The following is a 57671-nucleotide window of genomic DNA, read 5'->3' on the forward strand; positions in this document are numbered from 1 at the left end:
AATGTCATATTGATGTCGCATTAATGACGTTACCACGACGTTTTCAAACGATTAAAACGCTTCAAAATGATATCTTTAGCAACTTGGGAAGGTAGCGGTTCATGTACATGCAAATAAACAATAAAATCTTAATAGATCTGAGAAAAAAGCGTGCTTGGAGTCAGAGTGAGTTGGCTGAAGTAACAGGGTTAAGTTTGCGAACAGTGCAGCGAATCGAAAAAAGTGGCACAGCATCGCTGGAGTCAGTAAAGGCATTTGCAGCAGTGTTTGAATTAGCGCCAGAATCATTGCAGTTAACTGCAGCTACAGATGAAGAGGTCACGGATTTAAGTGAAAGCTCGAACAGTGTAATCCAAGCCCGCGTCAGGTTTAGGTTAAGCGGTCAGGCGCTTCAGCTCTCTTTAGCACTATTTTTACCGGCTTCAATGGTCATGCTGTTTATGTTGTTTACTAAAATCCCGAACGTAGACTGGATTCATACCACAAGGCTGACGTTATTTAGTGAAATTTTGCCTCAATGGATAAGCTTGATCATTAATCTAACCATAGCTTTGCTGCCGCTTCTTGTTCTCTCCACAATAGCCGGAGTTTGTTGGGATTTATATAAACGACAAGGGGTTTCGGACTTTATAAGGCAAATGCTCAAGAGACCTTTCCCCCTAAAAGCAATGTTAAGTAAGCTTCATACCAATTCGCGTCGAGCGGCCTTTTTGTTTAAGAAACCCGCTCTGTTCTCTGTTCTGCTATTAGTCCTGACGGTTAGTGTTATAGGTTTCACTATGGAGCCTTATCAGAAAGCTAATTTTAAACATTTCATTGCCCAAATTTTATATGCCAGCGACTAATAATTTTTAGTGCTAAAACTTGGTCGCGCATAAAAACAATCAAGGCCTGGAGGTTGATTGAGTCTAAGCGTCATAATAGTGCCGCCAGGTTTGGCTGTGCTTAGGCACTTTGGGGGGCAATAAAACTTACCCCCACTAATTACTGCCGTGTTAAGCGTAAGTTAGGCTGATCACAAGGTTCGCTGCTGCGTAGTGGGTTGATATCCAGCCCACCTCTTCTGGTGTAGCGGGCGTATACCATTAAAAAATCCGGCTTACACAAATTCCATAAATCCAGATAAATCCGCTCTACACATTGCTCGTGAAATTCATTGTGGCTTCTGAAACTAATCAAATATTTCAGCAAGGAGGCATGATCAATAGCTTTGCCTTTGTAATGAATATAAACACTGGCCCAGTCTGGCTGCGATGTGATTAAGCAGTTGGATTTCAGCAAATGCGAATGTAGCTTTTCGTCCACCAAAGCGCCTGTTGGGTTTAATTGCAGCAGCTCTGGTTTGTAGTCGTAATGCTCAACTTCAATATCTAAATCGTCAATACAACGGCCTGGTAACCAGGTGGGTTGAAAGGCCGTCAGCTCGTTGACGTTATGCAGAGTCACGTGCACAGGACCACCGGCACAGGCTGATAAATCGGTTTTCATAGTGCGGTACAGCTGGCTGATATCGGCAAATTTAGTTTGATTTAAGCTGTTTAAATAGAGTTTAAAGGATTTGGATTCAATCAGGTTCGGCGTATTAAAAGGCACTACAAAAGTAGCTAAAGCCACCATAGGTTTACCTTTAGGGCTCAGCCATGACAACTCGTAGCCATGCCAGGTGTCTTGACCAACAAAAGGTAATTCTTCGCCTAAACCTATAGCCTGACGGCCTAAAGTGCGCGGCACAGCCTGCAATAACTCAGGACTGTAGTGATCAATATAAGCAGTGGCCTGGCCAAGAGTTAAGCCGGCAAGCACCTCAGTTTGTATTTTTGTCATAACACCAACAACCAAGTTAGAATGGCGGCAATTTTAGCACAGAAGCGAATCACCATGCCGGACCAATTCCATCAGCAATTTGCACAATTTGTAGAGTCTTATCAAAAACAACACCCGACACTACTCAGTTGGCTTGACCCTGAACAGGATTCACCTTGTCAGTATGGTGAAGTGGTGGACGGTGAGGTGCATTGGCGTCCGGTAAAAGCTGAACCTGCTTTGGATTTATCCAAAACTCAGCAAGCTTTAGAGCTGGAGTTTCCTGAACAACTGACAGAGTTTTACACCAGCTATTTTGGTGGGGGTTTAAAGGTTCAGCACGAAAGGGGAGAGCTGGAGCTGTTGATGAGTTGGCATCAGGTTGATTTTGAGCGGTTGCAGCAAAATATCATTGCGCATATTTTGATGAAAAGACGTTTAAAGCAGCGTGAAACTGTATTTATTGCTGCCACCGACCACGACGATTTTTTAATATCAGTGCTGGTGGCGACAGGCGAAGTTTATCTGGAAAAAGTAGGGATGGAAGTCAAAGATTTGCTGGCACCGGACTTAGCCACTTTTTTACAGCAGCTAAGTTTCTGATCTGATCCAAGGCTCAGGGCTGGCAGTCAAAAGCTATATTGGATACCAACTGACAAGGTTCACAGCAAAAATCAAACAGGCCATGCCAGCTCTGACCAAGTTTCCAGTCAGAGCCACAAGATGGGCATTTTTTCTCTGCATCTAAAGCGCATTCCAGACTGCTGCCACTGTACAGATAATAATAAACCGGCTTGTTCAGCTCTTTGCTCAGCGCTCTGGCCTGTTTATAACCTTGTTGGTTTAAGCCACTGTAAAAGCCCTGCACACTTTGTTCTGCACTTTTAAGCAGCACTCTGGATTCCTGCATCTGAATTTCATCCAGCGCCTGATACTGCAATTGCCAGCGTACTAAAGGCTCAAAATCCTCACCTGATATTCGGCCCACTTTATACAAAGGCACTGGGGCAAAATGTTCAGCGCAGTACAGCACTGAGTTGGTGGCTGAAAAACTACAAAATAAAATCAAAGCGGAGTGATTGGGGCAAGGGTCGGTATGATTTGACATTAAATCATCGCCAAGAACCGTCAGCTTGGGATAACTTAAACCCACTTGCTGCAATTGGTCTAAAGCGTTGAGGCCTGCTGTGCTGTGTGATTTTTTGTCCAACGCATCAGCTTGTGGCAAGACAACACGGCTGAAAAAACTGTCTTTGGCCTGATAAGTCGGGAATTCACGACCTAAAATCTGGCCCTGAAAAATCAGTTTCTCCAGATAATGGCGAATACCCTGTTCCGCTTCATCAAAGCTGGTATCAGCAATAATTTTAAATTCCAGCTCTGCTACTAACATCAGATCCCCAGCTTTTTGATAATCAAATCAAGTTTGGCTTCAATGCGAGCCAAGTCTGCTTGCAGATCAGAGGGCTGTTCACTCACCGGCTGAAATGTTTGCTCTGACGTGTTTTGTACACTAACAGCGCCATTACGCCAGGCCTGATAGGCCTGCAATAAAGCTGGACTCATAGTGGCTATGCCTAAACGGGCTTTGACTAAAGCCAGGCTGGGTTCTTTACCTTCTTGCTGCAGTTGAGCTGCAATTTTTGCGACTTGTTGGCTTAGTTGTTCCATAAGTTTCTTTAGTTTCACTAAAATTTAGTGAAATTTACCACCTAAGTTATTCATATCACTAGCATGATTTTATAAGTTATTGTTATTAAACAACTTTAAAAGTTGGCCCCAGTTTTGCTTTTAAAAAACAACAAGTTAAAACTCTAAGGACAAGCAATGAACTATTTAAAGGTATTAACAGTAGCAACAGCCATGATGGCGTTATCTGGTTGTGTGGTGGCTATAGGCGGTAAGGATGAGAATGACAGCAACAATTCGTCCTGGAAAAAAACGCAAAAATTAAATAATCAGGTGATCAGCCAGTTAAATCTGGGCACTGAATTAGCTTCAGTCCGTGGTCAGTTAGGCACACCAGATTTCAGTGAGTCATTCCGTGAAGGCGACAATGAAACCGTAGTGCTGTTTTACCGCACTCATCATGAGCATAGCGACGGTGAAACCACGAAAAATGAATGCACTCCGTTGGTGTTTAAGAACGGTGTGTTAACTGGCTGGGGGGAAAAAGCCTATCGCCAGTTGTAACAATCCCTGGACCAGGGAGGTGTTGCCTGTACGGTAGCACTTCCCTTTATCCCGGTAATTAGTGCCTTAACTGCACATTTAACTGATCAATCACAGCGCTCCAGTCAGCATCCTGCCGCCAGTTTTCTTTAAGAAAATTGGCCTGAGCCTCTGTCCAGAACGATGCTTCAGATAAAGACAACTCAGGGGTAAGTTTATGATTAGCGATAAAAGCTTGAATATCCGACGGACTATTGTCTAAACCCAGCTGAGCAAAAAGTGTCGCCATATCGTGTGTGGTCATATCCATCATTGTAATTCCTTAGTGGTTTGTATTAAGTGTAGTGGTTCGATCGCTATGCTGCATTGGCAATCTGCAGCTTCGCTGCTATGTTGATACTCAAACTACAAGAAATAACAGGGACATATCATGCCAAATCAACCTGCTCTTGATCTAAACCAGCTTAAAGCACAGTTGTTAACCCCCGATGAACTGAAACTAGCCGCCTCCTTGTTATACCAGTCTTATCATGACGATCCAGTTTTTATGGATATTTTCCAGTCGGAAAAAAGCGACTATGAGCAACGCTTAAGAGCAGCCATCCGTGAAGAGTTGAATGTATTCTGGCAGGAAGAGCAGCCTGTGATTGGTATTTTTATTGAGCAGCAGCTGTTAGGTGTGGCTTGTGTTACAGAACCAGGTTCTAAATTGAGTGGTGACAGATTCTGGCATTGGCGGCTAAAAATGTTACTGACTGCAGGTTTTGTCTCAACCAAACAGCTCTTGGAAAAAGAACAACGAATTCATGCAGCTATGCCAGTAAAGCATTACCACATGTTGGCTTTTATCGCTATTTCGCCTAAGTATCAGCATCTGGGTTTAGGCCATTATTTAATGCATGCCGTGGATTCAATAGTAGAACAAAATCCGGCTTCTTTGGGCATTGGCGTTTTTGTGACTCTGGATAAAAACAAAGCTTTTTTTAGTTCGGATCATTATCAGCAGGTCACAGAGTTGAGTTTCAGCAAAGTCAAAGGTACTTTAATGTTCCGACCAAGGCAAAGCAGCCCTTTAACTCTGGTGGAGTCATAACAGATGTCTGGCTTTCGTAGTTTTTCTGAGTTTTATCCCTATTATTTATCTGAACATAAAAATCCAGTTTGTCGCCGTTTGCATTACATAGGCTCTACTTTAGTGCTGGCGATTTTGGCCACTTTGTTAGTTACAGGCTTATGGAGTTACTGGTGGCTGATGTTAGTGGCTGGTTATGGTTTTGCATGGGTTGGCCACTTTAAGTTTGAACACAATAAACCCGCCACCTTTAAATATCCCTTTTATAGTCTGGCAGCGGATTGGGTGATGTATAAGGATTTTCTGACCGGAAAGCTGGAGCAGAAATTACAGCAGTTGCCTTAAACTCTGTAGGGTGGCAATTGAAAACTCAGGTAACGCAGGCCGGATAAACGTAATTCGGCTTGATACCGACTTTCGCCATCGCCACTAAAATCTACCTGATAGCTGGTAAACCAGCGCCATCTGTTATCCAGTTTTGAAAACTGATGTTTGCCTCTGGCGCATTCCAGAAACTGTAATTCCTGTTGCTTACACAGATGTTTGGCGAGCTTCACAGCTGTTTCATCCTGCTTACGTTGCAGTAAAAACGCATAGACAAAAGCCATACCTAACAATAATAACCAGACAAAATCCATCACGACTCCTTTGTTATGAACAAGCATAATGGCGACGGGCAGGTGTTTTTGCAAGGCGGGTCTGGTGTTGGCTGTGATAAAATCAACCGGAATTTTCGCCGGACGAGCAGAATAATGTATACCCAAGTCGCCATATTGCTAAATCAGATTGAGGCAGAGTTAAAGTCTTGCGGGCTTTGGGCCTTAACTGCACCCAGTGTTGAAGCTATGCAAAGCACAGCGCCATTTTTTTGCGATACCATGCCATTGGAAAACTGGCTGCAGTTTGTATTTTTACCGCGTATGCGTGCTTTAGTGGAAGGGCGTTTGCCTTTGCCGCAACAAATTGCGGTCTGCCCTATGGCCGAAGAGGCGTTTAAACATTTAGATCATCGTACTTTGTTGCTGATTAATCGTATTGCGGATTTGGATGAATTATTAAGTGGTAAACGTGAGCAAAGTAGTGCCAGAGCCTGAGTTAATAGCAGTTCCTGTACTGACGATTTTATACCAGGATCAGTATCTGGTAGCGATCGATAAACCTGCTGGCATGCTGGTGCATCGCTCTTTTTTAGACCGACACGAAACTGTATTTGTGATGCAAACCTTGCGTAACCAGATAGGTCAGCATGTGTTTCCAGTACACCGGCTCGACAGACCCACCTCTGGTGTGTTGTTATTTGCGTTATCTGCCGATGTTGCCCGTTTACTGACAGAACAGTTAACAGAGCAGCACTGGCGCAAGTTTTATCTGGCGGTTTGCCGCGGCTTTGTTAAACAAGCGGGCATTTTGGATTATCCGTTAAAAGAGCAACTGGATAAAATTGCCGACAAACTCGCCAGCCAGGATAAAGATAAGCAAGAAGCAGTGACTGCTTTATGGCCTTTGGCACAGGTTGAATTGCCAATCGCTATAGGTAAATATCCGGTAGCACGTTATTCGTTGCTGGCGTTGCAGCCTCTAACGGGTCGTAAGCATCAACTGCGTCGGCACTTATCGCATTTACGCCATCCGATAGTAGGCGATACCACTCATGGTGAAAGCAGACATAATCGCTTATTTGCGGAACATTTGAATAGCCACAGATTGTTGCTTATCGCCAAACGACTGGAGTTAAAACATCCGGTAACGGGCATTGATTTAGTGATCGAAGCACCGCTTGGTGAAGTAGAACAGTTATTTACAGAATTCGGTTGGCCTGCGGATGACAACTGGTACAGCAATTTTTTTGAGCAGTCAGAGCTTAGTGTTTTGACGCCGCTATAAAATGACAGTTATAAAGCAGAGGATGTATGAAAAAAGTAGCTATTATGGTGGGCACGGTATACGGCGGTGCTCAATTTGTTGCCGAAGAGGCAGAAAAAGTTTTACAGGGCAAAGGCTATAGTACTCAGCTAAATGTCGAGCCTAAACTCAATGATGTATTAGCTTTTGCGCCTGATATCTGGTTGGTGATCACCTCCACCACAGGGCAGGGTGATATTCCGGATAACTTGCTGCCATTTTTTATCGACGTAAAAGACAGATTCCCATTATTAACAGGCAAACACTACGCTGTGATTTGTTTGGGGGACAGCGGTTATGGCGATACCTTTTGTGGTGCTGGTAAACAGTTTTCTGAACTACTGGCAGAGTTACAAGGCACAGCGTTAGCGCCGGCCTTAGAGATTGATGCAGGCGAAACCTTGCAGGCTGAAGACCTGGCCTTACCCTGGATAGAACAGCAGTTTTAACTAATTGGGGTCAGATCACATTGTTAACCGTTAACAATGTGATCTGACCCCATTTTTATCTTAGTCGATGCTGCGCAGCAGAGCGTTAATCCCTACTTTAGCGCGGGTCTGGGCGTCTACTTTTTTTACGATAATAGCGGCGTACAGGCTGTGGGTGCCATCTTTAGATGGAATTGAACCTGGTACTACCACAGCACCTGCTGGTACGCGGCCATAAGTAATTTCGCCGGTTTCGCGATCGTAAATACGGGTCGACTGGCTGATATACACACCCATAGAAAGCACTGCGCCTTCTTCGATGATCACGCCTTCCACTACTTCAGAGCGGGCACCAATAAAGCAGTTGTCTTCAATAATGGTTGGGTTAGCTTGCAGTGGCTCTAATACGCCACCAATGCCTACGCCACCGGATAAATGCACGTTTTTACCAATCTGAGCACATGAACCCACAGTAGCCCATGTGTCCACCATAGTGCCTTCACCGACATAGGCGCCGATATTGACGTACGAAGGCATCAGCACCACGTTTTTATCGATAAAACTACCTTTACGCACTGCGGCTGGAGGCACAACACGTACACCTTCAGCAACAAAACGCTCGTGCGTGTAGTCGGCAAATTTCATCGGTACTTTATCGAAGAAACGGTTTTCTGCGCCGTCCATCACCTGATTGTCATTGATACGGAAAGACAACAACACAGCCTTTTTCAGCCATTGGTGAGTGACCCATTCGCCGGCTATTTTTTCGGCAACACGGGCTTTGCCGCTGTCCAAAAGTTCAATGGCAGCAGTCACTGCAGCTTTTACTTCTGCAGTTACAGTAGCTGGCGTAATGGATGCACGTTGTTCAAACGCGGCTTCGATAACGGATTTTAAATCTGACAAAACTTTATCCCTCTGTCATATGAGTTAATTGTTCGACAAGAACACGACGCAGCTGTGATTGTTGATCGGCATCCAGCGCCTGATCTTGTCTCGTGGAAATCATAAAAAAGTCTTCGGCTTTTTCGCCTATGGTGGTGATTTTGGCGGCGTGAATACTGATTTCACATTGCTGGAATACCGAGCCTATATCAGCCAGCAATCCCGGCATATCCAAAGCTGTAATCTCCACCATAGTGCGGTGTTTATTTGAACCCGGAATAAAAACCACTTTGGGCGCTATATTAAAGGGCCGCATCTGACGGGATAAACGAGGTTTACCGCGTGACAGCTCCGGTTTGCCGCTAATATAAGTTTCTAATGCACGTTTGAGGCTTTGTAAGCGGGAAGGCGAGGTGACTGGCTCACCATTTTGCTCCAGCACCACAAAGGTATCCATCGCATAACCGTCTTTATTGGTCATGATCTGGGCATCAAAAATATTGACCTTTTTGCTGTCGAGCGCTGCCACTAAATGGGCAAATAAGTTGTCCTGATCCGGTGTATAAACAAAAACCTGAGTGCTGCCACGGAACGGCGTTTTATCGACCAGCACCAAAGGCTCATCCGGGTCTTTGTGGCGCAAAATATGTTCACAGTGCCAAACAATTTGTTTCGGGTTATAGCGGGCAAAATAATCCGCTTTGATCCGGCCCCATAACTGCAGCACCTCTTGTTCGGTAAAGCCTTGTTTTTGCAGCAACTTCATAGCTTCTGCCTGATTTTCGCGAATCAAATCGCGTAAATCCATGGGCTTCTCTAAGCCACGGCGAAAGGCTTTTTGCGTACCTAAATAAAGTTCACGTAATAATGAGCCTTTCCAGTCATTCCATAAATTGTCATTGGTGGCACGAATATCGGCCAGCGTCAGGCAATACAAATAATTCAGCCGGGTTTCATCCCGCACTTTATCGGCAAATTCAGCGATGACAGCAGGGTCGTGAATATCCCGGCGCTGTGCAGTGACCGACATCAATAAATGACTTTCCACCAGCCAGGCCAGCAGTTTGCTGTCAAAGTCACTCAACTTATGCAGCTTGCCAAATTCACGCGCATCCAAAGAACCTAACTCAGAGTGATCACCACCTCTGCCTTTGGCTATGTCATGGAAAACACCAGCCAGATACAGAATTTCTGGTTTTTCCATCCGTTTGACTATGTCAGTGCAGAGTGGAAACTCGTTTTCAAAACCTGCTTGTGAGTAGCGGTATAAGTTTTTCAGTACACGGTGAGTGTGTTCGTCCACTGTGTAGGCGTGGAATAAATCAAACTGCATCTGACCGACAATATTGCGCCAAGCTGGTAAATAGGAGGCCAAAATGCCGTGGCGATGCATCAGTGTAATGGCTCTGTCCATACCACGAGGATGGCGCATAATGGTCATAAACAGCTGACGACAAGCTTCATAATCCTGCAAATCGCCCATCAGACGACGCCTGACTAAACGCAATAAACGAATGGTATCGGAGTGAATGCCAGTGATATTAGAGTTATTGGCTATATGCCAGAACAAACGCAGAATATTTTCACGACGGGCAAAAACGGCATTGTCGGTGGCTCGGATTAAATGACCGGTCAGCTCAAAAAAATCATCCAGCTTTTGCTGTTTCAGTTTACTTTGGCTGTTCAGAATACTGCCGTCAAAATGCTGCAGCAGCATATCGTTTAGCTCAGCGACCCGTTGCACTGTCTGGAAAAAACGTTTCATCATACGTTCAACGGACGCTTTGCCGTCATCACCAAAACCCAGGCGTTTGGCGACGGCTGGCTGATAGTCAAACAGAATGCGATTTTCGTTACGGCCAGATTCTACATGCAGCGCAAAACGCATTTGCCATAAATAAGCTTCACACTCCATCAGCTCCTGATATTCATCTTCAGTCAGGTACTGATAAGCCACCAGTTCACGCATGGTTCTGGTATTAAAGTGCTTTTTTGCCACCCAGCCTATGGTTTGAATATCACGCAGACCACCAGGGTTGGCTTTTAAATTGGGTTCTAAGTTGTAGGCTGTGCCGTGGTACTGGGCATGACGCTGCTGTTGCTCGTCACGTTTGGCCTGAAAAAACGCCTGAGAGGTCCAGAAACTGTCTTTACAAACCTGCAGTTGCAGTTCATCAAACAGCTCTTTGCTGCCGGTCAGCAAGCGCATTTCCATCAGGTTAGTGGCAATGGTGATGTCTTCTTTACCCAGCGTGACAGATTCTTTCACGCTACGCACACTGTGGCCTACTTCTAAACGTAAGTCCCACAGCAAGGTAATAAACTGACTGATTTGTTCTTTTTGCTGAGCGTCGAGTTTGCTGTCGGTTAATAACAATAAATCGATGTCAGAGCAGGGGTGTAGTTCACCCCGGCCATAACCACCTACGGCTATCAGACTGATTTTTTTATGTTTATGCAGGTCAAAATGCTGCCATAAAGACACCAGCACCTCGTCGATAAAACGGGCGCGGGCTTTGACCAGGCTGCCGACTGTTTGATGTTCAAAGGCATTTTTCAGCCAGTCATTAAACTCAACAAAATGCTTTTTATAACTATCAAGAGTACATAAACCAGGTAAAGACTTATTAAACGCCAGAGCCATGTTCATTTGCTTTACCTCAGGTCTTAAGCGGCCGCCGCTGCTGCGGTATGGACTTATTCGGCCGTGACTATTCGTTCTATGGTGTCGTCGGATCGCAGAGTTAAAATTTCGCAGCCAGTCTCTGTGACGACAATAGTGTGTTCAAACTGCGCTGATAAACTACGATCTTTGGTGACAACCGTCCAGCCGTCTTTTAACAATTTACTATGACGCTCACCTGCGTTGATCATAGGCTCTATCGTCAAACACATACCGGTTTTTAAGGTATCACCTGTGCCTGGGCGGCCATAATGCAGCACTTGCGGGTCTTCGTGAAACACTTGACCTATGCCATGACCACAGTATTCACGCACTACAGAGTAGCTGTGTTTTTCGGCATGTTGCTGAATCACAAAACCAATATCACCTAAACGGGCGCCGTTTTTCACTTTACGAATACCCATATACAAGCATTCCTGCGTCACACGAATTAAACGGTCTGCCAGAATGCTGGGCTTGCCAATAACAAACATTTTTGAGGTATCACCGTGAAAACCATCTTTAATCACAGTGATATCTATATTGATAATGTCGCCTTCTTTGAGTTTTTTCTCTGCTGAAGGAATGCCATGGCAAATCACCTGATTGACCGAAGTACAGATGGACTTTGGAAAACCGTGGTAATTTAGTGGGGCAGGGATAGCCTGCTGCACATCCACAATATAGTTGTGGCAAATGGTATTCAGTTCTTCGGTGGTGACACCAGCTTTGACGTATGGCTCAATCATCTCTAATACTTCGGCTGCTAATTTGCCTGCCACACGCATTTTTTCGATCTGATCTGCTGTCTTAATAATCGCGGCCATGCCATCTCTCTCTGCTGTAAAAATACACATTTCATTGTGTTTCAAGGGTGTCTATGGTATAAAGCGCGCCGCGATTTGGCAAATCAGATTCTGCTAAAAACGCAAAACGCAGATTAAAACTGCAATTAACTAAACAACACACATACATCGACACATAATCCGGGGTGCTGCAACTCATTGAGTTACGGTCGGTTTTATGGGATGTATGGAGGCCCAACCCCATTACTAAGGAATATTTATAATGGCAAAAGTTTCTATGCGCGATATGCTCCAGGCGGGCGTACATTTCGGTCACCAAACACGTTACTGGAACCCAAAAATGAAGCCATTCATTTTCGGCGCTCGTAACCGTGTTCACATCATCAACCTGGAACAAACTGTTCCTATGATGAACGATGCTCTGGCTTTCATTCAGTCTGTTGCTGCTAAAAAAGGCAAAATCCTGTTTGTTGGTACTAAGCGCGCTGCCTCTGAAGCAATCAAAGAAGCTGCTTCTCAAGTTGACCAGTACTATGTAAACCACCGTTGGTTAGGTGGCATGCTGACGAACTGGAAAACTGTTCGCCAGTCTATCAAGCGTTTAAAAGACCTGGAATCTCAAAGCCAGGACGGTACTTTCGACAAGCTGACTAAAAAAGAAGCTTTAGACCGTACCCGTGAAATGGACAAGCTGGAAAAAAGCTTAGGCGGTATCAAAGACATGGGCGGCTTGCCTGATGTTCTGTTTGTGATCGACGCCGACCACGAACACATTGCAATTAAAGAAGCCAACAACCTGGGTATCCCAGTTGTATCTATCGTTGATACTAACTCTGATCCTAAAGGTGTTGACTATGTGATTCCAGGTAACGATGACGCTATCCGCGCTATCCAGTTATACCTGGGCGCAGTAAATCAGGCCATCACTGAAGGCCGCAGCAAAAACATCGAAGTTCAGGCTGAATCTGAAAACTTCGTAGCTGCTGAGTAATTGCATTGTCTCTGTAGCCTTGTAACCAAGGCTACATAAAGCAAGTTTAAACTTACAGGGGCATTTGCCCCTGTTTGTCCACGAAAAAATTTTGCGAGGAACTCCCCATGGCTGTAACTGCCGGTATGGTAAAAGAATTACGCGAGCGCACTGGCGCTGGCATGATGGACTGCAAAAAAGCTTTAGAAGAAACTGCAGGTGACATCGAAGGCGCAATCGAATTAATGCGTAAAAACGGTCAGGCTAAAGCTGCCAAGAAAGCTGGCCGTATTGCTGCTGAAGGTACTGTAATCACTCGCGTTGGTAACGGTTACGCTGTTGCAATCGAATTTAACTGTGAAACAGATTTCGTAGGCCGTGACGCAAGCTTCCTGGCTTTCTCTAACGCTGCTGCTGATCTGGCTCACGCCAACAAGCTGTTCACTGTTGAAGAGCTGTCTGCTGCGAAGCTGGGTGACACTACAGTTGAAGAAGCACGCGCTACACTGGTTACTAAAATCGGTGAAAACATCAACATCCGTCGTATCTCTGTAGTTCAGGGCGATGTGATTGGTCAGTACACTCACTCAGGCCGTATCGGCGTGTTAGTGGTACTGGAAGGCGGTAACGAAGATATCGCTAAAGACGTTGCTATGCACGTTGCTGCTAACAACCCTTCATTCCTGACTCCAGAGTCAGTGCCAGCTGAAGTTGTTGCGAAAGAGCAGGAAATCCAGATCGAAATCGCTATCAACAGCGGCAAGCCAAAAGAAATCGCAGAGAAGATGGTTGCTGGTCGTATGACCAAGTTCACTGGTGAAGTTTCTTTAACTGGCCAGATGTTCGTAAAAGATCCTTCAATCACTACTGGTGAATTCCTGAAGCAAAACGGTGCTAAAGCTGTTAGCTACATCCGTTTAGAAGTTGGTGAAGGCATCGAAAAAGCTGAAACTGATTTCGCTGCTGAAGTTGCTGCTCAAATCGCTGCTGCTAAGAAGTAATTTACGCTTTAGCAATGCTTTGAAACCAGCTAGAATAACCGCGACCTGACCTTCGTCTGTCGCGGTTTTTTTTGTGTACAGTTTAGGAAGTGCGGCTGATTGTGTTAACCCAACACGCTGTATGACCTGACAATATGCAAGTAATCGACAGTAAAGGTTATACCTTCCAGATAAATGAGGACCTCATGAGCAATCCAAAACTAGCCTACAGAAGAATTTTATTAAAACTCAGTGGTGAAGCCCTGATGGGTGAAGAAGGCTTTGGTATTGATCCTAAAGTGCTGGATCGTATGGCTCAGGAAATCAAAGAGCTGGTTGAATTAGGTATTCAGGTCGCCATAGTGATAGGTGGCGGCAATATTTTCCGTGGTGAAGGCCTGGCTAAAGCGGGTATGAACCGCGTGGTCGGTGACCATATGGGTATGCTAGCGACAGTGATGAACGGTCTGGCAATGCGCGATGCGCTGCACCGTGCTTTTGTAAATGCCCGTTTGATGTCTGCCATCCCTTTAAATGGTGTCTGTGACAATTACAGCTGGGCAGAAGCCATTAGTCTGTTAAAGTCTGGCCGCGTGGTGATTTTCTCTGCCGGTACTGGTAACCCGTTTTTTACCACAGACTCAGCCGCCTGTTTACGTGGTATTGAGATTGAAGCCGATGCGGTTTTAAAAGCCACTAAAGTAGATGGTGTCTATTCAGCTGATCCAGTGAAAGACCCTACAGCAACCCTGTACAGCAAATTAAGCTACACAGAAGTGTTGGAAAAAGAATTAAAAGTCATGGATTTAGCCGCATTTACGCTGGCCCGTGACCATAATATGCAAATTCGTGTATTCAATATGAATACGCCTGGCGCACTGAAACGTGTGGTGCTGGGTGAAGAAGAAGGCACAGTGATCGACCACGCTGAAAAATTACAGTAAACTAACTGCCACTTTTTTGGTGTAGCAAAAAAAGGATAGCCAAAGTGATTAACGATATTCTCAAAGACAGCAAAACCCGGATGGAAAAAAGCGTTGAAGCGCTGAAAGGCCAATTGTCCAAAATTCGTACCGGTCGTGCTCACCCAAGTTTATTAGATGGCATTCAGGTGTCTTATTACGGTGCGAACACACCATTACGCCAGGTGGCTAACGTGTCGGTGGAAGACGCCCGCACTCTGAGCATCAGCGTATTTGATAAAACTCTGGTGCAACCTGTTGAAAAAGCCATTATGCAGTCAGATTTGGGCTTAAACCCAATGAGCGCTGGTACTACTATTCGTGTGCCATTGCCTCCACTGACTGAAGAACGTCGTCGTGATTTAGTCAAAGTAGTACGTAACGAAGCTGAAGGTGCCCGTGTTGCTGTGCGTAACATTCGCCGTGACGCAAATGCTGAACTGAAGTCTTTATTAAAAGATAAAGAAATTGGTGAAGATGACGAGCGTAAAGCCGCTGATGAAGTTCAGAAGCTGACCGACGCCTTTGTAAAGAAGGTTGACGAGGTTTTAGCTGACAAAGAAAAAGAGTTGATGGAAGTTTAATCAACCCAGCCCTGATTAGGGAAATAGCGCCGTGTAGGGTATACTTCGCGGCGTTTTTTATTATTGTGACAAGGTCAGATTCAGATGACAGAAGTGCAAACCGCGTTACAAAACGCGTTGCCACAACATGTCGCCATTATCATGGACGGCAACGGACGCTGGGCTGAACGGCAAGGCCGACCTCGGGTATGGGGTCATAAAAAAGGCGTTGACGCAGTGCGTCGTGCTGTGAGCTTTTGCCGTAAATTAGGCATCCAGTCTCTTACCTTATTTGCTTTTAGCAGTGAAAACTGGCGTCGGCCTGAAGACGAAGTCAGCGGTTTGATGCAACTGTTTTTACTGGTGTTACAGCAGGAAGTGAAAACCCTGCACAAGAATAATGTACGGCTGAATATTATCGGAGACTTGTCTCCCTTTAGCGACAAACTCAAACAACATATTAAAGAGGCGCAACAGCTTACAGCTCAGAATACAGCTTTGACCCTGAATGTTGCCGCTAATTACGGCGGACGTTGGGACATAGTGCAGGCGGCACAGCAATTAGCTCAGAAAGTAGCTGATGGTGAGATGACCGCCGCGCAAATTGACGAACAATTGTTATCAGGCTGCATGCAAATGCACGACCAGCCGGAACTKGATCTAATGATCCGTACCGGTGGTGATGTACGCATCAGTAACTTTTTGTTGTGGCAAGCTGCTTATGCTGAGTTATGGTTTACCGAAACTTTATGGCCTGACTTTGATGATCAGGTGTTTTCGGAAGCTTTGGCCACCTACGCAAGCAGAGAGCGGCGTTTTGGTTGTACCGGAGCCCAAATCCGTGAGCTGGCAATGCGTCCGATACAAGGATAACCAATTTGTTTAAGCAACGAGTTATTACAGCCCTGATCATGGCGCCATTGGCGTTAGCCGCAGTTTTTTTTCTTCCTTTACACTATTTCGCTATTTTTATTGCTGCCGCTTTTTTGATCGGTGCCTGGGAGTGGAGTTTATTTTGTGGCTACAACACCAAAGCCAGCCAATACGGCTTTGTTACCGTTGTTGCTGCGAGTATGGCGCTGATTTATTGGCAACTGCCTGATACGACCTACTGGCCAGTGCAACTTGATGTGCTGAGCAATAGCCTGTTGGCGATGGGCGTGGTGTGGTGGCTGATTGCTGTACTTTTGGTATTAAGTTACCCACGAAGCAGTCAAAGCTGGGCCAAGGGGCATTTACGCCGTGCTTTGATGGGCTGGTTAACTTTGGTTCCTGCCTGGACTGCCTTGTTATTAATTCGTTCTGTTGATTTTCATCAATCCAGTTACACCGGCGCCTGGTTGATTTGCTTATTACTTGGGATCGTCTGGGCTGCTGATATCGGCGGTTATTTTATTGGCAAACCTTTTGGCAAACGTAAACTGTTGCCAGCTGTCAGTCCGGGAAAAACTCTGGAGGGCATGCTTGGTGGCGTGCTTTTTGTGATGTTGTTGGTCACTGCTGTAGCTTATTACCATGGTTTTCCAGAAGAGGTTGCCACCTGGTATCTGGCGGCTTTAGTACTGACGGTGTTATCTGTGTTTGGCGATTTAAGCGAAAGCATGTTTAAACGGGTAGCGGGCTTAAAAGACAGCGGTTCTATAATTCCTGGTCATGGCGGTATATTAGACCGTATCGACAGTCTGACAGCTACAGCGCCGCTTTACGCAGTCTTGGTTGCTCTGATTGGAGGTTTCGCGTAATGCGGACTCTGGTGATCCTTGGTGCTACGGGGTCTATTGGCTGCAGCACTTTAGATGTTGTGGCTATGCACCCGGATGATTATCAGGTGCTTGGGTTAACAGGTGCCACTCAGGTGGATAAGCTGTTTGCGCAAATTCAGCAGTTTAAACCTCGTTATGCGGTGATGACAGATACACAAGCCGCAGACCAATTACGTCAACTGGTAAAAGACGCTAATCTTTCCACTGAAGTCTACTCTGGCGCTCAGGCGCTTTGTGATTTAGCTGCTCACCCTGATGCAGATATGGTGATGGCGGCTATTGTGGGTGCTGCAGGTTTATTACCCACTTTGGCTGCGGTAGAACAAGGCAAAACTGTATTACTGGCAAATAAAGAAGCGCTGGTGATGAGTGGTGAGCTTTTTATCAATAAAGTGCAGCAGTATGGTGCGACTTTATTACCAATAGACAGTGAACATAACGCCATCTTTCAATGTTTACCTGCGCAATTACAACAGAACACAGCAACACAAAAATTGTCTGATTTTGGTATCAGTAAACTGTTATTGACCGGCAGTGGTGGTCCGTTTTTACGTAAAGACCTGACAGAGTTTTCCGCTATTACGCCAGCTCAGGCTGTGGCGCATCCAAATTGGGTGATGGGGCAGAAAATATCTGTCGACAGCGCCACTATGATGAATAAAGGCCTGGAGTTTATTGAAGCACGCTGGTTATTTAACTGTGCGGCAGACGATATTCAGGTGGTGATCCACCCGCAAAGTATTATTCATTCGATGGTGCAATACACAGATGGTTCTGTGCTGGCGCAATTAGGTCAGCCTGATATGCGCACTCCTATTGCTCATGCGTTGGCTTTCCCCAAACGTATTCAAACTCAGGTAAAACCACTGAATTTCTTCGAGCTGGCTGACTTTAGTTTCTCAGAACCAGAACCCGCGCGTTACCCGAATTTGTATCTGGCAATAGCTGCTTGTGGTTATGGGCAGGGTGCAACGACAGCGTTAAACGCAGCGAATGAAATGACTGTGGCAGCCTTTTTGGCCGGGCAAATCAGCTTTACCGATATAGCTCTGCTAAACGAAAAAGCATTGGAGCGTTTTGCCACAATAAAAGCGCCTGATTTAGAAAGCATTCTGGCTCTGGACCAAGAGGCCAGAATGTTCATGCAAGACCAATTGAGAAAGGTGAATTAATGTCGGGTTTTGTTTGGAATTTAATTAGTTTTGTGGTCGCTATTGGCCTGCTGGTGACAGTGCATGAGTTTGGCCATTTTTGGGTGGCACGTAAAAACAATGTACTGGTCAAACGTTTTTCTATAGGTTTTGGTAAAGCGCTTTACAGCTGGCGTGATAAACAAGGCACAGAGTTTGTGATTGCGATGATCCCGTTAGGCGGTTATGTTCGCATGCTGGATGAGCGGGTCGATCCTGTATTGCCACAGCATAAAGATCTGAGCTTTAACAGCAAAACTGTCTGGCAACGTATGGCTATTATTGCGGCTGGTCCTGTCGCCAACTTCCTGTTCGCTATTCTGCTGCTGTGGGGCATGTACCTGATAGGCGTGCCAAATATTAAACCTGTGATAGGGCAGGTGACGGCAGAATCCATCGCTGCTAAAGCTGGTGTACCTTCAAATGCGCAGATCACTGCTATCAACGGAGAACCGGCCGAAGACTGGCGAGCCATCAGCTTATTGCTGGTTGAGCAAGTCGGTAGTCCTGCAGTAGATATCACAGTGCAGCAACTGAAAGGCAGTGATCAAAGTTATCAGTTGGATTTAACCGAATGGGTATTTGATCCGGATAAACAAAGCGTCTTTGGCAGTTTAGGCTTAGAGCCGCTACGTCCAGAAGTTTTAAACGAAATCAGTCAAATTCAGGCTGGTTCAGCAGCTGAAGCCGCCGGCTTGCAGTTGGGGGATAAGTTGCTTTCCGTCGACGGAAAAACTGTAGCTGACTGGAATGCTGTGGTTGCCTTAGTACAAAACAGCGCAGAAAGGCCACTGCTGTTTGGTATTGAGCGAGCCGGACAAGCGATGGATATTCTGGTGACGCCACAAAGCCGCGAAACTGCGGATGGTTTTCATCAGGGCTACCTTGGTGTCAGTCCAAAAGTATTGCCCTGGCCTGAGCATTTATTGTTCACTCAGCAATATGGCCCTGTACAGGCGGCTTGGGTTGGGGTAGAAAAGACCTGGCAATTGGTGCGATTAAGCTTCTCAATGATTGGAAAATTCATTTTTGGTGATATTTCTGTCAAACATTTAAGCGGGCCAATTTCGATAGCGCAAGGCGCTGGAAGCAGCGCAGATATTGGCCTGATCGCCTTTATCTCCTTTTTAGCACTGATTAGTGTCAACCTCGGGGTGATAAATTTACTGCCTCTGCCTATTTTGGATGGTGGTCATTTAATGTATCTTGTGCTGGAACTAATACGCGGCAAACCTGTCTCTGAGAAGGCGCAGGAGCTGGGTTTCCGGATCGGAGCTCTGTTGCTGCTGACATTAATGGGAATTGCGCTGCTCAACGATATTTCTCGTTTGTAATAAACTAATCAAAAGTAGTCCAAAACAATGACAATTAAACGATTAGTAGCTGCGATGTTACTTGCTGGTTTAAGTAACTCGGTGCTCGCTGAACAATCATTTACAGTGCAAGACATTCAGGTTGAAGGCTTGCAGCGTGTTGCGCTTGGTGCAGCATTAAATAACTTGCCGTTTAATATCGGCGATACCATCACAGATACGACCTTATCACGCAGTATTAAAAGTCTTTATGCCGCGGGTCACTTTGACGACATTCAGGTGTTTCGTGATGGTAGTACCATCATCTATCGCTTAAAAGAGCGTCCAACCATCAACAGTATCGAGTTTGATGGTAATAAAGACATCAAAGAAGAGCAGTTGAACGAAAGTTTAGCTGATCAAAAAATTATTATTGGTGAGCCTTTAGATAAAACAGTGATCAAGGAAGTTGAAACTGGTTTAACTGAGTTCTACCACGGTGTAGGTAAATACAACGCTCAAGTTGAAATGAAGGTCACCTACCTGCCTCGCAACAGGGTGAACCTGAAAATCGAATTTGAAGAAGGTGATGCCGCTTCTGTCCGTCAGATCAATATTGTCGGTAACGAAATATTCGGTGACGAAGAGTTGCTGAAAAATATTGAATCACTGTATGACTTGCCCTGGTGGCGTTTCCTGGCTTCTGATCGTTACCAGAAACAAACCTTACAAGGCGACTTTGAAAAAATTCGTAGCTACTACTTAGACCGTGGTTACCTGCGTTTTAACATTGATGCCAATCAGGTGTCTGTCAGCACAGATAAAACTTCAGTCTACGTGACTCTGAACGTGACCGAAGGTGAGCAATACACTATTACTGATGTTGATTTTGTCGGTGATTTGATTGGTCAGGACGCTTTTATCAAGGCGTTATTACCGTTAAAAGCAGGTCAACTGTATAACGGTGCTCTGGTGACTTACACCGAAGAAAGTATTGCCAAGTTACTGGCTCGTTTTGGTTATGCCAACTCTAAAGTCCGTACTATTCCGAATATCAACGACGATACCAAAGAAGTAGCGTTGACCATCAGTGTCGACCCGGGTAAACGTGTTTATGTTCGTCGTCTTGACGTTACAGGTAATGCTTCAACTAAAGATGAAGTCATACGTCGTGAAATCCGACAAATGGAAGGCGCCTGGTTATCCAATGATGCGCTGGAATTGTCAAAAGATCGTATTCAACGTCTGTCTTACATTGAAAAAGTTGACTTTGAAACCAAAGAAATACCAGGTGTTGATGACAAAGTGGATGTCACCTACAAAATTAAAGAACAGCCTTCAGGCAACTTTAATGCGGGTATTTCTTACGGTGATTTCCAGGGCCTGCAATTCCAGATTGGTGTAGAACAGCAAAACTTCTTCGGTACAGGTAACTCTGCAGGTGTCAATTTAAGTACCAACAAATACAACAAACAAATTCAGTTTTCTGTTACCGACCCGTATTTTACCCTGGATGCGATCAGCTTGGGTGGCCAGGTGTTCTACTCAGATACTGACTATTCAAGTTTGTCGTCTAACTTAGAAGCCTATAAGCAGAAACGTTACGGTTTTGGTGCTTCCATAGGTTATCCAATCAATGAATACAACAGATTAAACTTCGGTACCAACTTTGCGGTGAACGAAATCAACTCCTTATCTGAATACGACCAGTTACGTCATTTCAGAGCAGTGTTGATGGATAAAAATGACCCGGATGGTGGTTATAAGTTTACTAACTATGAGTTGGTTGCCAGTTGGATCCAAAGCACGTTAAACCGCGGCTTATTTCCAACTGCTGGTCATGAAATGGTACTGAGTGGCCGTATTACCACACCAAATTCAGATCTGCAGTATTACAAAACCACCTTTAATGCCCGTAAGTATATTCCGCTGAGCAATGATCACCGCTGGTCATTCTTAAGTAAACTGGAAGTAGGTTACGGTAATGGTTATGGTGATAAAGACGGCTACGACTACACCTTGCCGTTCACTGATAACTTCTATGCTGGTGGCCAGAACTTACGTGGCTTTGAAGCGCGTATTATAGGTCCGCATGCGATTTATCGTACTGCGACCCAAGTGCCTGGCTTGCCTAATCCAATAGGTGGTTCAGGTTCACTTCCTACCGATCCGAGTTTTGACACTTATTTAGTGTCACCACGATCAACGGGTGGTAATGCGATGGCTATTGCTACCCTTGAATTAATCACACCAACACCTTTTGTTGGTGAGGATTATGTGAACCAGATACGCACCAGCTTATTTGTGGATGCGGGCAACGTCTGGGACACAGAGTTTGACCTCAGTCGTTACGACAACTTAAGTCCAGGTGCTAGTCAGGGATTCAACAGCCCTCCGTTGCTTGATTACTCTGACGCTGGCTTAATTCGTGTTTCGGCTGGTGTGTCTTTACAATGGATCTCACCTATGGGTCCATTGACATTTAGTTTGGCGAAAATCATCCGCAAAGAAGAGGGTGATGAGCAAGAAAACTTTAGTTTCAATATTGGTACTACATTCTAATTTTATGGGAAAGGGAAACACATGTTTAAGCAAAGCTTAGCAAAAACTGCATTGGTATTAATGGCTGGCCTGTTGATGGCTGGTACTGCTGCAGCAAAAGAAATGAAAATTGGTTTAGTGGACGTGCAAGCTATTGTTGCTCAGTTGCCTCAGACCACTACTATTCAAAATACATTAAAAGCTGAGTTTGAAGGCCGTATTGCTGAAGTGCAAAAGCTGGAAAAAGACATCGCTTTTAATCAGGAAAAATTAAAGCGTGATGGCGCGACCATGAATGACCAGCAGAAAAAAACTCTGCAAGCTGAAATGGAAAAGCAAATGCGCAGCTACGAGCAGTTAGCTCGTCCTTTGGATGAAGACTACCGTAATCGTCAGGCTGAAGAGCGTAACAAGCTGATGGCTTTAGTAAAAACTGCCATTGATGCTCTTGCGAAAAAAGACAACTACGACCTGATCTTAAGTGCTCAGGCTGGTGTGTTTGTTAAACCTGAATATGACATCTCTAATGCTGTTGTAGCTCAGGTGAGCAAAGCCAAATAATGGCGAAGCTTACTTTAGCTTTTATAGCTGAGCAGTTAAATGCTCAGCTAGTTGGAGACGCCACGGCACTGATTAGTGCCGTTGGTACTTTGGAAGAAGCGACAAGCCATCAGATCAGCTTTTTATCCAACAGCAAATACCGTAAATTTCTGCAATCGACTCAAGCCGGTGCTGTGCTGATTAAAGCTGACGATCAAAGCTATTGTCCGGTCAATGCACTGATAGTGAATGACCCTTATGTGGCTTTTGCCAAAATAGCTCAGTTATTAGATTCCACACCTGCTGCCGCTTATGGGCGGGGGCAGAATATAGTGATAGACCCTTCAGCAACAGTGCCAGATTCGGTCGTGATAGGCCCCAACGTGGTGATTTCCGCTGGTGCCGTCATTGGTGAAAACGTACAAATTGGCGCCGGTTGTTTTATTGGCGAACAGGTTCAGATTGCGGATGGCTGTAAAATCTGGCCTAACGTAACCTTTTACCACGGCGTACGGCTGGGTAAAAACTGTTTGGTACACAGCGGTGCCGTGATAGGCGCTGATGGTTTTGGTTTTGCCAATGAACGTGGCCGCTGGTTGAAAATTCCTCAGGTCGGTACTGTCATCATAGGTGACGATACTGAAGTGGGCGCCAATACCACCATAGACCGTGGCGCTTTAGGCGATACCGTCATTGGCAAAAACGTGATTCTGGACAATCAGGTACAAATTGCTCACAACGTACAAATTGGCGACCATACAGCTATTGCAGGTTGCACAGTAGTGGCCGGCAGCACTAAAATTGGCAAGTATTGTATTATCGGTGGCGCCTGCGCTATTAATGGTCATATGGAGATTTGTGACGGTGTGCAAATCACCGGCATGTCGATGATCATTAAATCTATTACCGAAAAAGGTATCTATTCATCCGGTACTCCGGCCAGCACTAATCTGGAATGGCGGAAAAATAGCGTCCGGTTTCGTCAACTGGACCAGATGTATCAAAAATTACGGGAACTTGAGCAGCAAATGGCCGCTTTGTCCCTGCCGCCTTCAAAAGACGAATAAAATATAAGAGGTTCACTTTGGCTAACCAATTGAATATCCTTGAAATACAGGAAATCATGGCCTTGCTGCCACACCGCTATCCATTTTTAATGATCGACAGAGTATTGGATTACACTCCTGGCGAATCTTTAACTGCTATTAAAAATGTCACTATCAATGAGCCGATTTTTACTGGTCACTTCCCTAATATGCCTATTTTCCCTGGCGTGTTAATTCTGGAAGCTTTGGCTCAGGCGACTGGCATTTTAGGTTTTAAGACGGTGACTGAACGCTCTGAAAATGAGCTGTATTTATTTGCTGCTATAGACGAAGCTCGTTTCAAGAAACCAGTAGTTCCAGGTGATCAAATGGTGCTGGAAGTGAAGTTTTTAAAAGAACGCCGTAATTTGTGGAAGTTTTATGGTGAAGCCAAAGTGGATGGCCAGGTCGTTTGTTGTGCTGAACTGATGTGTGCCAGAAGAGAGCTTTAATATGATCCATCCTACCGCTGTGATAGAACCCGGTGCCGTACTTGGTCAAAACGTCAAAGTTGGGCCATTTTGTTATATTGCCGCTAACGTGGTGATTGGCGATGACACAGTGCTTGAATCTCATGTGGTGCTGAAAGGCCCAACAGTCATGGGCAAAGGCAATCACTTTTACCAGTTCACCAGCATAGGTGAAGATTGCCAGGACAAAAAATACAACGGCGAACCGACAGAACTTGTCATTGGTGACAACAATGTGTTCCGTGAAAACTGTACTGTGCATCGTGGTACTGTTCAGGATAAAGGCGTGACCCGCATTGGCTCGAATAACCTCTTTATGAACAATACCCATGTCGCTCACGACTGCGTGATTGGCGATAACGTCATATTTGCCAGCGGCGCTCAGTCCGCTGGTCATGTGCATGTTGGAGATTGGGCTATTTTAGGTGGCATGACAGGTATTCACCAGTTCTGTCATATAGGCGCTCATGCCTTTATCGGCGGTGGTTCTATTGTGGTTAAAGACGTACCTCCTTACCTGATGGCGCACGGCTCACATGCTGTACCAGCTGGTTTAAACCTTGAAGGTTTAAAACGCCGTGGTTTTAGCAGCGATGCGATTCTAGAAGTACGCCGCGCTTATAAAGAAGTCTATCGTAAAGGTTTAACAGTGCAGGAAGCTTTGGATGCTCTGGCAGAAAAATCTGCCGAATTCCCGGAAGTAAAAGCCTTCACTGATTTTATCGCCAACTCCAGCCGTGGCATTATCCGCTGATGGCAGAGTTGCACTCCAAGATAAAAATCGCCTTAGTCGCCGGAGAACACTCCGGCGATATTTTAGGTGCTGATTTAATCCGTGCTTTAAAGCTGTTGTACCCGCAGGCAGAATTTTATGGCATAGGCGGTGAGCGCATGAAAGCCGAAGGCTTTAGCGCTTTGTTTGATATGGAAGAGCTGGCGGTGATGGGCATAGTGGAAGTGTTAGGCCGCTTGCCACGATTACTGCAGGTGCGTAAAGAGCTGCTACAGCATCTTACTGCCACAAAGCCAGATGTCTTTATCGGTATAGACGCGCCTGATTTTAATATTCCGGTGGAGCTCAAACTCAAAGCCGCTGGTATTAAAACTGTGCATTATGTCAGCCCTTCCGTCTGGGCCTGGCGGCAAAAACGTATTTTTAAAATCGCCAAAGCGACCAATATGGTGCTGGCCTTATTGCCTTTTGAAAAAGCCTTTTACGACAAATTTGAAGTGCCTTGCAGTTTTGTCGGCCATACGCTGGCAGACCAAATGCCGTTGCAACCCGATAAAGCTGCAGCTAGAACTGAACTGGGTTTAAACCCCGAAGCGCCAGTGCTGGCAATAATGCCGGGTAGCAGAACCAATGAAATCAAGTTATTAGCGGCAGATTATCTGCTTGCAGCGAGTGAACTGAAACGTCAGCAACCTGATTTGCAGCTGATTTGTAATATGGTGACAGAACAAAAAGCAGAGTTGTTCCGCCAGATCAAACAACAAGTTGCACCGGATTTAGCTGTGCAGTTAGAAATTGGCAAAGCCCGCACTACCTTAACTGCCGCTGATGCTGTGTTTATCGCATCCGGCACGGCCACCTTAGAAGCTATGCTGGCCAAAACCGCTATGGTGGTGGGTTATAAAATGAACTGGCTGACGCATCAAATTGCCAAACGTTTAGTGAAACTGAAATTTTTCAGCCTGCCGAATTTATTGGCTGATAAAGCTTTAGTGACTGAACTGCTGCAAGAGCAGGTGACAGTAGATAATTTAGTGAAAGCTATGGCGCCTTTATTACAAAATCAGACCGCTCAGCACTCTTGTGTCAGCTCTTTTACAGAGCTACATCAACTGATCCGCTGCAATGCCAGCGAACAAGCTGCTGCAGCAATAGCAAAAGTGATGGATGCACCCCTATGAGTTCTCAAGTCCTTAATGCCGAGACGTACCAGCGACCGCAAGTGCAGCTGATTTGTGGTGTTGACGAAGTAGGGCGTGGCCCGCTGGTTGGCGCAGTAGTCACAGCTGCGGTGATTCTTGATCCAAATAACCCTATTGTTGGCTTAAATGATTCTAAAAAGCTGTCAGAAAAAAAACGCTTGTTGCTTGCTGAAGAAATTAAAGTTAAAGCCTTAAGCTGGAGCTTAGGCCGTGCTGAAGTGCATGAAATTGACAGTTTAAATATTTTACACGCCACTATGCTGGCGATGACCCGTGCTGTGCAGGGATTACATATTAAGCCGGAATGGGCCTTAATAGACGGCAACCGTGTTCCTAAAGATATAGGTGTTCAGGCCAGCGCTGTGGTGAAAGGTGATGCTTTAGTACCGGAAATTAGTGCTGCTTCTATTCTTGCCAAAGTGGCGCGGGATGAAGAAATGCAACAACTGGCAGAGTTATATCCACAGTATGGTTTTGCTGGTCATAAAGGCTATCCGACTGCAGAGCACTTAGCTGCTATTAAAACTCATGGCGTGATCAACGAGCACAGACGCAGTTTTAAACCTGTCAGGGATGTGTTGGAGTCACTTACGGGGGCAGCGCATGGCTGATCCGGGTTTTATTCATTTAAGGGTGCACAGCGATTTTTCGATGATCGATGGCATCAAAAAAATAAAGCCAATAGTCAAAGCGGCGAAAGAGCTGAATATGCCTGCGCTTGCTTTAACAGACCAGATGAATATGTGTGGTCTGGTGCGTTTTTACAGTACAGCGCATGACGCTGGTATTAAGCCGATAGTAGGAGCTGACTTGTGGGTGCAGCATCCGCTGTTTCCGGGTGACGCCTGTCGTTTATTGATTTTGGCGGCCGACAATGCCGGTTACCAGAATCTGACCATGTTGCTGTCCAAGGCCTATTTACGCGGTCATGTGCACCATAGACCGCAGATTGATCATGACTGGCTGGTGGAATACAAAGAAGGCCTGATTGTCTTGTCAGGCGCTAAAGACGGCCCTTTAGGTAAAGCCTTAATTAAAGGCAATGCGCCCAGCGCTTTGGCGTTAGTGCAGTTTTATCGTGAACATTTCCCCAACCGTTTTTTTATTGAGCTAACCCGCACTGGCCGTCCTGACGAAGAAACTTATATTCAGGCAGCAGTGGAGCTGGCAGAACGTGAACAGTTGCCTGTGGTTGCCACCAACGAAGTGGTGATGTTAAGCCCTGACGATTTTCCTGCTCATGAAATCCGTGTTGCTATTCATGATGGTTACACCTTAGAAGATAAAAGACGGCCAAAAAATTACAGCGAGCAGCAGTATCTGCGCTCAGCAGAAGAAATGCTGGAGCTGTTCTCCGATATTCCGGAAGCGCTGCAAAACTCAGTCGAAATCGCCAAACGCTGTAATGTCACTATACGTTTAGGTGAATATTTCCTGCCAGCTTTCCCGACTGGAGGTTTGTCCGACGCTGACTTCCTCGTCTTAAAATCGCAGGAAGGTCTGGAAAAGCGTTTGTTGCAGTTATTTCCCGACCCGGAAGTACGTAAAGTAAAACGGGTTGAATACGACGAACGTTTAGACATTGAGCTCGGCGTAATCAACCAGATGGGGTTCCCTGGTTACTTCCTGGTCGTGATGGAATTTATCCAGTGGAGTAAAGACAACGATATTCCGGTAGGCCCAGGCCGGGGTTCGGGTGCCGGTTCTTTAGTGGCTTATGCCCTGAGTATCACCGACCTTGACCCCTTAGAATTTGACTTACTGTTCGAGCGTTTCTTAAACCCTGAGCGGGTTTCTATGCCTGACTTTGACGTTGACTTCTGTATGGACAGACGCGACGAGGTGATAGAACACGTCTCTGATATGTATGGCCGCGAAGCTGTATCGCAAATTATCACCTTCGGTACTATGGCAGCTAAAGCTGTTATCCGCGATGTAGGCCGGGTGCTGGGTCATCCTTATGGTTTTGTTGATCGCATCTCTAAGCTTATCCCGCCCACTCCAGGTATGACGCTGGAGCAGGCTTTTAAAGAAGAACCACGTTTACCCGAATTGTATGCTGCCGATCAGGAAGTAAAAGACTTAATCGACATGGCGCGTCAGCTCGAAGGTGTGACCCGAAACGCCGGTAAACACGCCGGTGGTGTGGTGATAGCCCCAACTAAAATTACCGACTTTGCGCCTGTGTATTGTGATGAAGAGGGCAATAACCCCGTCACTCAGTTTGATAAAAACGACGTGGAATACGCAGGTCTGGTGAAGTTCGACTTCCTCGGTTTACGCACACTGACCATTTTGCAGTGGGCTGTGAATATGACCAACGAGCGTCTGGCCCGTGAAGGCAAGCCGCTGGTGGATATCAATACTATTCCGCTGACAGACCGCAAGAGTTTTGACGTGCTGATGAAGGCGGATACCACAGCGGTATTCCAGCTTGAATCCCGTGGTATGAAAGACTTAATACGCCGTCTGCAACCCGACTGTTTTGAAGATATGATAGCCCTTGTGGCTTTGTTCCGTCCCGGCCCACTGCAGTCAGGCATGGTCGATAACTTTATCGACCGTAAACGGGGTCGGGAAGAAATCTCTTATCCGGATTCGACCTGGCAACATGACTCGTTAATCCCTATTCTGGAGCCTACCTACGGCATTATCCTGTATCAGGAACAGGTGATGCAAATCGCACAGGTCTTGTCTGGTTATTCACTGGGCGGCGCTGACTTATTACGCCGAGCTATGGGTAAGAAGAAACCAGAAGAGATGGCCAAGCAGCGCGATACCTTCCGTGATGGTGCCGTGGCCAATGGCGTCGATGCCGAACTGTCGATGAAAATTTTCGACCTGGTAGAGAAGTTCGCAGGTTACGGTTTTAACAAATCGCACTCCGCCGCTTATGCGCTGGTGTCGTACCAGACCTTGTGGATGAAGGCGCATTATCCGGCTGAGTTTATGGCCGCCGTCATGTCTGCCGATATGGATAACACCGACAAAATCGTCATTCTGGTGGATGAATGTGAGCATATGAAGCTCAAATTGATCCCGCCTGATGTCAATTCTGGTTTGTATAAATTCACCGTCAACCGGCAGGGCCATATTGTTTATGGTATAGGCGCTATCAAAGGTGTGGGTGAAGGCCCGGTTGAAGCTATTTTAGCGGCGCGCGCTCAACACGGAACATTCACAGACTTGTTCGACTTCTGTAATAAAGTTGATTTAAAACAGCTGAACCGCCGCGTGATTGAAAAGCTGATTTTATCCGGTGCTATGGACCAGTTAGGCCCACACCGTGCTGCCATGATGGCAACTTTAGAAGAAGCAATGAAAGGCGCAGAGCAGCAGGCTAAAGCCGAAGCTATGGGCCAGTCTGATTTATTTGGTTTAATGGCGCCAGAGCCTGAACACGCAGCCAGTGCCTTTAAACAAGTGCCGATTTGGCCGGATGAAGTCTGGCTGGAAGGCGAGCGCGAAACTTTAGGTTTATACCTGACAGGCCACCCTATCAACCGATATCTGGTGGAGTTACCGCATTACAGTTCTGGTCGTTTAGTCGATATGCAGCCGGGTCGTCGTGATCAGGTGGTGCATGCTGCAGGTTTAGTTTTGTCTGTGCGCACTATGATCAATAAAAAAGGAAGACGTTGGGCTATTGTCACTTTAGATGACAAATCTGCCCGCTTAGATGTACGTTTTTTCCCCGAACAGTTCGAAAACTTCGAGCATTTGCTGCAAAAAGACAAAATATTGGTGGTGTCGGGACAGGTCAGCTTTGATGATTTCAGTGGCGGCCTTACAATGTCCGGCCGTGAAGTAGTGGACATCATAGCTGCGCGGGAAAAATGCTTAAAATCCTTGACCTTAACTGTGCATCAGCAGCAAATGGGGCTGGATTATCTGCAAAAACTGCAGCAAGCTATGCACGAATTTAAATTAGGCACAGTGCCTGTGAAGCTGGTGTACCAGCGTGACGAAGGTCAAATCACTGTGGCATTGGGCACCGAATGGTGGGTAACACCTACCGATGCTTTGTTGCATCAACTGCGACAATTAGCAACAATACAACTGGATTTTCATTAATTAGGTAGTGACAGTCGATGATGCTGAATTATTTAGAGTTTGAGCAACCGATTGCGGAACTTGAAGCCAAAATAGAAGAACTTCGCAAAGTAAGCCGCAATGGCGAGTTTGATCTCGGCCTTGAAGAAGAAGTAAACAAGCTGAAGGAAAAAAGCTTAACTCTGACAAAAAAGATCTTCTCAGAATTAGGTGCCTGGCAGGTTGCTCAATTAGCCCGTCATCCGTTGCGTCCTTACACGCTGGATTACATTAAGCATATTTTCACTGACTTTGACGAGTTTGCCGGTGATCGTACTTTTGCCAACGATCCTGCTATTGTCTGTGGTACAGCCCGTTTAGGTGACAAAACCGTGATGGTGATTGGTCATCAGAAAGGCCGTGATACGTCAGAGAAAATCAAACGTAACTTTGGTATGCCAAAACCTGAAGGCTACCGCAAGGCTTTACGTATGATGGAAATGGCCGAACGCTTTAATTTGCCCATCATCACCTTTATCGACACGCCAGGTGCATACCCAGGTGTTGGCGCTGAAGAGCGTGGTCAAAGTGAAGCTATTGCCCGTAACCTGAAAGTGATGGCTGGTCTGAAAGTGCCTGTGCTTTGTACTGTGATAGGCGAGGGTGGTTCTGGTGGTGCTTTAGCCATAGGCGTCGGCGATCAGGTCAACATGCTGCAATACAGCACCTACTCGGTGATTTCCCCTGAAGGTTGTGCTTCTATTTTGTGGAAAAGTGCAGATAAAGCCCCTATCGCTGCCGATGCCATGGGTATTACAGCTCCACGTTTAAAAGAGCTGAACCTGATTGACGACATCGTCAGCGAGCCTTTAGGCGGTGCACACCGTAATCATGAGCAAATGGCGCAAAGCTTAAAACAGGCGTTGTTACGTGATTTGACCAAGCTGGAGAAACTCAGCATTGAAGAGTTGCTGGACAGACGCTATAAACGTTTAATGTCTTTTGGTTATTGTTAACAGAAAAATCGTATGTAAAGCTGTATAAAATCAGCGTGCATATTAGGTAACGGGCGGGGATAAACCCCGCCCCTACAAGCCGCCGCAAGGCGGTTTTTATGTCCATGGACGGACGGTATGTCGAAAATGCAGGGAGCACATTTTCGACGATGTGCATGGAAGGACGGTATGTCGCAACTGTCGGGAACGTTGTTGCGACGAATGTTTAGGGTCTTGTGTTAATGAGCTTAGAGTTCACCACCTCACTGCGTCAGCATATCCAACAGCTGGGTTTAAACCAGCTGGTGCTGGGGTTATCCGGTGGGCTGGATTCTATGGTGTTGCTGGAGCTTTGCCATCAACTCACTCAGAGTTGTGCTATAAAACTCAAAGCTGTGTATATCCATCATGGCTTAAGTGCCAATGCCGATCAGTGGGCAGAGTTTTGTTTACAGCAATGCGTTAAGCGCGACATTGCCTTTGAAGTGCAAAAAGTACAGCTGAATCCAGCTGGCAATATTGAAGCTCAGGCCAGGACTGCACGGTATTCTGCTTTGAGCGCTTTTGTCGTTACTCCCCAAACCGCTTTATTAACGGCTCATCATGCCGATGATCAGCTGGAAACTTTGTTGCTGGCGTTAAAGAGAGGGGCTGGTCCGGCCGGTTTATCAGGTATTGCCGCTTTGCAGTCTTTTGCTGCGGGTTGGTTGCTGCGGCCTTTATTAGAGTTTAGCCGTGAGCAATTGGAAGCTTTTGCCAAAGAACAGCAACTAGAGTGGATTGAAGACGAAAGTAATGCCGACAGCAGATTTGACCGTAACTTTTTACGGCTTCAGGTGATCCCTTTATTGCAGCAACGCTGGCCTGCTTTCCGGCAAAATGCACTGCGTTCTGTCACTCATATTCAGCAGCACCAGCAGTTTGTTGAAACACAGCTTGAGCAGCTATTGCCCACTGTCATGCATTGTGCTGAATTAGATTTAAAACTGCTAACGGCACAAGACTTCACCACACAAAAGCTGCTGGTGCGCCGCTGGCTGGCTTTAACAGGGCTGAATCCATCTACCGACTGGCTGGAACGATTTTTTGCCGAGCTGATTGGCGCTAAAGCAGATGCTCAGCCACTACTGGAGCTGGATGCTTATCAAATCCGTCGTTTTGCCGACAAGGCTTATGTCACGCAAGTTACAGAGATTCCGCAGGCTGGGGTTTTGCTTGAATTACAACCCGGGCAGCAACTGGACACTGTTGTAGGCCAGTTTCTTCTTAACAGTGAAGGCAAGGGCACGGCCTTGTTATTAACTGACGATCCTTTGTATCTGGTGTTCGGCTTGTTTAGTTTGCCTTTTAAACCAGCAGGTGAGCGGCAAAGCAAAGCGCTGAAACAATGGCTGAAATTATGGGCTATACCGCCATGGCAACGTTTGCAATTGCCTGTGCTGGTACAAAATAATCAGGTGGTGGCTGTGCTGGGGTTGGCGTCAAACGCAGCTGAAGATCAAGCCAATGCCTATATTGACTGGGACAAAGGTTTAAACTGAAACTACAGGCAAAAAAAAGGGCTTTTGGATCTTCCGTCCTTTAGCCCCAATGTACGACGACTAAAACCTGTGCCTGCTTAACTTAGGCCTGATTCAGCAAGGCGACTTTTACCGCGTTTTTACCTGCTTGTTTGGCTTGTGACAAAGCTTCATCAGCACGGCTGAATAACAAAGCAGTTTTCTGATCCGGAGCCAGATGCGCCAGGCCAGCGCTTGCTGTCACAGCAAACTGGTTACAAATATGATGCTGGTTAATAGCTTTTACCAGACGATGAGCGACCAGTTCAGCTGCCAAGGCATCTTCTGCCGTCAGCAATACAGCAAATTCATCTCCGCCGAAACGGTACAAACAATCACTGGCTCTTAAGGTTTGACGCATAGCGTCAGCCACAGCAATCAGCACATCATCACCAGCAGGATGGCCAAAATTATCGTTGGTTTGTTTAAAGTTATCCAAATCCAGCAAAATTAAAGCGCATGCTTCCTGGCGTCTGTTGGCCAGTTGCACAGTGCGTTCAAACTGATCGTCAAAATTACGTCTGTTACCCAAGTCGGTCAGGCTGTCTTTTAACGCCAATTGCTGCAAACGAACCACCACTAAGGTATTACGTAGTGGATACAGCCATTGCCGTTCCAACTGCCACAGCTGGTGCTGGATCATCGGAGTAAAAGCTTGCTCTGACTGATAACTTAACTCGGCCAGACATTGCTCGTTTAGCATCAACACACTTCGATGTTCAAAACTGCCTTCTTCTGACCCCGGAGCCAGGTATTTGCCTACTGCGGTTTGCAACTGAATGGAACGCAGAGGCAAAACTTTGCCTGCGGCCATTGAATAAATTTGTAGCTGATCAGCAAGATCCAGGCTGGTTTGTAACTGTTCAGGCAGAGTTGCCGGATCTGCAGACAAACCAGACCAGTGTGGCTGACTGGTGATGCCAGCATAACTGGTTCCACTTAATGTCATATCTTGTAAGCCAAATAATTCCACTGCCGATACTCCAGACAAGATCTAAGATGACTGGAATTTGCAGGTATTGTGCCAGTTTAATAAGTAGATGATCTTATTGATTTTTTCAATTATGCAGTTTGTACTGACGCTTTTTTGACGGCAAGGGCTGGCTAAAAATTGCCCTTCACTTTGTATTGAGAAAATCCAGTAATTCCGGCATTTGTTGCATCGCATCCTGATAGCCAATTTCAATGAGCCTTTTGGTGTAGGATTTCTCAAACAGCAGGTAGCTGGTTAAGCTCGACTCCGAATGCTGTGTAATACCTGTTAAACGCAATAAGCTACGAACCGCCATTGGTAATTGTAAAAAGTGCTGGCTGGCAATTTCATTAAAATTCACGCTGGGGTTGATTAAAAAGCTGTCGACCTTTTTCAGATCGGTAGGAATGTTATGTGCGTTTAGCGTATCAATGGTTTTATTGATCCTGGTCATTCGTTCTAAGTCGGCATTTAAGGTGTCCGAAAAGATGGTATCGAGCAAGTGACCAGCCACAGTGGCTAAACCCGGATGGTGAGGCATCGCATTACTTAAATCATGAGCGCGGGGTTGTTCTAAGCCGATGATCAGTATTTTATCCGCACCTAAATGAATAGGCGCGCTGAGCGGTGATAACTGATTGACTGAACCATCGCCATAATAATGCTGGTGAATACGCACTGAGGGGAATACCAGTGGTATAGAAGCTGAAGCCAATAAATGATGGATGCCCAATAAGGTTCTTTGACCACAACGTTTTGCTCTGCGCCATTCTTTGGCATCATTACCCTGGAAAAAGGTAATGGAATCGCCAGTGTTATAACTGGAGGCGGTTACAGAGACACTGGATAAATAGCCGCCCTGAATATTGCGGTCTATACGCTGCAAATCCAGAATATTGTGCAGCAGCAAACGCAAAGGTTTATTGTCCAGCAAGCTGACTGGCCTTTTATTGGCGTAGTCGGCCTGAAATGCACTTAAAAAACCTCGCAGTAAATGCCAGCCTAAACGCAGATAATCTGAGTAATACACTTGATGGGTATGGAAATTGCGCCATACCCATTCGATTTTTCTGACGCCTAAATGAAAGCATGAAGCATAGCAGGCAATACCTGTGGCATTGATGGCGCCCGCTGAAGTACCACAAATAATTTCAAAAGGAATTTTACTGTTGCGTGGGTAGTGCAAAGCCAAAGCTTTTAGCACACCAACCTGATAGGCGGCTCTGGCACCACCCCCGGTTAGCAGCAAGGCAACTTTTTTATTGGTGTTTTCACCTTTTTCGCTATCAGTCACTGAAACTTCTTAACTCTTTAGAGACTCTCTGTTTATATATTGCTGAAAAGCAAAATAAATGCAACGCTATAGCCAGTTTTTCAACAGCTTAAATATCAGTTATCCGAATTAGTGAAAGGAAAAAACAGAAATGACCGAGAAGGCTCCTGGCACAGGCCAGCAACAATATTATATAGGTTTAGCTGTAGTGGCTGTGACCCTGATTGCCATCGTCTGGTTTTTCTTCCGATCAGATAATGCTGTAGTTCCGGAACCAGAACCTACTCCAGTACCAACATTACAACAACCAGCTCCTGCTGATGTATTAACAGCGGATCAGGATCCTGTAGACAGCCTAACAGTGCAAGCTCAGGATGAAACTCCTTTGCAGGAAACTCCACTGGATGACGCAGTAGCTGTTGAACCTGGCGTAAAGTTACCCAGCCTGGATAATTCTGATGCAGAAGTGAAAACCGGTTTGTTAGGGTTGCGCTGGAAAGCTGGTTTAGCGTCGCTTTTTGTTACTGAAGATATGATCCGCCGTTTTGTGGTGAATGTAGATAATATAGCGCAAGGAACTTTGCCAAAAGGTCAGCCATTGTTTCAGCCTATAACTGTCAAGTTTGCCACTTTACCGGCAGAAGAGGGGGCAGTGCAGCTGGACCCGGCCAACTTTGAACGTTATGAGCCTTACCTGCAGCTACTGGAAAGTGTATCTGTGACTGAAGTAAAACGTCTATTTGAATACTACTATCCGCTGATGCAAGAAGCTTATGCAGAGTTAGGTTACACGGATGCGCAGTTCCGCGTGCGTTTGCAGGATGCAATCAAAGTGCTGTTAGCCACACCAGAAGTGGCACCTCCTATGACACTGGCTCGACCAAATGTTTATTACACTTATGCCGATCCGGACATCGAAGCTTTACCTTTGGCACAACGTCAAATGATCCGATTAGGGCCTGATAATCAGAAACGCTTAAAACGGGTATTGGAAGCCCATCAGTTGGTGTTAGCTCAGCCTTAATGCCTACTTTACCTGCGATTCCGGCTACTTTGCCACGTCGTTACAGCAACCGGGGTCAGAAACTTGGCCTCTGGTTGCTGAAACTGCTGGGCGGCTGGAGTATTCAGGGGGAAGTGCCTGCCCACAAAAAAATGGTGATAGCCGTTGCCCCTCATACTTCCAATCAGGATTTTTTTGTCGGTATAGCGGCAGCTCTCGCGCTGGATCTTAAAATTCGATTTTTAGGCAAACACAGTATTTTTATTTGGCCTGTGAAAAGGCTGTTGCTGTCGTTAGGCGGTATCCCTGTTGACCGCAGCCACCCGCATGGCGTGGTAGGGCAAGTGGTGGCAGAGTTTGAACAAAGTGATTCGCTGTTATTAGGTTTATCACCCGAAGGCAGTCGTAAAAAGGTGGAGCAGTGGCGCTCAGGGTTCTGGTTTATCGCCAAGCAAGCCAATGTGCCTTTATGTTTGATAGGGCTAGATTACCAGCACAAACAACTGGTGTTTGGTCCATGCTTTACTGCTGGCGAAAATTTCGACGACGATCTACAGCAAATGCGGATGTTTTTTCAGCAAATGGCTGCAAAGTATCCGGAAAACGCTTAAGTTCTTGCACAGAGAAAAGCTTTTCAGCATAATGCGCGCACCAGTTTGACTGGTACCTTCAATGGTGGCCTCATCGGTCCTCCCGCAATACTAATTCGTTCACCTGGTCAGATCCGGAAGGAAGCAGCCAAAGCGAATAACGTATGTGCCGGGATGTCGGCTGGTGAGGTCGCCACCCAAATTTTTCTGTCTGGATTGCCACAAGCTTTGTAATTCGTTACATTGCATTCTCACGTCATTTTTTTGTAATGGAATGGATTCTGTATGAATAACTTTCTTTCCGGTTTATTGCTGGCATGTGCAGTTTTACCTTTTTTATCTGACGCAACTGAAGACACCAAGACAAGCGTTTTGCCACTTGAGATGTTTTATCAGGGCGAGCGCATTGAACAACTCCGCTTATCGCCAAATGGAAAACGTTTGGTCGCGCTGAAAAACATCAAAGAAGACACGCTCATTCAACTGATCGATCTAACCTCGGGCGAGTCGGTCTATCTGGGAAGAACAGATAATAAGAAGTTTAAATTTGCCTGGGTGCGTTGGGCTAACGATACACATTTGCTGGCCAGCTTTCGATATGGCGACGTGCGGGGCTTGGGGACTAAAACCACTGAAACCCGTTTGTTCTCTATTGAAGCCAAGGAGGGGGCTCAGTTAGTTCCTATGGTGAGAGCTGCAAGGGACGGTGAGCATCAGAGCCAGTTTCAGGACGATGTAGTTAAGTTGCGTTTCCCGGATGACGATCATTTTTTACTTGGCATAGACCGGGAAATTCCAGGACATGACAGCCTGTTTCAGGTTAACGTAAAAACGGGGAAAACCACACTGATCCAGAGGCACAGGTCCAATGTTGCTTCATGGTTAGTTGACAGACAAGGGCAAGTCAGAGCCAGCACTGACTATAACCAGAAAACAACGGAATCCTCCGTACGTGTATTGCGTCCTGGTCAGACAGAGTGGATTGAAGCCTGGCGCTGGCCAGCGTTTTCTGAGCAAGCTATTTCCATTCTTGGTTTTGGTAAAGATCCAAAAGATCTTTATATATCAGCCAATCATGAAGGCCGCTTAGCCGTGTTTAAAGTGGATTTAAGCCAAGCCGACTTGCCCCGTCAGTTGATCTTAAGCCATCCTGTGTATGATATCGAAGGCTCATTGATTTATTCGGCTGCGCGTGATGAACCTGTAGGTATTTATTTCAGTGATGAGTCGTCCCGCAGTTTATTCTGGGATGAGGAATTTAAAGCTTTTCAGGCCGGTTTGGATAAAGTGCTGCCTGACACAGTGAACTACATTTCCAATTTAAGTTCAGATGACAGAACCTACTTGGTCTACGCCACCAATGCTACCAATCCAGGCGTTTATTTACTTGGTAACAGGGACGAAAAAACTTTAATGCATTTGGCTGAAACCTTCCCTGGACTGAATGAAGAAAATTTAGTTCATAAAGAAAAAATCTCTTACAAAGCCCGGGATGGGCTGACGATTGAAGGTTATGTCTCACTACCCAAAGGCAAAACAGGGCCTGGCGCTATGGTGGTATTGCCTCACGGTGGACCTTTTTCTCAGGACTCCAATAGCTTTGATTCTTTCTCAGCCTACCTGGCGAATAAAGGCTACATAGTATTTCAACCAAACTTCCGTGGTTCAACTGGCTATGGTCATCAGTTTCTGACTCAGGCTGTGGGTCAGTATGGTATGGCAATGCAGGATGATATAACAGATGGCACTGCGTATCTGATTGAACAGAAGATCGCAGACCCAAAACGTATTTGTATTATGGGTGCCAGTTATGGTGGCTATGCTGCATTGTTAGGCGCTGCCCGTACTCCTGATCTGTATCAATGCTCTATCAGTTTTGCCGGTGTTTCGGATTTACGTGAACAACGTAACAGTTACCGAAACTACACCAGTTACAATCTGGCGAAAAAGCAGATGGGTAAAGATAACGACCTGCTGGAACAAAATTCTCCGTTGAATATGGTCGAAAAAATCAAAGTACCAGTTCTGTTGTTACATGGCACTGAAGATCGCAGTGTGCCAGTAAAACAAAGCCGTATGATGGCGAATGAACTGGCTGATGAAAATAAGGTGTTCACCTATATTGAAATTGAGGACGGCACTCATCACCTGGATTATTTGCYGCATCGCAAGCAAACCTTTGAAGCTATAGATGCCTTTTTAAATAAATATTTACCACTTTGATACTCTGACAAACCGCATTGCGGTTTGTCAGTTACAAGATTTTTGATGAAAGTTTCGACAACTGGCAGCAAGTGCAGATGTTGTTCAGCACAGGGTATGTTTTCCCAGTTCTGGACATTTTTTGTTGCTTAATTTTACAAATTTCTAATAGAATCAAACTGCTTTTTAATAGGATCTCATTAGCTAAAAGGATTAAGCATGTCAGCTTTCTGCGCCCGCTTTATGGTTTATTTAGTTCCTGCTTTGTTTTTCTTTGTACCACACGCTTTTGCCGGGCCAGAGAATAAGCCAACACTTGAAACATTTTATCAAAGCCCTTTATTGCAAAAATTAAGTTTGTCACCTGATGGCAGTAAATTAGTTGCTCTGCGAAATGTAGGCGAGGAAACCTTTATTCAAATAATTGATTTGAATACAGATAAATCTATATTGCTAAGCAAAACTGACAATATCAAGTTCAGATATGCGTGGGTAGAATGGGCTAATAATTCGCATTTGCTGGTCAGTCTTCGTTTTACAGCTGTAAGAGCTGGTGGCATAAGGACAAACGAGACCCGTTTGTATTCACTGGCAGCAAAAGAGGGCGCTGAACTAGTGCAAATGGCTAAAGACAGACGTGATGCCAGATTCACCAGCCAGTTTCAGGATGATGTCATCAAGCTTCGATACCCGGATGATAATCACTTCTTACTCAGTATTGATCGGGATTTACAGGGACATGACTCTGTCTATCAGGTACATGTTCAAACTGGCGAAATGAGGTTATTACAACAGGCGCAACGTTCAGTACGCAATTGGCTGGTTGACCGTCAGGGCGAAGTCCGTGTTGGTTTTGGGTTCAAGGCTGGCAACGCAGAACATTCCATCCGCATTAAACCACCGGGTAAAGAGCAGTGGCTTACGGCCTGGAAAAATACAGTGTTGGATGAACCTGGTATGGCGGTGTTGGGTTTTGGTAAAGAAGCAAAAGATTTGTATGTTGCGGCAGATCATCAGGGACGTACAGCTTTATATAAAGTGGATTTATCAAAAGCTGATTTTCCAAAAGAGCTGGTAGTAAGTGACGAAAAGTATGATGTTTCGGGTTCGTTAATATACTCCAGAGCAAAGCAGGATGTAGTAGGGATTTATTTTAATTCTGACGCTTCAAGAAGCATGTTTTGGGATCCTGAATTTAAAGCGTTTCAGGCCGGGTTAGACAGAACATTACCCGACAGTCACAACTATGTGGTCAGTTTTAGCGACAACGCAAGGCGTTATATAGTGTACTCGTCCAGTGTTACTGAACCTGGTACTTATTATTATGGTGACAGGGACGAAAAAACCTTAGTGCCTTTAGTGAGTATATTGCCCGGTTTAGATGAAACCACTTTAGTGGCCAAGTCCAGGGTTGAGTATAAAAGTCGGGATGGTTTAGCTATCGAAGGGTATGTTTCAACACCCAAAGGAAAATCAGGCCCTTTACCCATGGTAGTTTTACCTCATGGTGGCCCTATGAGTCAGGACTCCAATAGTTTTGATCGTTTTTCTGCTTATCTGGTCAATAAAGGCTACCTGGTATTTCAGCCTAACTTCCGCGGTTCCAGTGGCTATGGGCGTGATTTTATGATCCAGGCTATGGGGCAATATGGCATGGCAATGCAGGATGATATTACCGATGGTGTAAATTATCTGGTTCAGCTGCAACTGGCGGATCCTAAAAAGATTTGTATTATGGGGGCCAGTTATGGCGGTTATGCGGCTTTATTGGGCGTAGCCAAAACACCGGACTTATATCAGTGCGCTATCAGCTTTGCTGGTATTTCAGATCTGGAAGAATTACGTGGCAGCTATCGCCATTTTGTAAACTATCAGGTTGTGCGAAAACAAATAGGTACTGATAACAAACAATTAGAGAAAAGCTCACCACTCTATTTGGCCGACCAAATAAAAGTTCCGGTCTTATTGATCCATGGCGATGAGGATTTATCTGTGCCTGTAAAGCAAAGTCGTGAAATGGCTGAAGCACTAAAAAAAGCGGATAAAGTTTATCAATACATTGAACTTGAGGATGGCTCTCATCATTTAGATTACTTGCCTCATCGCCAAAAGACCTTTGAAGTGATTGATGAGTTTCTTGATACGTATTTGCCCCTTTAAAAAGCAGAGGCGCTCTGGCGCCTCTTTTTTCTGAGCAAAACACGAGAAGCGTTAATCGTCCACCACTGAATTAGTGCCTGAATGCTGCATGCGGTCTATCACTATCACTGCAGCGAGCAATTGAGCTGTCAGTTTAGGATCAAAAATATCCACACCATAAGTATCTGACCAGCTAAACCAGGACTTTGACACTTCTGCCAGGGTTTTGCCGTTTTGACTGATTTTATATTCGTGTTGCCATAAATTACCCTGCATTTCCAGCTCACCTGCCGGACCTGTCACAGTAAAACGGCTGGTCCAGAAGGGCCAGAATCTTTTGCGAATAAGCCACTCACTGCCATCAGCACAAAGCAGCCGACAGGCTGGCATAATGGTCAGGTATTTGCGTTTTATTTTTAAAAGCTCAACACCACGACTGTCAAATAGGGTCTGGCTGCTGGAGATACTGAAAAACTTGCCTTTGACGCTAAAAGCTTCGTTGCCATTTTCATCTTCAATAGTAAAGCTGTCGGTCAGGCTGAATATCTTTTGTTTGATTTTATATTTCATCGTTGCAGCTCCTGATTTACATCATCTGTCGTTCATATCGCTCTTATGCTGCCTGAGTTTCTCAGTGGATCAAAGCCATAACATAATGATTTACAAAAAAGTGTTATGGTCGACGATCTGTAATTTGCGCTGCAGCGCATGCAGGTTGCAGGAATAAATAATTCCCACAACCTGACAATAAGAGGATATAAAGGGAAAGAAGGGATCAGCTTTTTTTCTGATGCCGCTGCCGTAGTACCTCAAGTACATCATGCAAAGCCAAATCCTGGCTTTTTAGTAAGACTAACAAGTGATAGATCAGATCTGCAGCTTCGTTTTTCAGCTCTTCTCTGTCGCCTACAGTAGCAGCCAGGGCGGTTTCTACCCCTTCTTCACCCACTTTTTGCGCTATACGTTTCACGCCTTTGGCAAATAAAGAAGCGGTGTAGCTGGAGCTTGGGTCGGCGCCGTATCTGCTGTGGATCACTTGTTCCAACTGATCTAAAAAGGCTAAGTCTGGCTGGTTAGCATCTTCTGCGTGCCAGCAACTTTCAGTGCCGACATGACAAGTAGGGCCTATCGGCAATACCAACGCCAGAATACTGTCCTGGTCGCAGTCCGCTGCCATGCTTTGTAATTTCAGCCTATGGCCTGAGCTTTCGCCTTTGGTCCATAAGCGGTTTTTACTGCGGCTGAAAAAGGTAACATCGCCGCTTTCCAGGCTTTTTTGCAGCGCTTCTTTGTTAGCAAAACCCTGCATCAGTACTTTGCCTGAACGGGCGTGTTGCACTATGACCGGCAATAAGCCATCGCCTTTGCTGAAATCCAGCTGGTCCAGGTTAGTTAAATTCAGTTTCATGGCCTGATCTCCAGCTTACGTTCTAATAAAAATGCTTTTAGCTCTGGTATAGGAATAATTCCTTTGTGGAACACCGAAGCGGCTAAAGCACCGTCGACATCGGCTTGTTCAAATACATCAGCAAAATGCTGCATAGACCCAGCACCACCACTGGCAATCAGTGGCACTTTGCACGCATTTCGCATCAGTTGTAACTGAGTTAAATCATAACCCTGGCGCACACCATCCTGATTCATACAGTTCAGCACTATTTCACCAGCGCCCAGCTCCTGCACCCGTTTTAACCAGTCCAGTGTTTGCCAGCGGGTTTTCTGAGTGCGGCTTTCATCACCGGTGAACTGATACACCTGATATTGGCCTGTTTCTTTATCAAAAAAGCTGTCGATGCCGATGACCACACATTGCTGACCAAAGCTGTGTTCCAGCTCGCTAATCAGTTCTGGTCGTGCTAAAGCAGGGCTATTGACAGAGATTTTATCTGCGCCCATCTCCAGAATCAGGCCAGCATCAGCGACAGATTTAATACCACCAGCGACACAAAAAGGAATGTCGATGACTTCAGCAATACGGCGCACCCAGCTTTTATCCACCACACGACCATCGCTGGAGGCGGTGATATCGTAAAACACCAGCTCGTCTGCGCCTTGTTCGGCATAGGCTTTTGCCAGCGGTACTATATCGCCAATGATTTCGTGATTACGAAACTGCACACCTTTGACCACTTTGCCATCGCGCACATCTAAACAAGGAATTATGCGTCTTGCCAGCATTGCATTGCCTCCTGTGCGGTGAACTTACCTTCCAGCAAGGCCCGGCCTAAAATCACTCCAGCCACGCCTGTTGGCTTTAAAGCAGTGATATCAGCCAAAGAGCCAACGCCACCAGAGGCTTGCCACTGAATTTGTGGGTACTTCCGCACCAGCTCTGCGTATAAAGCGACATTAGGGCCCTGCAAAGTGCCGTCTTTACTGATATCGGTGCAAAGCACATGCTTGGCGCCAGCGGCAATAAAACCATCCAGCACCTGCTCAAGGGTAATAGTTGATTCTTCAATCCAGCCGTGGCTTGGCAAAGTTTTGTCGCCTTTGGCATTGATAGACACATCAAGCGCCAGAACTATCTTGTCACCGCCATACCTACGTAACCAGCCTTGCACCTTTTCTGGTTCGCGAATAGCCACACTGCCTACGACTACGCGGCTGGCACCAGCTGCCAGTAACTGCTCTACATCAGCTGCTGTGCGCACACCACCACCTACTTGTACTGGCAGAGGCGAATTTTTCATTAAGGTCGTTAGTAGCTCAAGCTGGCGATCCGCAGCGTTTTTTGCCCCTGTTAAATCCACCAGATGCAAAATGCCTGCGCCAGCTTCAGCGTATAAGTCGCGCAGCTGCAATGGAGTTTGCTGATATTCAGTGGTTTTATCGTAGCTGCCCTGATAGAGCCGCACTGTTTTACCTTGTATTAAATCTATAGCTGGAATAATCACGTTCAGTCCTGTAACGGCAAGGCCGGATGAGAAAAATTAACCATTAAAAGCCAGAAAATTCTGTAATAAACGTGCGCCGACAGCACCTGAACGTTCAGGGTGAAATTGCGCACCAAGTTTATTGCCTTTGCCAATCACAGCGGCAAAGTCACTGCCGTAATTGCAGCGGGCTAAGGTGGTATCGGATGGCGCTACCGCAAAACTATGGACAAAATACACATAGTCTTTTTCGCCTATGCCTTTAAGCAGCGGGTGATTTTGCGCACTATCTTCCACCTGCAAAGTATTCCAGCCCATATGAGGCAAACGTAAATCACCGACTTGCATACGTTTGACCTGACCTGGTATTAAACCTAAACAGTCGACATCGCCTTCTTCGCTGCGGTCGGTCAACAGCTGCATGCCTAAGCAAATACCAAGTAGTGGCTGCTCTGCCTGTTGTAAGGTGGCAATTAAATCGCGTTCACGTAAATTTGCCATCGCCTGACGGGCTGCGCCCACACCTGGCACTAATAAACGGCTGGCGTTTTTAATCACGCTTAAATCGCGGCTGACTTTGGCATCTACACCTAAACGCTGGAAGGCGCAATACACAGAGCTGATATTGGCGCAGCCGGTATCTACAATCACTAGCGACATTAAAGCACTCCTTTACTGCTTGGCAGGGCTTCACCCGACACTTTAATCGCCTGGCCAAGTGCCCGGCCGAAGGCTTTAAATAAACCTTCGACCATATGGTGTTTATTGCCCGGGCTGACGGATAAGTGCAGCGTCATCAGCATGGCATCGCTTAATGAGCGGAAGAAGTGGTGCACCATCTCCAGATTCATTGTGCCTACAGAGCCCTGACCTAAATCGGCATCAAACTTCAGCAGCGGTCGGCCGGACAAATCCAGCACACATTCAGCGCGGCATTCATCCATGGGCAAAACAAAACCAAAGCGGGTAATGCCTTTTTTATTACCCAGCGCTTGTTTTAACGCCTGACCTAAAGCCAGCGCTGTATCTTCTACACTGTGGTGATCGTCTATGTGTAAATCGCCTTTCACTTTGAGTTGCAGGCTAAAACCACCGTGGGTAGCAATCTGATCCAGCATATGGTCAAAAAAGCCAACGCCGGTTTCAATGACGTTGCCGCCTTGTTGGTCTAAATCGACATTGACCTGAATATCGGTTTCGCGGGTGACACGATTGACGCTGCCTTTACGGCCTTTGCTTAACAGCTGTTTGGTGATTTCTTTCCAGCCTAAAGTGTCGCGGTCATAACGGAACGAAGGCAGTCCCATATTTTCGGCCAGTTGCACGTCAGTTAAGCGGTCGCCAATAACAAAAGAGTTGGTGAAATCTACTTTGCCCTGCTGCAGATAGTCTTTGACTAAACCCAGCTTCGGTTTACGGCAGCTGCAGTTGTCTTTATCAAAGTGAGGGCAAATCAGAATATCGTCAAAACGAATGCCTTGTGAATTCAACAACTGCATCATTTTTTCCTGCGGCGCATCAAAGGTATCACGCGGGAAACTTGAGGTGCCAAGGCCATCCTGATTGGTTACCATCACTAAGGAATAACCTGCGGCCTGCAGCTTTAATAATGAAGGCACCAAGTCAGGCTCGTAGGCTAACTTTTCCAGTGAATCCAGTTGTTTATCTACCGGAGGTTCTTCCACCATAGTGCCGTCACGGTCGATAAATAAAATAGCTTTGGCACTCATAAAGACTCCTGTTTTTCTGAATTTGGTGATAAAGAATAAGACGACATAATCTGTTGTAACTGCGCCATTTCATCTGGTGAACCAATAGACACCCGCACTACCTGGCCTAAACCCAGCTGGCTGGATTGGTTGCGAATCAGCACACCTTGCTCTGCTATGAAGCTGACCAGTGCAGCCGCATCAGGCACAGCCAGCAGCACGTAGTTGGCCTTGGATGGATATACAAAGCTGACATAACTCAGAGTCCCGGCAAAAGCGCTAAAGCTATCGCGTAAGCTGTTAATTTGTTCCACTGTGGCGCGCATCTTTTGCTGGCCTTGGGCTGATAACGCCTGCACTGCAATTTCAGCCACAGGAGCTGGCACAGGGTAGGGCGCAATCATCTGGCGAAGTGCGGCAATGACTGAAGGCTCTGCCAGGGTAAAACCACAACGCAGACCTGCCAACGCAAAAGCTTTAGATAAAGTACGCAGCACCACTAAGTTGCTGTATTGGTTTAATAAACCAGCCACTGAAGCTTCGGGTGCAAACTCAATATAAGCTTCATCGACCACGACTAAGGCCTTATCTTTGTAAAACTCCAGCACCTCGACAATTTGCTCCCGGGGTATTAAATCGCCTGTTGGGTTATTAGGGCTACAAATAAACACCAGTTTTACATTGGCTTTTTGTGCAAATAAGGTCGGCAGATCCAACGTCAACTCTTGAGTTAATGGCACTATATTGACATCCACCAACTGACTTTCGGCGCTGATTTTGTACATGCCATAAGTGGGTGGGCAAATGCTGATGGCATCTTGTCCTGGCTCACAGAAGCTGCGAATGAGAAGCTCAATCCCTTCGTCAGCGCCACGACTGGTCAGTACCTGATTGGTTTCTACGCCGGCATACCCTGCATAAGCGCTAATCAGCTCTTTTGGCTGACAATCCGGGTATCTGTTGTATTGGCCTGAAAGTGTATAGTTGGTTGCCATAGAGTTTTCGTTGGCATTCAGCCACACCGAGCCGCCGCTCATGCTTAAACGGGCTGAGGCATAAGGCACCAGTTGTTGCACTTTTTGCCTGGCTAAAGAACTGATACGGCTCATGAGCGATTTTCCTCTGAAATTTTTGCTGAAAGCTCTAACTCTGCTAACCGAAATGACACGGCGTTAGCGTGCGCATCTAATCCTTCGGCTTTGGCCAGTTTGACAATAGTTGGGCCTAAATCGCGCATGCCATCCGCTGTTAAGGTTTGCACTGTGTAGCGACGGTAAAAGTCGGCCAAACTTAAACTGCTGTGATTACGGCTGTAGCCATAAGTGGGCAATACGTGGTTGGTACCGCTGGCATAATCACCTGCCGATTCTGGCGTGTATGGGCCAACAAAAATACTGGCGGCGTTAGTCAGTTTGCCCAGTAAGGCCTGATCGTCAGAGGTTTGAATAATTAAGTGTTCAGGCGCGTATTGATTGCTGACTTGTGCCGCTGTTGCTAAATCCGGCGTTAAAATCAGTCTGCTGTTGCTCAGGGCTTTTTTAGCAATTTCAGCGCGGGGTAATAAAGCCGTCTGACGTTTTAACTCACTAATAGTGTTAACCAGTAAAGCTTCAGAAGGGCAGACCAACACCACTTGTGAGTCCGGGCCGTGTTCGGCCTGGGATAATAAATCTGCCGCCACAAACACCGGATTGGCGTTGTCATCGGCAATCACTAAAACTTCAGAAGGGCCGGCAGGCATATCAATAGCGGCGCCGCGGGCGTCTTGGCTGACTTGCTGTTTTGCTTCAGTGACAAACCTGTTGCCAGGGCCAAAAATTTTATCCACTTTGCCTATAGTCTCAGTGCCATAGGCCAAGGCGGCAACAGCCTGAGCACCACCTAAAGTATAAATCTCCGTAATGCCACAAAGTGATGCTGCATAAACAATCTCAGCAGCAATATCGCCCGCTTCAGGTTGGCCCGGTGGTGTGACTAACACCACACGACGGCAACCGGCCAGTTGAGCAGGCACACCCAGCATTAATACAGTTGAAGGCAAAGGGGCGCTGCCGCCTGGTACATACAAACCGACCTGATCCAAAGCGCTGTAATTCAGTTCACAGACCACACCGGGCTGAGTTTCAATACGGATATTTTGTGGCAATTGAGCGGCGTGAAAGGTGCGGATATTACGATACGCAATCTGAATGGCGGTTTTTAGCTCATCAGATAAAGACGCAATTAAGCCTTGTTGCAACTCATCAGCCAAACGCAAAGGGTTGCGTTGCAGCTTGTCGAATTCGCGGCTAAACCGCAGCAAAGCAACATCGCCTTCGCTTCGCACAGCACGAATTATATCTTTCACCGTCTGTTTTAAGCTGTCGGATTCCTGCTGCAGCGGGCGTTCTAATAAAGCCTGCTGCGCAGTTTTATCCAGTTGTTGCCAGTTGCTGATCTGAAACTGCATGCCTTACTCCATCATCTTTTCAATGGGTAATACTAAAATAGAGCTGGCACCTAAGCCTTTCAGTTGCTCCATGGTTTCCCAGAACAAAGTTTCGCTGCTGACCACATGCAAAGCCACTAAATCATCATTGCCAGCCAGCGGTAATAAAGTTGGATTTTCGGCACCCGGCAGCAGAGCTATCACTTCCTGCAAACGAGCCCGTGGCGCGTGCAACATAATGTACTTGCTTTCATTGGCTTGCATCACGCCCTGAATACGTGGCATCAGTTTTTTAATCAGTTTCAGTTGTTTGTCATCAGCCAAATCCCGACGCTGAATCAGTACAGCTTTAGAGCGGTAAATCACTTCCACTTCTTTTAAACCATTGGCTTCTAAAGTGGCGCCTGTAGAGACTAAATCACAAATGGCGTCGGCTAAACCTGCGCGCGGTGCTACTTCCACCGAGCCTTTTAAATTAACGATACGGCAATTGACGCCGTTTTGTTTTAAATAGCGATTCAGTAAACGTGGGTAAGTGGTGGCAATAGTGCGGCCTTCTAAATCTTTGATGGATTTATAGTCTTCTTCTTGCGGCACAGCGATAGATAAGCGACAGCCACCAAAGTCCAGCCGGGCCAAAACAGTGTAATCGTACGTTTCGTTGTCCATTTGACGTTGCAAGGAGACTTCTTCCAGCACGTTTTCGCCAACAAAACCTAAGTCACAGACACCATCCATCACTAAACCCGGAATATCGTCATCCCGCACCCGCAGTAAGTCGATATCCATGTTTTCTACATGGGCGATCAGGCGCTGTTCGCGTAAATTGATTTTTAAACCGCAGCTGGTTAAAAGTGCCTGAGAGTCTTGCGACAGGCGACCTGACTTCTGAATGGCGATACGTAATCTGTTGGTAGTGACTGTCATGTTATTTATTACCTTATAAAAATCGTAAAACAAAAACCCCGGGATTTTAGCCCCGGGGTTCAGTTGGAATTGGTTTGCACTTTCTCCACCGCAGGCTGGTTATAACCTAGCCTCCAATGTCAACACGGACCGGCTAGTCGGATAAATGATGGTGATGATGCCAGTGAATGTTGATAATCATGAAAGTGACTCCTCGTTAATATGTATACAAGCTAACGGCTTTTTGTCATTCAGGCAACAGAATTTTTTGCTTCAGCTGTATTTTATTTTAAGCTTGTAATTATGTTATCTAATTGTTTTCATTCTTTTATTTTGTTTTTTATACAATTATTTACGATAAGAACTGAATAAGTTATAAAAAATAGACTCTAACAAATTGAGTGAAAATTACTCAGGTTGTATAGATAAAGTTATTTAACTCACTGCCGATAACAAAGCAGAGGAGGAGTTTATGGACGTTTTATTTCCCTATTTATATCGACCACCAGGTACACCGCCGGGTCAAGCCGGACCTATGATCGCGCCTGTGTTTAAAGATGCCAAAATCAGCGCTTATGAAAAAGAGGAAAAACGTTTTCTGATTTTGTTAAAAGACCAGCAAAAAAAACGTCAGGACAGACGCCGCTCTGACGACTATCCGCCTGCACCTGAAACTACACCTGAAGAAGAGCAGCATGTAGATGATGAAGGACACTTAGATATTTTTGTCTAGCCAAGGCATAATAGCGCAAATTCTTGCCGGGCCTTGTTTATGCTGTTGTCTGCTGTTTCATCCTCCATCTCTGTCTTGTCTTTTTGCTTATGCTAAAACAAGTGCAGCAGGCTTTTGCCGAACAAGGAGCTTTATCCAAAGCTATTGACGGTTTTAAGGCCCGGGAACCGCAAAAGCTGATGGCGGCTTCTGTGACCAAATCCATTGAAAACGGCAATGCGTTATTGGTCGAAGCGGGCACTGGTACAGGTAAAACTTACGCCTATTTAGTACCTGCGTTGTTATCTGGCAAAAAAGTTATTTTATCTACTGGTACGAAAAACCTGCAGGAACAGTTGTTTTTCCGCGATTTACCTACAGTACTCAAAGCTTTGGCTTTGCCGGTGGATACGTCTTTACTCAAAGGCCGTTCCAACTATTTGTGTTTATTCCGCTTAGATCAGCATTATCAGCATGTGCCTACTGCAGATGCGGCTGTGATCAATGATTTAAGCCTGATCAAAAAATGGTCTAACGAAACCCAGAGTGGTGATATCGGCGAGCTTACTTATATAGCCGAAGACTCCAAAGCTTTGCCTCTGGTGACCAGTACCACCGACAACTGCCTCGGCAAAGACTGCCCTTCTTATGAAGACTGTTATCTGCTGAAAGCCCGTAAAAAGGCGATGCAGGCCGATTTAGTGGTCGTGAACCATCATTTGTTTTTTGCTGATATGGCGCTGAAAGATACGGGTTTTGGTGAGCTGCTGCCGAATATGGATGTGGTGATCTTTGATGAGGCCCACCAAATTCCGGATATTGCCAGTGAGTATTTTGGCGAGACCTTATCCAGCCGTACTTTGCTGGAGCTCTGTAAAGAGCTGGAGCTGATTTGTAAAACTGAATTGCGTGACCATCCACAATTAAGCAAAACAGCAGACAAACTGGCGACTTTAGTGCGGGACTGGCGCTTGCTGTGGTCCGATGAACCTGAACGGGGTAACTGGCGCGATAGCAGTAAAAGACCGGATGTCCAACTGGCGCTCACCCGGGTGTCAGAAGCTATGGGCATGTTGTATCAGGTGCTCAAAGGCAGTTTAGGTCGCAACGAAGTGGTGGATCACTGTTTTGAGCGCTTGGCTTTGGCTAAAACTCAGCTGGAGAAACTGCAGGATGTCAGCAAAACCGGCGTCAGTTTTTGGTATGAAACCACCAGACAGCATATCAGCCTGCACTTAACACCTTTAAGTATTGCCGATAAATTCCGCGAGCTGGTGTTTGCCGAAAAACGCAGCTGGATTTTCACCTCAGCTACCTTGTCGGTGGATCAGGGTTTTGCCCACTATATCGAACAAATGGGTTTGCAGCAGGCGGACACTTTGTTGCTCGACAGCCCTTTTGATTATGAACAACAGGCTATGTTGCTGGTACCTCGGTATTTACCTGAACCTAATGATGCCCGTATGGGCAAAGCGCTGCTAAAATTGGCGGTGCCTTTAATTGAAGCCAATCAGGGCCGCTGTTTTTTCCTCTTCACCAGCCATCGGATGCTGCAGTGGATGGCCAATGAGCTGCCCCAACATTTGTCTTTGCCTGTGCTGGTGCAGGGCACTACCAGTAAACGTTTATTGCTGGAACAGTTTGTTGAAACCAAACATGCGGTGTTACTCGGGACAGGCAGTTTCTGGGAAGGCGTGGATGTAAGGGGTGATACCTTAAGCTGCGTCATTATCGATAAATTACCTTTTGCCTCGCCTGACGATCCTTTATTGCAGGCGCGTAATGAAGATTGCCAAATGAAAGGTCTGGACCCTTTTGCTTTAGTGCAATTGCCACAAGCTGTGATCACTTTAAAGCAGGGCGTTGGGCGTTTGATCCGTGACGTGTCAGACCGGGGTGTCTTGGTGATTTGTGACAACAGATTAGTGACCCGGCCTTATGGCTCTGTATTTTTAAAAAGCTTACCGCCGATGCGCCGTAGCCGTGATTTGCAGGCTGCTGTGAAATTTTTAGAAGATTTACCCAAGTAATATAAGTAAAACAATCCGAATTGTAGAAAGGAGTAGCCTGTTGAAATTACTGGCGTTAGATACCTCAACCGAAGCGTGTTCAGTGGCTTTAACTGTCGATGGCAAGATTCTGACTTTAGATGAAGTCTGCCCGCAGCAACACAGCAAACGTATTTTGCCTATGGTGCAGCAACTGTTGTCTGAAGCTGGTTTAACTTTGCAGCAACTGGATGGTCTGGTATTTGGTAAAGGCCCTGGTAGTTTTACCGGTGTGCGTATTGGAGTAGGGGTTTGTCAGGGCCTGGCTTTTGGCGCTGAACTGCCGGTTTATGGTGTATCAACTTTGGCCGCCATGGCACAAGCTGCACACAGATTACATCAGGCTCATCAGGTGGTTGCTGCCATTGATGCGCGAATGAATGAAGTCTACTTAGCCAGTTTTCAGTTAGATGATCAAGGCATGATGCAGGCATTAAGCACTGAAATAGCGGCTAAACCGACGGCTTTACCTGCACCTGTGTTAAAAGGCCATATTTGTGCTGTAGGTACTGGCTGGCAAACCTATCCGCAGCAGTTGGAAGACTGGCATAAAACTGGCAACAGCGGAGCAGAGGATCTTGCTGTTGTTCATCATAGCCCTGTGATTCTGTACCCTTCAGCGCAGGATATGTTGAGTCTGGCGGCAAGTCCGTTCCGGCAGGGGCAATTTATTGCCGCGGAAACGGCAGAACCCACCTATGTCAGAGACGAAGTGACCTGGCAAAAACTGCCAGGCCGATAAACCCGTCGTCAGAGTAGCAGCGACGTAGGGTATGAAGATTTAAAAAAGCGACTTGGCGAAATTTTTTGCTAAGTTATACTGGCACTAAAGCAAGGCGAACGTTGAGCAGTTATGACAATAGCCGTTAGTCGTGATGTACCCCAAAGCCCTAGTGTTGGGCTGGTATTTCAGGGCAATAAAACCAAAGCCGTTGAGGCTGAACCACAAAGCAAAACCACACTGGTGCCATCGGGTTCCGGTGTGCGTGCTGACGCTGAAGCTTTGTCTATGCTGGATCAGCAGGAAGCACAAAAACGCACCACTTACGACCAGCCAAAACAGCGCAATCAACAAGCTTTAGATGCCTACGAAATGTTAGCCAATCAGGACAAGCGCGAAAAAATTCAGCAAATGTTTAGCCTGGATTTGTACGCTTAAAGCAAAATTCCGCTCCAAAACAATCACTTCAAAATTCATAACAACAAAATCAATGAAAGTGTTTTCATTGTGATTTATGCTGTCTTTCTAATAAGAAAAAAGGATGTCAGTGATGTTTGACAGCAAGGTATTCAGGCTTTGGTTTGTAGCGGCTTTAGCGGTATGGCTAGTGCTTTTTAGTCAGTTTAATCAACTCAGTTTTTTAATAGAGCATTGGTATTATCCGGCCATTATGGTCGCTGGTGCTTTTGTTGCAGGTGTGACGCCAGAAGGCGGTGGTGCTGTTGCTTTTCCCGTGCTGAATATTTTCCTCAATATTGACCGCACTATGGCGCGGGATTTCAGTTTAATGATCCAAAGTATTGGCATGACCAGCGCCAGTATTTTTATCTTAAGTCACAAAGCTAACCGGCTAAAAACCTACAGGCCTTTATTGGTCTTTATCCCTGTGGCTTTTGCTGGTTTTGTATTGGGGATGCAACTGCTACAACAACTGCCTGTATACATTATGCAGGCGCTGTTTTTAAGTCTGATCACCAGTTTTGCTGTGGTTTACAGCTTTGGTAAACACAGAGGCAGTAAAGCTTCTTTAGACTTAAATAAACCCATGGATTTTATGTTGTTGCTACTGATGTTGCTGGCTGGTGGCATGTGCGCCAGTTTATTTGGCACAGGTGCAGATATTATTTTATATACCCTGCTGGTGACCCGTTTTCGGATGCAGGAAAAAGTAGCGACTCATATGAGCATTATGTTGATGGCTGCGATCAGTGTACTTGGTTATGCCTACCGCCATTTTGTTGATCAGGGCTTAACTGGCTATCAGGTCCAAACCTGGCTTTGTGCTTATCCAGTCGTGTTGCTGATGGCACCTTTGGGCGCTTATGTGCTGCATCGTATTAATAAAGAAATTATGTTGTATGCCATAGCTGTGCTGAATATTGCTCAGTTATTGTATTTCCTCTGTTATAACCCTTCGGTGAATAAGCTGATCTGGGCTTCTGTGTTCACTGTAGTGTTGTCCACAGGCTTTTATCTGCTGATCCGTAACCTGAGCCGTAAAGCTGTGCTTGCCGAGGCGCCGAAGCTTGCAGTGTCGCACTAAAGGATCCAAAACACTGCTCTGAACGTATACACAAATATCCAATTCAGGAGTTTGTATATATGCCTCGTTATTGTTTAATTACAGGAGCCAGTTCGGGCTTAGGTCGCGAGCTGGCCATTCAATATGCTGACGCTGGCTGGCAAGTTATCGCTGTGGCCCGTTCAGTGAATGCACTGAACGAGTTGCATCAGAAACACAAAAGCATTCACGCTCTTCCTTTAGACCTAACCGACACGCAATTGTTTTCTGCCGCTGTAGATCAGCTTTCCCAACAGATCCCTGCTTTGGATTTGGTCATCCTCAATGCAGGCAGCTGCGATTACGTCGATGCGACCAATCTTCCTCTGGATATTTTCGACCGAACTCTTGCATTGAATTTCCAGGCCCAGGTGGCGGCTGTGAAGTTGCTATTGCCGCTGCTGCAAAAATCGGAGCAAGGTACTTTGGCTGTTGTCAGTAGTCTGGCGCATTTATTTCCATTTACCAAAGCAGAAGCTTATGGCGCCAGTAAAGCTGCTTTAAGTTATTTTGCTGACAGCTTAAGAGTGGATTTAACGGACTCTGCTGTGCGGGTCTGTCTGATTGAACCTGGTTTTGTTGATACGCCTTTAACCCAAAAAAATGATTTCAAAATGCCTTTTTTGCTTCAGGTATCAGATGCGGCAGGCCGTATTCGCAAGGGGCTTGATGCACAGCAGCTGCGCATTCGTTTTCCTAAACGTCTGGTATTTAGCCTGCATTTACTCAATCTGCTGCCTTATTCGTTGCGCTGTAAAGTTGCAGCAGGGATGCGCCAACCATGACAGCAATGAACTGGCCGGTTTTAATAGGCTTTAAATTAAGCTGGTTTGCGCTGGTGTTATTGCAGAACATGCTTGTTATTCCTGTGTTGTTATTTTTGCTCTGGTCCTTGTGGCGCATTAGCCCGTCCGAGCGTCTGGCCTGGTTGGTACTGGCTGCAGTGGGTATAGCTCTGGATTCTCTGTTGCAATACAGCGGTGTGTTAAGTTTTACCGGTTCCGTCTGGTTACCGCTCTGGATGTTAGTGTTGTGGCTGGTGTTTAGTCTGGTGGTGGTGCAGGTGTTTTCGGTGTTTTTGCAAAATTACTGGTTAGCGGCACTTATTGCAGCTGTGTCTGGTCCAATGGCTTATCTGGGTGGAGCTGCATTAAGTGGTCAGATGCAAATAAGTAACACAACAGAGGCTTACATAGCGTTGGCTTTGTGTTGGGCTTGTTATGGTGTGTTGTCCGGATGGAGCAGAAGATTTTATGCGTAAAATACTGGTTATAGCGACTATTCTGTGCAGCTTAGCTGCACAAGCAATGCCTGATAATGTCAAACTTGTGGGGCAGGGGCAGTTTAGCTATCTGTTCTGGGATTTATATCAGGCAAAGTTATATACGGCAGATGGCAGCTGGAACGATTATCAGCAGAGTTCGCCTGTGGTACTGAAACTCACCTACCAGCGTACTATCAGTAAAGAAGATTTTATTGAAGCTACGGTCGATCAATGGAAACATTTGCAAGGCAAGCTTTCTGCTCATCACAAAGACTGGGCGACACAGTTAGATAAACTCTGGACCGATGTTAAAAAAGGCGACGAATTAAGTTGTGTATTAGCGGCTGATGGTAAGGTGCAGTTTTACTTTAATGACGAACTGCTTGGAGATATCAGTGATCCTGCTTTTGGCCCGGCTTTTCTGGATATCTGGTTGTCCGAGAAAACATCAGCGCCCAAACTTAGAAAGCAGTTGCTGCAGCTTTAGGAGTAATAGCGGATCAGCGCTTCTGCAGCTCAACGGCTGAATGGTCAGTATGTCTTGAGCAAAATTTGCCGGAACCCTGTTTTCTTAATCAGCTAATTTAGCTGATGTTGTTTTTCATTTTATTTACTTAAAGTTTTTCCTTAAAACTGCTCGAGTACTGATTTTGTTTGTTTCTTCAGCAGTGGGCTGAAGGGCATAAATGTTTTTTTATTTAAATTATCTTTGTGAAACAACCCGCTAGGTTTTTTTGTCTGCTTTTTTTAGTCCTCACTTATTAAATTGACTTGTTTATTTTGTATACAAATTTTCATCTTGTTGATTTTTATCATAAATTTAACACCTGTGTTTTTTGCGGCAGATGCCCTTTAACCTGTGCTTTTGTGCGGCAAAAGCTGTTGACCCCGACAAAATATAACCTTTATCATCCGCCGCCGTTTTGGGATAACCCCAAAATCAGGTGTGTTGTAGCTTCAATCAACGCCAATGTTGATTGCCGTAAAAACAGAGTCACTACTTAGTGACCCAGGGAGACAAAATGTTTGTAAGTAGTAAGTTGTCAAAAGCAGTTAGTTTAGCTGTAGCTTTTGGTGCTGTGTCAGGCGTCACTTTTTCTGGTTCGGTACATGCTCAGGAAACGGATAGTGTTGAACGTATTCAGGTTACAGGTTCAAGTATCAAACGTACCGATTTTGAAGGTGCTTTACCGGTTCAGACTATTGACCGTGCCGCTATTGACCGTTCAGGTTTAGCAACAGCAGGTGACTTAATCCAGTCTATTCCGTCTATGCAAGGTTTCACTTCTGACGGTGATTCTGTCGGTGGTGGCGGTGGTGGTATGAAAACCGCTTCGTTACGTGGTTTAGGTGCTGAGTATACTCTTGTTTTGATCAACGGCCGCAGAATGGCACCACGTGGCTCAGGCTCGACTATCGACCTGAACTCTATTCCTTTAGCTGCTATTGAGCGTGTTGAAGTACTGACAGACGGCGCATCTGCTTTGTACGGTTCAGACGCTATCGCAGGTGTTGTAAACTTTATTACGAAAGACGATGCTCAGGGTGTGAATGTTACTGCCCGTTACAGCAAGCCAGAAGAGAAAAATGGTACCAGCGACAATTTCTCAATCACTGGTGGTTTCGGTAACTTTGATACTGACGGTTACAACGTACTGTTATCTTACAGCCGCGATTCTCAGGAACAGCTGAAAGCGACTGACCGTGATTTTGCTAAATCAGGCATCATCCCATTCAGCGTAAATAACAAAGATTATTACTATGTTGCAGGTTCGCCAAACGCTATCCCTGCAAATGCCCGTTATGTATACACAGACGCTGATGGTAAATCAGTAAACTCTGCAGCATTTAACCCGTACGCAAAACAAAACGGCGCTTGTGCACCGGATAACTTTGAATCTTCAGGTTTATGTCAGTATGACTACACAACTACAGTAGAAATTCTGCCAGAAAGTAAACGTGATTCACTGATGCTGGGCACCGATATTGCAATTAACGATGATACAAAGTTTTTTGCAGATGTGATGTATTCTGATTTCTCTCAGACTACCCGTATCGCACCTAACGCTACAGGTTTCTTCAGTCTGGATGCCGATTCAGCTTTAGCTCAACAATATGTTATGCCTTATGTTGACCCTGCTCATGTGGGTTCAGTGACTTCTGTGCAGGCGCAATGGCGTGCATTACCGCTGGGTGGCCGTGCTACTGAGTGGAACACTAAATCAACTCATATCGTCAGTGGTGTTGAAGGTGTGATTGATACCATCGACTACTCAGCTGCTTTTACGTATTCAAAAAATGACACTGACGAGAACATCGCTGGTGGCTACCCAATCTATGACAAGTTCATGGATGCCGTAGGTTCTGGTCTGGTGAACGTATTTGAAACTCCGGATAAAATCAGTGCAGCAGGCCTGCAGGCGCTGCAGGATTCTCAGTACTTCGGTAACTGGAGCAACGACACTACTGAAGTAAAAGGCTTTGATCTGAAAGCCTCAACTCCAGTTTATGAATTGCCAGCAGGCGATGTGTACATTGGTACTGGTGTTGAATTCCGTAACACAAACTACGTAAGTTCTCTGGCTGATGCGAACAAACAGGATCTGTTGTTAGGCGCAAACATTGGCTCTGAGTATGATTTAAGCCGTGATAACTACGG

58 protein-coding genes and 1 other RNA gene (1 of these 59 cut by a window edge) are annotated in these 57671 nt (G+C 45.9%); 40 read left to right on the forward strand and 19 right to left on the reverse strand.

The genetic code is table 11. From position 1 onward, the window contains the following. Window positions 1-101 precede the first annotated feature (101 nt). Window positions 102-845 carry a helix-turn-helix transcriptional regulator gene (locus P3C17_RS04300; RefSeq protein WP_300928266.1) on the forward strand — a complete coding sequence of 248 codons (744 nt, stop codon included), beginning with the start codon at window positions 102-104 and terminating at the stop codon, window positions 843-845. Between the two features lie 139 nt (window positions 846-984). Here the strand turns inward: P3C17_RS04300 and queF are convergent, their stop codons facing one another. After that, entirely contained in the window at window positions 985-1824 is an 840-nt protein-coding gene (gene queF, locus P3C17_RS04305; protein ID WP_300928267.1) for an NADPH-dependent 7-cyano-7-deazaguanine reductase QueF, read from the reverse strand. Between the two features lie 54 nt (window positions 1825-1878). On the opposite strand from queF, the gene syd reads away from it, so the two are divergent. Continuing rightward, entirely contained in the window at window positions 1879-2406 is a 528-nt protein-coding gene (syd, locus tag P3C17_RS04310; protein WP_300928268.1) for a SecY-interacting protein, read from the forward strand. A gap of 13 nt (window positions 2407-2419) precedes the next feature. Here the strand turns inward: syd and P3C17_RS04315 are convergent, their stop codons facing one another. After that, a complete protein-coding gene (locus P3C17_RS04315) occupies window positions 2420-3196 on the reverse strand; it encodes a DUF2310 family Zn-ribbon-containing protein (protein WP_300928269.1) in 777 nt (258 codons plus the stop codon). Beyond that, a complete protein-coding gene (locus P3C17_RS04320; RefSeq protein ID WP_300928270.1) occupies window positions 3196-3474 on the reverse strand; it encodes a hypothetical protein in 279 nt (92 codons plus the stop codon). Before P3C17_RS04320 ends, P3C17_RS04315 begins: the two co-directional genes overlap by 1 nt. Before the next feature lie 156 nt (window positions 3475-3630). Here P3C17_RS04320 and P3C17_RS04325 point away from each other — a divergent pair, with 156 nt between their 5' ends. Further along, window positions 3631-3996 (forward strand): DUF3192 domain-containing protein, encoded by a 366-nt coding sequence (locus P3C17_RS04325; protein ID WP_300928271.1) that lies wholly within the window; start codon window positions 3631-3633, stop codon window positions 3994-3996. Window positions 3997-4054: 58 nt separating this feature from the next. Here P3C17_RS04325 and P3C17_RS04330 read toward each other — a convergent pair whose 3' ends face one another. Continuing rightward, on the reverse strand, window positions 4055-4285 hold the full coding sequence (locus P3C17_RS04330; RefSeq protein WP_300928365.1) for a DUF2789 domain-containing protein: 231 nt from the start codon (window positions 4283-4285) through the stop codon (window positions 4055-4057). A gap of 120 nt (window positions 4286-4405) precedes the next feature. On the opposite strand from P3C17_RS04330, the gene P3C17_RS04335 reads away from it, so the two are divergent. Continuing rightward, window positions 4406-5068 (forward strand): GNAT family N-acetyltransferase, encoded by a 663-nt coding sequence (locus tag P3C17_RS04335; RefSeq protein WP_300928272.1) that lies wholly within the window; start codon window positions 4406-4408, stop codon window positions 5066-5068. Between the two features lie 3 nt (window positions 5069-5071). Beyond that, window positions 5072-5392 carry a DUF962 domain-containing protein gene (locus P3C17_RS04340; protein ID WP_300928273.1) on the forward strand — a complete coding sequence of 107 codons (321 nt, stop codon included), beginning with the start codon at window positions 5072-5074 and terminating at the stop codon, window positions 5390-5392. Here the strand turns inward: P3C17_RS04340 and P3C17_RS04345 are convergent. Next, window positions 5389-5685, reverse strand: coding sequence for a DUF3301 domain-containing protein (locus P3C17_RS04345; protein ID WP_300928274.1), 297 nt, complete (start codon window positions 5683-5685; stop codon window positions 5389-5391). The genes P3C17_RS04340 and P3C17_RS04345 overlap by 4 nt on opposite strands. Window positions 5686-5799: 114 nt before the next feature. Between P3C17_RS04345 and P3C17_RS04350 the strand changes: the two genes are divergently transcribed. The 3 genes from P3C17_RS04350 to P3C17_RS04360 are packed head-to-tail and all read left to right on the forward strand — an operon-like array spanning window position 5800 to window position 7398. After that, on the forward strand, window positions 5800-6141 hold the full coding sequence (locus P3C17_RS04350) for a YqcC family protein (protein ID WP_300928275.1): 342 nt from the start codon (window positions 5800-5802) through the stop codon (window positions 6139-6141). After that, a complete protein-coding gene (gene truC / locus P3C17_RS04355; protein WP_346015649.1) occupies window positions 6116-6931 on the forward strand; it encodes a tRNA pseudouridine(65) synthase TruC in 816 nt (271 codons plus the stop codon). Before P3C17_RS04350 ends, truC begins: the two co-directional genes overlap by 26 nt. A gap of 26 nt (window positions 6932-6957) precedes the next feature. Beyond that, a complete protein-coding gene (locus P3C17_RS04360; RefSeq protein WP_300928277.1) occupies window positions 6958-7398 on the forward strand; it encodes a flavodoxin in 441 nt (146 codons plus the stop codon). Window positions 7399-7458: 60 nt separating this feature from the next. On the opposite strand, the gene dapD is transcribed toward P3C17_RS04360, so the two are convergent. Genes dapD through map form a run of 3 tightly spaced genes read right to left on the reverse strand, consistent with a single transcriptional unit; the run spans window position 7459 to window position 11751 of the window. Next, a complete protein-coding gene (dapD, locus tag P3C17_RS04365; RefSeq protein ID WP_053425484.1) occupies window positions 7459-8283 on the reverse strand; it encodes a 2,3,4,5-tetrahydropyridine-2,6-dicarboxylate N-succinyltransferase in 825 nt (274 codons plus the stop codon). Window positions 8284-8287: 4 nt separating this feature from the next. Further along, window positions 8288-10912 carry a [protein-PII] uridylyltransferase gene (gene glnD / locus P3C17_RS04370; RefSeq protein ID WP_300928278.1) on the reverse strand — a complete coding sequence of 875 codons (2625 nt, stop codon included), beginning with the start codon at window positions 10910-10912 and terminating at the stop codon, window positions 8288-8290. A gap of 47 nt (window positions 10913-10959) precedes the next feature. Then, window positions 10960-11751 carry a type I methionyl aminopeptidase gene (map, locus tag P3C17_RS04375; protein ID WP_008900632.1) on the reverse strand — a complete coding sequence of 264 codons (792 nt, stop codon included), beginning with the start codon at window positions 11749-11751 and terminating at the stop codon, window positions 10960-10962. Between the two features lie 241 nt (window positions 11752-11992). Here map and rpsB point away from each other — a divergent pair, with 241 nt between their 5' ends. From rpsB to tilS, 18 genes are all read left to right on the forward strand, one after another. Continuing rightward, window positions 11993-12721 carry a 30S ribosomal protein S2 gene (rpsB, locus tag P3C17_RS04380; RefSeq protein WP_008900631.1) on the forward strand — a complete coding sequence of 243 codons (729 nt, stop codon included), beginning with the start codon at window positions 11993-11995 and terminating at the stop codon, window positions 12719-12721. Window positions 12722-12828: 107 nt separating this feature from the next. Continuing rightward, on the forward strand, window positions 12829-13701 hold the full coding sequence (tsf, locus tag P3C17_RS04385; protein ID WP_233009625.1) for a translation elongation factor Ts: 873 nt from the start codon (window positions 12829-12831) through the stop codon (window positions 13699-13701). A 185-nt stretch (window positions 13702-13886) separates the two neighbouring features. Beyond that, the gene (pyrH, locus tag P3C17_RS04390; protein ID WP_008900629.1) at window positions 13887-14624 is read left to right on the forward strand and encodes a UMP kinase; all 738 of its coding nucleotides are present in this window, start codon (window positions 13887-13889) and stop codon (window positions 14622-14624) included. A gap of 44 nt (window positions 14625-14668) precedes the next feature. Continuing rightward, window positions 14669-15226 carry a ribosome recycling factor gene (frr, locus tag P3C17_RS04395; protein ID WP_300928279.1) on the forward strand — a complete coding sequence of 186 codons (558 nt, stop codon included), beginning with the start codon at window positions 14669-14671 and terminating at the stop codon, window positions 15224-15226. Window positions 15227-15310: 84 nt separating this feature from the next. Continuing rightward, window positions 15311-16078: a polyprenyl diphosphate synthase gene (uppS, locus tag P3C17_RS04400; RefSeq protein ID WP_008900627.1), complete on the forward strand. Its 768-nt coding sequence runs from the start codon at window positions 15311-15313 to the stop codon at window positions 16076-16078. Between the two features lie 5 nt (window positions 16079-16083). Continuing rightward, window positions 16084-16947: a phosphatidate cytidylyltransferase gene (locus P3C17_RS04405; protein WP_300928280.1), complete on the forward strand. Its 864-nt coding sequence runs from the start codon at window positions 16084-16086 to the stop codon at window positions 16945-16947. Beyond that, window positions 16947-18140 carry a 1-deoxy-D-xylulose-5-phosphate reductoisomerase gene (gene ispC, locus P3C17_RS04410; protein ID WP_300928281.1) on the forward strand — a complete coding sequence of 398 codons (1194 nt, stop codon included), beginning with the start codon at window positions 16947-16949 and terminating at the stop codon, window positions 18138-18140. Before P3C17_RS04405 ends, ispC begins: the two co-directional genes overlap by 1 nt. Then, entirely contained in the window at window positions 18140-19492 is a 1353-nt protein-coding gene (rseP, locus tag P3C17_RS04415; protein WP_300928282.1) for a sigma E protease regulator RseP, read from the forward strand. The genes ispC and rseP overlap by 1 nt, the downstream gene beginning before the upstream one ends. Before the next feature lie 27 nt (window positions 19493-19519). Then, on the forward strand, window positions 19520-22012 hold the full coding sequence (gene bamA / locus P3C17_RS04420) for an outer membrane protein assembly factor BamA (protein WP_300928283.1): 2493 nt from the start codon (window positions 19520-19522) through the stop codon (window positions 22010-22012). A gap of 21 nt (window positions 22013-22033) precedes the next feature. After that, window positions 22034-22552, forward strand: a complete 519-nt coding sequence (locus tag P3C17_RS04425; protein ID WP_233079268.1) for an OmpH family outer membrane protein — start codon at window positions 22034-22036, stop codon at window positions 22550-22552. Continuing rightward, complete coding sequence (gene lpxD, locus P3C17_RS04430; protein ID WP_300928284.1) at window positions 22552-23598, forward strand: UDP-3-O-(3-hydroxymyristoyl)glucosamine N-acyltransferase; 1047 nt, start codon at window positions 22552-22554, stop codon at window positions 23596-23598. The genes P3C17_RS04425 and lpxD overlap by 1 nt, the downstream gene beginning before the upstream one ends. 17 nt (window positions 23599-23615) lie before the next feature. After that, window positions 23616-24068: a 3-hydroxyacyl-ACP dehydratase FabZ gene (fabZ, locus tag P3C17_RS04435; RefSeq protein WP_233079270.1), complete on the forward strand. Its 453-nt coding sequence runs from the start codon at window positions 23616-23618 to the stop codon at window positions 24066-24068. A 1-nt stretch (window position 24069) separates the two neighbouring features. Continuing rightward, window positions 24070-24840, forward strand: coding sequence for an acyl-ACP--UDP-N-acetylglucosamine O-acyltransferase (gene lpxA, locus P3C17_RS04440; RefSeq protein WP_300928285.1), 771 nt, complete (start codon window positions 24070-24072; stop codon window positions 24838-24840). Further along, the gene (gene lpxB, locus P3C17_RS04445; protein ID WP_300928286.1) at window positions 24840-26000 is read left to right on the forward strand and encodes a lipid-A-disaccharide synthase; all 1161 of its coding nucleotides are present in this window, start codon (window positions 24840-24842) and stop codon (window positions 25998-26000) included. Before lpxA ends, lpxB begins: the two co-directional genes overlap by 1 nt. Further along, on the forward strand, window positions 25997-26632 hold the full coding sequence (gene rnhB / locus P3C17_RS04450) for a ribonuclease HII (protein WP_300928287.1): 636 nt from the start codon (window positions 25997-25999) through the stop codon (window positions 26630-26632). Before lpxB ends, rnhB begins: the two co-directional genes overlap by 4 nt. After that, window positions 26625-30095, forward strand: coding sequence for a DNA polymerase III subunit alpha (gene dnaE / locus P3C17_RS04455; protein ID WP_300928288.1), 3471 nt, complete (start codon window positions 26625-26627; stop codon window positions 30093-30095). Before rnhB ends, dnaE begins: the two co-directional genes overlap by 8 nt. A gap of 17 nt (window positions 30096-30112) precedes the next feature. After that, the gene (gene accA, locus P3C17_RS04460; RefSeq protein ID WP_300928289.1) at window positions 30113-31069 is read left to right on the forward strand and encodes an acetyl-CoA carboxylase carboxyl transferase subunit alpha; all 957 of its coding nucleotides are present in this window, start codon (window positions 30113-30115) and stop codon (window positions 31067-31069) included. A 221-nt stretch (window positions 31070-31290) separates the two neighbouring features. Then, entirely contained in the window at window positions 31291-32589 is a 1299-nt protein-coding gene (gene tilS, locus P3C17_RS04465; protein ID WP_300928290.1) for a tRNA lysidine(34) synthetase TilS, read from the forward strand. An 82-nt stretch (window positions 32590-32671) separates the two neighbouring features. Here tilS and P3C17_RS04470 read toward each other — a convergent pair whose 3' ends face one another. After that, window positions 32672-33580 (reverse strand): GGDEF domain-containing protein, encoded by a 909-nt coding sequence (locus tag P3C17_RS04470; RefSeq protein WP_300928291.1) that lies wholly within the window; start codon window positions 33578-33580, stop codon window positions 32672-32674. A gap of 145 nt (window positions 33581-33725) precedes the next feature. Then, window positions 33726-34874, reverse strand: coding sequence for a patatin-like phospholipase family protein (locus P3C17_RS04475; RefSeq protein ID WP_300928292.1), 1149 nt, complete (start codon window positions 34872-34874; stop codon window positions 33726-33728). Window positions 34875-35004: 130 nt separating this feature from the next. On the opposite strand from P3C17_RS04475, the gene P3C17_RS04480 reads away from it, so the two are divergent. The 5 genes from P3C17_RS04480 (at window position 35005) to P3C17_RS04500 (ending at window position 40808) form a co-directional block, all read left to right on the forward strand. Beyond that, entirely contained in the window at window positions 35005-35877 is an 873-nt protein-coding gene (locus P3C17_RS04480) for a DUF3014 domain-containing protein (protein WP_300928293.1), read from the forward strand. After that, window positions 35877-36467 (forward strand): 1-acyl-sn-glycerol-3-phosphate acyltransferase, encoded by a 591-nt coding sequence (locus tag P3C17_RS04485; RefSeq protein WP_300928294.1) that lies wholly within the window; start codon window positions 35877-35879, stop codon window positions 36465-36467. The genes P3C17_RS04480 and P3C17_RS04485 overlap by 1 nt, the downstream gene beginning before the upstream one ends. 71 nt (window positions 36468-36538) lie before the next feature. Further along, window positions 36539-36636, forward strand: an RNA gene (ffs, locus tag P3C17_RS04490) — signal recognition particle sRNA small type. Between the two features lie 95 nt (window positions 36637-36731). Beyond that, window positions 36732-38669 (forward strand): S9 family peptidase, encoded by a 1938-nt coding sequence (locus P3C17_RS04495; RefSeq protein WP_300928295.1) that lies wholly within the window; start codon window positions 36732-36734, stop codon window positions 38667-38669. Window positions 38670-38867: 198 nt separating this feature from the next. Next, window positions 38868-40808 (forward strand): S9 family peptidase, encoded by a 1941-nt coding sequence (locus tag P3C17_RS04500; protein ID WP_300928296.1) that lies wholly within the window; start codon window positions 38868-38870, stop codon window positions 40806-40808. Window positions 40809-40859: 51 nt separating this feature from the next. Here P3C17_RS04500 and P3C17_RS04505 read toward each other — a convergent pair whose 3' ends face one another. The 9 genes from P3C17_RS04505 to hisG form a co-directional block, all read right to left on the reverse strand. Continuing rightward, window positions 40860-41357 carry an LURP-one-related family protein gene (locus P3C17_RS04505; protein ID WP_300928297.1) on the reverse strand — a complete coding sequence of 166 codons (498 nt, stop codon included), beginning with the start codon at window positions 41355-41357 and terminating at the stop codon, window positions 40860-40862. A gap of 205 nt (window positions 41358-41562) precedes the next feature. Continuing rightward, window positions 41563-42195: a bifunctional phosphoribosyl-AMP cyclohydrolase/phosphoribosyl-ATP diphosphatase HisIE gene (gene hisIE / locus P3C17_RS04510; protein WP_300928298.1), complete on the reverse strand. Its 633-nt coding sequence runs from the start codon at window positions 42193-42195 to the stop codon at window positions 41563-41565. Then, a complete protein-coding gene (gene hisF, locus P3C17_RS04515; protein ID WP_300928299.1) occupies window positions 42192-42965 on the reverse strand; it encodes an imidazole glycerol phosphate synthase subunit HisF in 774 nt (257 codons plus the stop codon). Before hisF ends, hisIE begins: the two co-directional genes overlap by 4 nt. Then, a complete protein-coding gene (gene hisA / locus P3C17_RS04520; RefSeq protein ID WP_300928300.1) occupies window positions 42947-43684 on the reverse strand; it encodes a 1-(5-phosphoribosyl)-5-[(5-phosphoribosylamino)methylideneamino]imidazole-4-carboxamide isomerase in 738 nt (245 codons plus the stop codon). Before hisA ends, hisF begins: the two co-directional genes overlap by 19 nt. 36 nt (window positions 43685-43720) lie before the next feature. Next, on the reverse strand, window positions 43721-44323 hold the full coding sequence (gene hisH / locus P3C17_RS04525; RefSeq protein ID WP_300928301.1) for an imidazole glycerol phosphate synthase subunit HisH: 603 nt from the start codon (window positions 44321-44323) through the stop codon (window positions 43721-43723). After that, complete coding sequence (hisB, locus tag P3C17_RS04530) at window positions 44323-45393, reverse strand: bifunctional histidinol-phosphatase/imidazoleglycerol-phosphate dehydratase HisB (RefSeq protein ID WP_233009651.1); 1071 nt, start codon at window positions 45391-45393, stop codon at window positions 44323-44325. Before hisB ends, hisH begins: the two co-directional genes overlap by 1 nt. Beyond that, window positions 45390-46481: a histidinol-phosphate transaminase gene (gene hisC / locus P3C17_RS04535; RefSeq protein ID WP_300928302.1), complete on the reverse strand. Its 1092-nt coding sequence runs from the start codon at window positions 46479-46481 to the stop codon at window positions 45390-45392. The genes hisB and hisC overlap by 4 nt, the downstream gene beginning before the upstream one ends. After that, window positions 46478-47821, reverse strand: coding sequence for a histidinol dehydrogenase (gene hisD / locus P3C17_RS04540; RefSeq protein WP_300928303.1), 1344 nt, complete (start codon window positions 47819-47821; stop codon window positions 46478-46480). Before hisD ends, hisC begins: the two co-directional genes overlap by 4 nt. Window positions 47822-47824: 3 nt before the next feature. Continuing rightward, on the reverse strand, window positions 47825-48727 hold the full coding sequence (hisG, locus tag P3C17_RS04545; RefSeq protein ID WP_300928304.1) for an ATP phosphoribosyltransferase: 903 nt from the start codon (window positions 48725-48727) through the stop codon (window positions 47825-47827). Between the two features lie 451 nt (window positions 48728-49178). Here hisG and P3C17_RS04550 point away from each other — a divergent pair, with 451 nt between their 5' ends. From P3C17_RS04550 to P3C17_RS04590, 9 genes are all read left to right on the forward strand, one after another. Further along, window positions 49179-49439, forward strand: a complete 261-nt coding sequence (locus tag P3C17_RS04550) for a hypothetical protein (protein ID WP_233078186.1) — start codon at window positions 49179-49181, stop codon at window positions 49437-49439. 89 nt (window positions 49440-49528) lie between these two features. Then, complete coding sequence (locus P3C17_RS04555) at window positions 49529-51448, forward strand: ATP-dependent DNA helicase (protein ID WP_300928305.1); 1920 nt, start codon at window positions 49529-49531, stop codon at window positions 51446-51448. A 40-nt stretch (window positions 51449-51488) separates the two neighbouring features. Beyond that, a complete protein-coding gene (gene tsaB / locus P3C17_RS04560; protein WP_300928306.1) occupies window positions 51489-52208 on the forward strand; it encodes a tRNA (adenosine(37)-N6)-threonylcarbamoyltransferase complex dimerization subunit type 1 TsaB in 720 nt (239 codons plus the stop codon). 111 nt (window positions 52209-52319) lie between these two features. Further along, entirely contained in the window at window positions 52320-52625 is a 306-nt protein-coding gene (locus P3C17_RS04565) for a hypothetical protein (RefSeq protein ID WP_300928307.1), read from the forward strand. 112 nt (window positions 52626-52737) lie between these two features. Then, on the forward strand, window positions 52738-53730 hold the full coding sequence (locus P3C17_RS04570) for a sulfite exporter TauE/SafE family protein (protein ID WP_300928308.1): 993 nt from the start codon (window positions 52738-52740) through the stop codon (window positions 53728-53730). A 59-nt stretch (window positions 53731-53789) separates the two neighbouring features. Beyond that, a complete protein-coding gene (locus tag P3C17_RS04575) occupies window positions 53790-54533 on the forward strand; it encodes an SDR family NAD(P)-dependent oxidoreductase (protein ID WP_300928309.1) in 744 nt (247 codons plus the stop codon). After that, on the forward strand, window positions 54530-55009 hold the full coding sequence (locus tag P3C17_RS04580) for a DUF2878 domain-containing protein (RefSeq protein ID WP_300928310.1): 480 nt from the start codon (window positions 54530-54532) through the stop codon (window positions 55007-55009). Before P3C17_RS04575 ends, P3C17_RS04580 begins: the two co-directional genes overlap by 4 nt. Then, window positions 55002-55499: a chalcone isomerase family protein gene (locus P3C17_RS04585; RefSeq protein WP_300928311.1), complete on the forward strand. Its 498-nt coding sequence runs from the start codon at window positions 55002-55004 to the stop codon at window positions 55497-55499. The genes P3C17_RS04580 and P3C17_RS04585 overlap by 8 nt, the downstream gene beginning before the upstream one ends. A gap of 535 nt (window positions 55500-56034) precedes the next feature. Further along, window positions 56035-57671, forward strand: the 5' portion of a protein-coding gene (locus P3C17_RS04590; RefSeq protein ID WP_300928312.1) for a TonB-dependent receptor. The gene runs 1177 nt beyond the window's last position; the window shows 1637 of its 2814 coding nt (coding positions 1-1637); its start codon is at window positions 56035-56037; the stop codon falls past the right edge of the window.

It is taken from the genome of Rheinheimera sp. 1928-s, assembly GCF_029269265.1.
In the GTDB taxonomy this organism is placed as follows: domain Bacteria; phylum Pseudomonadota; class Gammaproteobacteria; order Enterobacterales; family Alteromonadaceae; genus Pararheinheimera.

Bases quoted from the DNA above. Each gene is read 5' to 3' on its own strand.
- P3C17_RS04300 (WP_300928266.1), top strand. From the start codon at position 102: ATGTACATGCAAATAAACAATAAAATCTTAATAGATCTGAGAAAAAAG.
- queF (WP_300928267.1), bottom strand. From the start codon at position 1,824: ATGACAAAAATACAAACTGAGGTGCTTGCCGGCTTAACTCTTGGCCAG.
- syd (WP_300928268.1), top strand. From the start codon at position 1,879: ATGCCGGACCAATTCCATCAGCAATTTGCACAATTTGTAGAGTCTTAT.
- P3C17_RS04315 (WP_300928269.1), bottom strand. From the start codon at position 3,196: ATGTTAGTAGCAGAGCTGGAATTTAAAATTATTGCTGATACCAGCTTT.
- P3C17_RS04320 (WP_300928270.1), bottom strand. From the start codon at position 3,474: ATGGAACAACTAAGCCAACAAGTCGCAAAAATTGCAGCTCAACTGCAG.
- P3C17_RS04325 (WP_300928271.1), top strand. From the start codon at position 3,631: ATGAACTATTTAAAGGTATTAACAGTAGCAACAGCCATGATGGCGTTA.
- P3C17_RS04330 (WP_300928365.1), bottom strand. From the start codon at position 4,285: ATGGATATGACCACACACGATATGGCGACACTTTTTGCTCAGCTGGGT.
- P3C17_RS04335 (WP_300928272.1), top strand. From the start codon at position 4,406: ATGCCAAATCAACCTGCTCTTGATCTAAACCAGCTTAAAGCACAGTTG.
- P3C17_RS04340 (WP_300928273.1), top strand. From the start codon at position 5,072: ATGTCTGGCTTTCGTAGTTTTTCTGAGTTTTATCCCTATTATTTATCT.
- P3C17_RS04345 (WP_300928274.1), bottom strand. From the start codon at position 5,685: ATGGATTTTGTCTGGTTATTATTGTTAGGTATGGCTTTTGTCTATGCG.
- P3C17_RS04350 (WP_300928275.1), top strand. From the start codon at position 5,800: ATGTATACCCAAGTCGCCATATTGCTAAATCAGATTGAGGCAGAGTTA.
- P3C17_RS04360 (WP_300928277.1), top strand. From the start codon at position 6,958: ATGAAAAAAGTAGCTATTATGGTGGGCACGGTATACGGCGGTGCTCAA.
- glnD (WP_300928278.1), bottom strand. From the start codon at position 10,912: ATGAACATGGCTCTGGCGTTTAATAAGTCTTTACCTGGTTTATGTACT.
- map (WP_008900632.1), bottom strand. From the start codon at position 11,751: ATGGCCGCGATTATTAAGACAGCAGATCAGATCGAAAAAATGCGTGTG.
- rpsB (WP_008900631.1), top strand. From the start codon at position 11,993: ATGGCAAAAGTTTCTATGCGCGATATGCTCCAGGCGGGCGTACATTTC.
- tsf (WP_233009625.1), top strand. From the start codon at position 12,829: ATGGCTGTAACTGCCGGTATGGTAAAAGAATTACGCGAGCGCACTGGC.
- pyrH (WP_008900629.1), top strand. From the start codon at position 13,887: ATGAGCAATCCAAAACTAGCCTACAGAAGAATTTTATTAAAACTCAGT.
- ispC (WP_300928281.1), top strand. From the start codon at position 16,947: ATGCGGACTCTGGTGATCCTTGGTGCTACGGGGTCTATTGGCTGCAGC.
- rseP (WP_300928282.1), top strand. From the start codon at position 18,140: ATGTCGGGTTTTGTTTGGAATTTAATTAGTTTTGTGGTCGCTATTGGC.
- bamA (WP_300928283.1), top strand. From the start codon at position 19,520: ATGACAATTAAACGATTAGTAGCTGCGATGTTACTTGCTGGTTTAAGT.
- P3C17_RS04425 (WP_233079268.1), top strand. From the start codon at position 22,034: ATGTTTAAGCAAAGCTTAGCAAAAACTGCATTGGTATTAATGGCTGGC.
- lpxD (WP_300928284.1), top strand. From the start codon at position 22,552: ATGGCGAAGCTTACTTTAGCTTTTATAGCTGAGCAGTTAAATGCTCAG.
- lpxA (WP_300928285.1), top strand. From the start codon at position 24,070: ATGATCCATCCTACCGCTGTGATAGAACCCGGTGCCGTACTTGGTCAA.
- lpxB (WP_300928286.1), top strand. From the start codon at position 24,840: ATGGCAGAGTTGCACTCCAAGATAAAAATCGCCTTAGTCGCCGGAGAA.
- rnhB (WP_300928287.1), top strand. From the start codon at position 25,997: ATGAGTTCTCAAGTCCTTAATGCCGAGACGTACCAGCGACCGCAAGTG.
- dnaE (WP_300928288.1), top strand. From the start codon at position 26,625: ATGGCTGATCCGGGTTTTATTCATTTAAGGGTGCACAGCGATTTTTCG.
- accA (WP_300928289.1), top strand. From the start codon at position 30,113: ATGATGCTGAATTATTTAGAGTTTGAGCAACCGATTGCGGAACTTGAA.
- tilS (WP_300928290.1), top strand. From the start codon at position 31,291: ATGAGCTTAGAGTTCACCACCTCACTGCGTCAGCATATCCAACAGCTG.
- P3C17_RS04480 (WP_300928293.1), top strand. From the start codon at position 35,005: ATGACCGAGAAGGCTCCTGGCACAGGCCAGCAACAATATTATATAGGT.
- P3C17_RS04485 (WP_300928294.1), top strand. From the start codon at position 35,877: ATGCCTACTTTACCTGCGATTCCGGCTACTTTGCCACGTCGTTACAGC.
- P3C17_RS04500 (WP_300928296.1), top strand. From the start codon at position 38,868: ATGTCAGCTTTCTGCGCCCGCTTTATGGTTTATTTAGTTCCTGCTTTG.
- P3C17_RS04505 (WP_300928297.1), bottom strand. From the start codon at position 41,357: ATGAAATATAAAATCAAACAAAAGATATTCAGCCTGACCGACAGCTTT.
- hisIE (WP_300928298.1), bottom strand. From the start codon at position 42,195: ATGAAACTGAATTTAACTAACCTGGACCAGCTGGATTTCAGCAAAGGC.
- hisF (WP_300928299.1), bottom strand. From the start codon at position 42,965: ATGCTGGCAAGACGCATAATTCCTTGTTTAGATGTGCGCGATGGCAAA.
- hisH (WP_300928301.1), bottom strand. From the start codon at position 44,323: ATGTCGCTAGTGATTGTAGATACCGGCTGCGCCAATATCAGCTCTGTG.
- hisB (WP_233009651.1), bottom strand. From the start codon at position 45,393: ATGAGTGCCAAAGCTATTTTATTTATCGACCGTGACGGCACTATGGTG.
- hisC (WP_300928302.1), bottom strand. From the start codon at position 46,481: ATGAGCCGTATCAGTTCTTTAGCCAGGCAAAAAGTGCAACAACTGGTG.
- hisD (WP_300928303.1), bottom strand. From the start codon at position 47,821: ATGCAGTTTCAGATCAGCAACTGGCAACAACTGGATAAAACTGCGCAG.
- hisG (WP_300928304.1), bottom strand. From the start codon at position 48,727: ATGACAGTCACTACCAACAGATTACGTATCGCCATTCAGAAGTCAGGT.
- P3C17_RS04550 (WP_233078186.1), top strand. From the start codon at position 49,179: ATGGACGTTTTATTTCCCTATTTATATCGACCACCAGGTACACCGCCG.
- P3C17_RS04555 (WP_300928305.1), top strand. From the start codon at position 49,529: ATGCTAAAACAAGTGCAGCAGGCTTTTGCCGAACAAGGAGCTTTATCC.
- P3C17_RS04565 (WP_300928307.1), top strand. From the start codon at position 52,320: ATGACAATAGCCGTTAGTCGTGATGTACCCCAAAGCCCTAGTGTTGGG.
- P3C17_RS04570 (WP_300928308.1), top strand. From the start codon at position 52,738: ATGTTTGACAGCAAGGTATTCAGGCTTTGGTTTGTAGCGGCTTTAGCG.
- P3C17_RS04575 (WP_300928309.1), top strand. From the start codon at position 53,790: ATGCCTCGTTATTGTTTAATTACAGGAGCCAGTTCGGGCTTAGGTCGC.
- P3C17_RS04580 (WP_300928310.1), top strand. From the start codon at position 54,530: ATGACAGCAATGAACTGGCCGGTTTTAATAGGCTTTAAATTAAGCTGG.
- P3C17_RS04585 (WP_300928311.1), top strand. From the start codon at position 55,002: ATGCGTAAAATACTGGTTATAGCGACTATTCTGTGCAGCTTAGCTGCA.